We start from the raw sequence: 47,178 nt of genomic DNA, 5'->3' as shown, positions 1-47,178 counted from the left end.
GGTCGAAAAGTCTAGGAAGCTGCAAAGATCCCTCGGCGCTAAAGTCTGGCCATTTCTATGCAATGGCCTTTCGCATGGCTATCATGCCTGCCTCATTGTGAGGCGATACCTGCATGCTGACGTTGTTGAAACTCTTGAAAGACGGTCGATTCCACTCTGGAGAAGCGCTTGGCGCTGCCCTGGGCGTAAGCCGCAGCGCGGTTTGGAAGCAGCTCCAGCATCTCGAGGCTGAATTGAATCTGCCTATTCATAAAGTTCGTGGCAAGGGTTATCAGTTGGCTTCGCCATTGGTGTTTTTGAGTGATGAGGCTATCGCCTTGGAGGCCTCCTCCTTGCCATGGCCTGTGCGTGTCTTCGATACGATTGATTCCACAAATGCGGAAGCCCTGCGTCTTGTCGACGCGGGCTGCGCTGCGCCATTTCTAGTGGTTGCGGAGCAGCAAACGGCTGGAAGAGGTCGGCGCGGCCGTAAATGGGTAAGTCCCTTCGCGCAGAACGTGTATTACAGCCTTGTATTGCGTATCGAGGGCGGTTTGCGGCAGTTAGAAGGGTTGAGCCTCGTGGTGGGGCTAGCCGTCATGCAGGCGCTTCGTGAGTTGGGTGTCCAGGGGGCTGGCTTGAAGTGGCCCAACGACGTCCTAGTGGCTGATCGGAAGATTGCGGGTATCTTGCTCGAGCTGGTCGGTGATCCAGCAGACATCTGCCATGTAGTGATCGGTATCGGTATTAACGTAAATATGCAAAAGGCTGATGAGGTCGATCAGCAATGGACTTCGGTGTGGCTCGAGACGGGGTCTGCTGTAGACCGGAATCACTTGGTCGCGCAGTTGGGTGTGCAGCTGCAAGGCTACTTGGAGCGCCATAAAGAGTCTGGGTTTGCGGCTCTACAGGGTGAGTGGGAGCAGAATCATTTGTGGCAAGGGCGAGCCGCATCGCTTATTGCGGGCGCTAGCCAAATTGATGGTGAGGTGCTCGGTGTGGATTGCCAGGGCGCTTTGCGTTTGAGTGTTGATGGTGTTGAGAAAATATTCAGCGGCGGCGAGCTAAGCCTGAGGTTGCGTGATGATTCTTGAGCTCGACTGTGGAAACAGCTTTATCAAGTGGCGGGTGCTTGAATCGGGTCTGGCAGAGGTCCGCGCAGAAGGTATCGTCGGCTCAGATGTTGCGTTGATTGATAGTTTGTCTGCTCTCCCTGGCTTGCTGCTGACGCGTTGCAGGTTAGTGAGTGTCAGAGCTCTGGAAGAAACTGACAAGTTGGTCAATGCCCTGGTGAGCGCCTTTGATGTGGTTGTCTGCTGTGCTGCTTCTGCTCGAGAGGTCGCAGGCGTACGTAACGGCTACGACGATTTCGAACGCCTTGGTCTTGATCGCTGGCTAGCGATGCTGGGTGGGTTCAAATTGGCCTCTGGTGCTTGCCTGGTATTGGACTTCGGTACCGCTGCAACAGCCGATTTTGTTGCTGCGGATGGCGAGCATCTGGGGGGCTTCATTTGCCCGGGTATGCCGCTGATGCGCAATCAGCTACGAACGCATACGCGAAAGATTCGCTACGACGACGCGGCGGCTGAGAGGGCGCTGGAGCATCTTTCTCCTGGTCATACGACGGTAGAGGCGGTGGAGCGGGGTTGCATGCTGATGCTTAGGGGCTTTGTGCTGACTCAGCTTGAATTGGCGCGGAGCTATTGGGGAGATAATTTCACTGTGTTCCTTACCGGTGGGGATGCTGATTTGGTCTCGGATGCAATACCGCAGGCCCGACTTGTGCCTGATCTGGTTTTCGTTGGTCTGGCGATGGCCTGCCCTTTGTCTTGAGGTTCTTATGCGTTGGCTGTTTCTGCTTTTGCTCGTTCTCAACGCCTTCTACTACGTATGGCATCAGCAAGAGGCTCCGTTGCGAGCGAAAGATGTCACGCCGTTGAGTCTCTACAAGGGAGCTCAGCAAGATATTCGGCTTCTAAGTGAGTCGTCAGACGCGGTTGCTCGAAGGGAGCGTGCAAAGGCTTCAGAGGTCCAGGCCATGTGTCTGTACATTGGCGGCTTTGCAGATCAGCATCAGGCGCAGTCCGTCGAGCAGCGGCTGATCAGCCTGGATATAAAGGTCAAAGTCCAATTTCTAAGCACTCCTGAGGCGACAGGCTATTGGCTTCGTGTTGATCCCGGTAGCCGGCGCTTGGCAGACGATCTGCCCTTTGAAAACCTTGCTAAGGAATTCAATGAGTTAAAACATAAAATAATGTTGTGCGAAGGCGTTGCAAGTCTCGAATAGTTTGCATAGAATGGCGCCCGCTCCGCAGTGATGACCGAACAGGTCGACAGTGTGAAGCAACGGTCAATGCAGCTAACCTCATAATTTAAATGAGAAAATGCTTGACAGAAGGTCGGCGTGATGTAAAATGCCGGCTCGCTTAGGAGGGGTTCCCGAGCGGCCAAAGGGATCAGACTGTAAATCTGACGTCTACGACTTCGAAGGTTCGAATCCTTCCCCCTCCACCATTTTTAGCGTGAGCTGCAAGCTCCGCGGGTATAGTTTAGTGGTAGAACCTCAGCCTTCCAAGCTGATGATGCGGGTTCGATTCCCGCTACCCGCTCCAAGTTTGCAGGTTGTGCAAAGTGTTTTGCTCTTGTAGCTCAGTTGGTAGAGCACACCCTTGGTAAGGGTGAGGTCAGCGGTTCAAATCCGCTCAAGAGCTCCATATAACAAGGCAGATATGAGAATATCTGCCTTTGTTTTAACAGCTGCCTCGGCTTGATGATGTTGATAGGTGTTTTCAAGTCTCTTGGGGTTGGTTGTTGTAAAGTCTTTTTCAGGTCTGCATAATGGTCGGCCTGATTTTGTTTTAGGTCAGTAGCTCAATTGGCAGAGCGACGGTCTCCAAAACCGTAGGTTGGGGGTTCGATTCCCTCCTGACCTGCCAGATTCACGTGGTGTGTCTGGCTTTCTTTTCACAGGATCTTCATAGATGACTCCTAAGGCTGAAGCTCAAAGCTCTCGTTTCGATCTGGTCAAGTGGCTCGCAGTAGTCGCCTTGGTGGTCGTAGGCGTTGTTGGCAATCAGTACTACTCTGCTTCGCCGATCCTGTACCGCGTACTCGCATTGCTTGTCCTTGCTGCTGTGGCTGCCTTTGTAGGTTTGCAGACTGCCAAGGGCAAGTCTTTCGCGGTTCTGGTAAAGGAAGCTCGCACAGAAATTCGTAAAGTCGTTTGGCCGACTCGCCAAGAAACTACGCAGACCACGTTGATTGTTGTGGCTGTTGTTCTGGTTATGGCGTTGCTGTTGTGGGGGCTAGATTCCCTGCTCGGCTGGCTTGTTTCCTTGATTGTTGGCTAAGGGTGTTCCGTGGCTAAGCGTTGGTACGTTGTGCATGCTTACTCGGGTTACGAGAAGCATGTTATGCGCTCTTTGCTGGAGCGCGTGAAGCTGGCAGGCATGGAAGATGGCTTCGGCGAAATTCTGGTTCCCACTGAAGAAGTGGTTGAAATGCGGAATGGCCAGAAGCGCAAGAGTGAACGTAAGTTCTTTCCAGGCTATGTGCTGGTTCAGATGGACATGAATGAAGGTACTTGGCACTTGGTCAAGGACACTCCTCGTGTCATGGGCTTCATCGGCGGTACCGCTGATAAGCCTGCTCCCATCACTGATAAAGAAGCAGAAGCAATTCTGCGTCGTGTTGCTGATGGTAGTGACAAGCCTAAGCCGAAGACGTTGTTCGAGCCGGGTGAGGTTGTTCGTGTTACAGATGGTCCGTTTGCTGATTTTAACGGCACTGTCGAAGAAGTTAACTACGAAAAGAGCCGGATCCAAGTGGCAGTGCTCATTTTCGGTCGCTCTACTCCGGTAGAGTTGGAGTTCAGCCAGGTCGAGAAGGTCTAGCTGATCAAGCATCCCAACCCCGCAGCCTTAGGCTGTGGGGTTTTGTCGTCACTGGGATAAACGCGCAAGTAACCGGGGAGCCTCTCGAGGCGTTTGAACCCGTAATTGGAGTGCCTCATGGCCAAGAAGATTACCGCTTACATCAAGCTGCAAGTGAAGGCCGCTCAGGCCAACCCAAGCCCACCTGTCGGTCCAGCTCTGGGTCAGCACGGCGTGAACATCATGGAATTCTGCAAGGCTTTCAACGCCCGTACTCAGGGTCTTGAGCCAGGTCTGCCGACTCCAGTGATCATCACTGTATACAGCGACCGTAGCTTCACTTTCGAAACCAAGTCGACCCCGGCTTCGGTTCTGCTGAAGAAGGCTGCTGGTCTGACTAGCGGTTCCGCTCGTCCTAACACCGTTAAAGTCGGCACTGTAACTCGTGCTCAGCTGGAAGAAATCGCGAAAACCAAAAACGCGGATCTGACTGCAGCTGATATGGATGCAGCCGTGCGTACCATCGCCGGTTCTGCTCGTAGCATGGGCCTTAACGTGGAGGGTGTGTAATGGCTAAGCTGACCAAGCGCCAAAAGGCTATCGCCGGCAAAATCGAAGCAGGCAAGGCCTACAACTTTGTAGACGCTGCTGCCCTGCTGACCGAGCTGTCGACTGTCAAGTTCAGCGAGTCCGTTGACGTTGCTGTAAACCTGGGCGTTGACCCACGTAAATCCGACCAGGTCGTTCGTAGCGCTACTGTGCTGCCACACGGTACTGGCAAGACTGTACGTGTAGCTGTCTTCACCCAAGGTCCGGCAGCTGAAGCTGCTCTGGCCGCCGGCGCTGACCGCGTTGGTATGGACGACCTAGCTGCGGAAATGAAAGGCGGCGACCTGAACTATGACGTAGTTATTGCCTCCCCGGATGCAATGCGCGTTGTAGGTCAACTGGGTCAGATCCTGGGCCCGCGCGGCCTGATGCCTAACCCGAAAGTCGGCACCGTAACTCCAGACGTAGCTACCGCGGTTAAAAACGCCAAGGCTGGTCAGGTTCGTTATCGCACCGACAAAAACGGCATCATCCACACCTCCGTTGGTAAAGTCGGCTTTGATGCCGTCAAGCTGAAGGAAAACGTTGAAGCCCTGATCGCTGATCTGAAGCGTATCAAGCCTGCTTCTTCGAAAGGTATCTACGTTAAGCGCGTTACCCTGAGCACCACTATGGGCCCAGGTCTGGTCATCGACCAAGGCTCGCTGGACGTATAAGACACAGGTTGGCGCAAGTGATTGCGTCAATCGAAAAAAATTGGGGTCCCTGCCTGGCGGGGGCTATCCAAGACCGTAGGCGGCGCAAGTCTTAAACCACAAGCCTACGCAGATGGTGCTCCCGGTTCCTTACCGAATCAGACACCAAAACGACATCCGGCTCCGGCCAGATGAAACGGTAACAAGCAGGAGTTAAACCCGTGGCAATTAATCTCGAAGACAAGAAGGCCATCGTCGCTGAAGTCAACGAGGCTGCCAAAGCTGCTCTGTCCGCTGTCGTGGCTGATGCCCGTGGTGTGACAGTAGGCGCTATGACCGGACTCCGTAAAGAGGCTCGTGAAGCTGGCGTATACGTACGTGTTGTACGTAACACCCTGCTCAAGCGCGCTGTTGCTGACACTGAATACAGTGTCCTCAACGACGTGTTCACCGGCCCGACTCTGATCGCGTTCTCCAAAGAACATCCAGGCGCTGCTGCCCGTTTGTTCAAAGAATTCGCCAAGAGTCAGGATAAGTTCGAGATCAAGGCAGCTGCGTTCGAGGGCAAGTTCCTCGCAGCTAACCAAATCGACGTACTGGCAACACTGCCGACCCGCGACGAAGCCATTTCGCAGCTGATGAGCGTGATTCAAGGCGCTACCAGCAAGCTGGCTCGTACTCTGGCCGCAGTTCGCGAGCAAAAAGAAGCCGCCGCAGCCTAAGGCTGAGCGACTCCTCTCGCGTATTTTTGTTTATTTCGATGGCCGAGTAGGCCGTCCCCCAATTCAGGAAATACAGCAATGTCTATCTCCCAAGACGATATCCTCAACGCCGTAGCTGAAATGTCGGTTCTGCAGGTTGTTGAGCTGATCAAAGCTTTCGAAGAAAAATTCGGCGTTTCCGCTGCCGCTGCTTCCGCTGGCCCAGCTGCTGCTGCTGCCGTTGTTGAAGAGCAAACCGAATTCAACGTCATGCTGACCGAAGCTGGCGAGAAGAAAGTAAACGTGATCAAGGCAGTACGTGAACTGACCGGTCTGGGCCTGAAAGAAGCCAAGGCTGTAGTTGACGGCGCTCCTGCCCTGGTTCTGGAAGCTGTTGCCAAAGACGCAGCTGACAAAGCCAAAGCAACTCTGGAAGAAGCAGGCGCTAAAGTCGAGCTGAAGTAAGCATCGACCTTGCGTCTCCAGCCCAAGCGTTAAGCTGAAGGCTGATGGCTGGTGGCTCTTGCCACCGGCCTTTTTCCGTTCTTGGCTGTCGACTCGGTCGCCGCCATTAACGCGCTGTAGCCACCCGAAGCGGTGGTGCAAACCATGGGGTTTGCGAGATTTTCTGGCTGCTCCCGTCGGAGGGGCCAAACAAGCAGGTGACCAAGCTGGGGAACGCTGATGGCTTACTCATATACTGAGAAAAAACGTATCCGCAAGGACTTTAGCAAGTTGCCGGACGTCATGGATGTCCCGTACCTTCTGGCTATCCAGCTGGATTCGTATCGTGAATTCTTGCAGGCGGGAGCGACCAAAGATCAGTTCCGCGACGTGGGCCTGCATGCGGCCTTCAAATCCGTTTTCCCGATCATCAGCTACTCCGGCAATGCTGCGCTGGAGTACGTGGGTTATCGCCTGGGCGAACCGGCATTTGATGTCAAAGAATGCGTGTTGCGCGGTGTTACGTACGCCGTACCTTTGCGGGTAAAAGTCCGCCTGATCATTTTCGACAAAGAATCGTCGAACAAAGCGATCAAGGACATCAAAGAGCAAGAAGTCTACATGGGCGAAATCCCACTGATGACTGAAAACGGTACCTTCGTTATCAACGGTACCGAGCGTGTAATCGTTTCCCAGCTGCACCGTTCCCCGGGCGTGTTCTTCGACCACGACCGCGGCAAGACGCACAGCTCCGGTAAACTCCTGTACTCCGCGCGGATCATTCCGTACCGCGGTTCGTGGTTGGACTTTGAGTTCGACCCGAAAGACTGCGTGTTCGTGCGTATCGACCGTCGTCGCAAGCTGCCGGCCTCGGTACTGCTGCGCGCGCTCGGCTATACCACTGAGCAAGTGCTGGACGCCTTCTACACCACCAACGTGTTCAGCCTGAAGGATGAAACCCTCAAGCTGGAGCTGATTGCTTCGCGTCTGCGTGGTGAAATTGCTGTCCTGGACATCCAGGATGAAAAAGGCAAGGTCATTGTTGAAGCTGGTCGTCGTATCACTGCGCGCCACATCAACCAGATCGAAAAAGCCGGTATCAAAGAGCTGGAAGTGCCTCTGGACTACGTCCTGGGCCGCACGACCGCCAAGGTTATCGTTCACCCGGCTACAGGCGAAATCCTGGCTGAGTGCAACACCGAGCTGAACACCGAGATCCTGGCCAAAATCGCCAAGGCTCAGGTTGTTCGCATCGAGACCCTGTACACCAACGACATCGACTGCGGTCCGTTCATCTCCGACACATTGAAGATCGACTCCACCAGCAACCAATTGGAAGCGCTGGTCGAGATCTATCGGATGATGCGTCCTGGTGAGCCACCAACCAAAGACGCTGCCGAAACCCTGTTCAACAACCTGTTCTTCAGCCCTGAGCGCTACGACCTGTCTGCGGTCGGCCGGATGAAGTTCAACCGTCGTATCGGTCGTACCGAAATCGAAGGTTCGGGCGTGCTGTGCAAGGAAGACATCGTCGCGGTACTGAAGACCCTGGTCGACATCCGTAACGGTAAAGGCATCGTCGATGACATCGACCACCTGGGTAACCGTCGTGTTCGCTGCGTAGGCGAAATGGCCGAGAACCAGTTCCGCGTTGGCCTGGTGCGTGTTGAGCGTGCGGTCAAAGAGCGTCTGTCGATGGCTGAAAGCGAAGGCTTGATGCCGCAAGATTTGATCAACGCCAAGCCAGTGGCTGCGGCGGTGAAAGAGTTCTTCGGTTCCAGCCAACTGTCCCAGTTCATGGACCAGAACAACCCGCTCTCCGAGATCACCCACAAGCGCCGTGTATCTGCACTGGGCCCGGGCGGTCTGACCCGTGAGCGTGCAGGCTTTGAAGTTCGTGACGTACACCCGACGCACTACGGTCGTGTTTGCCCGATCGAAACGCCGGAAGGTCCGAACATCGGTCTGATCAACTCCCTGGCCGCCTATGCGCGCACCAACCAGTACGGCTTCCTCGAGAGCCCGTACCGTGTGGTGAAAGACGCTTTGGTCACTGACGAGATCGTGTTCCTGTCCGCCATCGAAGAAGCTGATCACGTGATCGCCCAGGCTTCGGCCACGATGAGCGACAAGAAAGTGCTGATCGACGAGCTGGTAGCTGTTCGTCACTTGAACGAGTTCACCGTCAAGGCGCCGGAAGACGTCACCTTGATGGACGTATCGCCGAAGCAGGTAGTTTCGGTTGCAGCGTCGCTGATCCCGTTCCTGGAGCACGACGACGCCAACCGTGCGTTGATGGGTTCCAACATGCAGCGTCAAGCTGTACCCACCCTGCGTGCTGACAAGCCGCTGGTAGGTACTGGCATGGAGCGTAACGTAGCGCGTGACTCCGGCGTTTGCGTCGTGGCTCGTCGTGGCGGCGTGATCGACTCCGTTGATGCCAGCCGTATCGTGGTTCGTGTTGCCGATGACGAAGTTGAAACTGGCGAAGCCGGTGTCGACATCTACAACCTGACCAAATACACCCGCTCGAACCAGAACACCTGCATCAACCAGCGTCCGCTGGTGAGCAAGGGTGATCGCGTTCAGCGCAGCGACATCATGGCCGACGGTCCGTCCACCGATATGGGTGAACTGGCTCTGGGTCAGAACATGCGCATCGCGTTCATGGCGTGGAACGGCTTCAACTTCGAAGACTCCATCTGCCTGTCCGAGCGTGTAGTTCAAGAAGACCGCTTCACCACGATCCACATCCAGGAACTGACCTGTGTGGCACGTGACACCAAGCTGGGGCCAGAGGAGATCACTGCAGACATCCCGAACGTGGGTGAAGCTGCACTGAACAAGCTGGACGAAGCCGGTATCGTTTACGTAGGTGCTGAAGTCGGCGCAGGCGACATCCTGGTAGGTAAGGTCACTCCGAAAGGCGAGACCCAGCTGACTCCGGAAGAAAAACTGCTGCGTGCGATCTTCGGTGAAAAAGCCAGCGACGTTAAAGACACTTCCCTGCGCGTGCCTACCGGCACCAAGGGTACTGTCATCGACGTACAGGTCTTCACCCGTGACGGCGTTGAGCGTGATGCTCGTGCACTGTCCATTGAGAAGACCCAGCTCGACGAGATCCGCAAGGACCTGAACGAAGAGTTCCGTATCGTTGAAGGCGCGACCTTCGAACGTCTGCGTTCCGCCCTGGTAGGCCACAAGGCTGAAGGCGGCGCGGGTCTGAAGAAAGGTCAGGACATCACCGACGAAGTCCTCGACGGTCTTGAGCACGGCCAGTGGTTCAAACTGCGCATGGCTGAAGATGCTCTGAACGAGCAGCTCGAGAAGGCCCAGGCCTACATCGTTGATCGCCGCCGTCTGCTGGACGACAAGTTCGAAGACAAGAAGCGCAAACTGCAGCAGGGCGATGACCTGGCTCCAGGCGTGCTGAAAATCGTCAAGGTTTACCTGGCAATCCGTCGTCGCATCCAACCGGGCGACAAGATGGCCGGTCGTCACGGTAACAAAGGTGTGGTCTCCGTGATCATGCCGGTTGAAGACATGCCGCACGATGCCAATGGCACCCCGGTCGACGTCGTCCTCAACCCGTTGGGCGTACCTTCGCGTATGAACGTTGGTCAGATCCTTGAAACCCACCTGGGCCTCGCGGCTAAAGGTCTGGGCGAGAAGATCAACCGTATGATCGAAGAACAGCGCAAGGTCGCAGACCTGCGTAAGTTCCTGCACGAGATCTACAACGAGATCGGCGGTCGCAACGAAGAGCTGGACACCTTCTCCGACCAGGAAATCCTGGATCTGGCGAAGAACCTGCGCGGCGGCGTTCCAATGGCTACCCCGGTATTCGACGGTGCCAAGGAAAGCGAAATCAAGGCGATGCTGCGACTGGCAGACCTGCCGGACAGCGGCCAGATGCAGCTGTTCGACGGCCGTACAGGCAACAAGTTCGAGCGCCCGGTTACTGTTGGCTACATGTACATGCTGAAGCTGAACCACTTGGTAGACGACAAGATGCACGCTCGTTCTACCGGTTCGTACAGCCTGGTTACCCAGCAGCCGCTGGGTGGTAAGGCTCAGTTCGGTGGTCAGCGTTTCGGGGAGATGGAGGTCTGGGCACTGGAAGCATACGGTGCTGCTTACACTCTGCAAGAAATGCTCACAGTGAAGTCGGACGATGTGAACGGTCGGACCAAGATGTACAAAAACATCGTGGACGGCGATCACCGTATGGAGCCGGGCATGCCCGAGTCCTTCAACGTGTTGATCAAAGAAATTCGTTCCCTCGGCATCGATATCGATCTGGAAACCGAATAACACGTGACGCGAATCGAGAGCGGGGCAGTGATGCCCGCTCTCTGCTCCGCCAGGAGGAAAGGCCTTGAAAGACCTACTGAATTTGCTGAAAAACCAGGGTCAAGTCGAAGAGTTCGACGCCATCCGTATTGGATTGGCATCGCCTGAGATGATCCGTTCGTGGTCGTTCGGTGAAGTTAAAAAGCCGGAAACCATTAACTACCGTACGTTCAAACCTGAGCGTGACGGCCTGTTCTGCGCCAAGATCTTTGGCCCGGTAAAGGATTACGAGTGCCTGTGCGGTAAGTACAAGCGCTTGAAGCACCGTGGTGTGATCTGCGAGAAGTGCGGCGTTGAAGTTGCACTGGCCAAGGTTCGTCGTGAGCGCATGGCGCACATCGAACTGGCTTCGCCGGTTGCCCACATCTGGTTCCTGAAATCGCTGCCGTCCCGTATCGGCTTGCTGATGGATATGACCCTGCGTGATATCGAACGCGTTCTCTATTTCGAGAGCTATGTCGTTATCGATCCAGGCATGACCACCCTTGAAAAAGGTCAGCTGCTGAACGACGAGCAGTACTTCGAAGCGCTGGAAGAGTTCGGCGACGATTTCGATGCCCGCATGGGTGCCGAAGCTGTCCGCGAACTGCTGCACGCTATCGACCTGGAACACGAGATTGGCCGCCTGCGTGAAGAAATTCCGCAAACCAACTCCGAAACCAAGATCAAGAAGCTGTCCAAGCGTCTGAAGTTGATGGAAGCCTTCCAGGGTTCCGGCAACTTGCCAGAGTGGATGGTGCTGACCGTTCTGCCGGTTCTGCCGCCAGACCTGCGTCCGCTGGTACCGTTGGACGGTGGTCGTTTCGCGACGTCCGACCTCAACGACCTGTACCGCCGCGTGATCAACCGTAACAACCGCTTGAAGCGCCTGCTCGATCTGTCCGCGCCGGACATCATCGTGCGCAACGAAAAGCGTATGTTGCAGGAAGCTGTCGATGCCTTGCTCGACAACGGTCGTCGTGGCCGCGCTATCACCGGTTCCAACAAGCGTCCTCTGAAATCCTTGGCTGACATGATCAAGGGTAAGCAAGGTCGTTTCCGTCAGAACTTGCTCGGTAAGCGTGTTGACTACTCCGGTCGTTCGGTAATTACCGTAGGCCCGACCCTGCGTCTGCACCAGTGCGGTCTGCCTAAGAAGATGGCACTTGAGCTGTTCAAGCCGTTCATCTTCGGCAAGCTGGAAATGCGCGGTCTCGCGACCACCATCAAAGCGGCCAAGAAAATGGTCGAGCGCGAACTGCCAGAGGTTTGGGACGTTCTCGCTGAAGTGATCCGCGAACACCCGGTTCTCCTCAACCGTGCGCCGACCCTTCACCGTCTGGGTATCCAGGCGTTTGAACCGGTACTGATCGAAGGTAAAGCTATCCAGCTGCACCCTCTGGTCTGTGCTGCGTACAACGCCGACTTCGACGGCGACCAGATGGCCGTGCACGTACCGCTGACACTGGAAGCCCAGTTGGAAGCGCGTGCGTTGATGATGTCGACCAACAACATTCTGTCGCCAGCCAACGGTGAGCCAATCATCGTTCCGTCGCAGGACGTTGTATTGGGTCTGTACTACATGACCCGTGAAGCGATCAACGCCAAAGGCGAAGGTCGTGTGTTCGCTGACCTGCAAGAAGTCGACCGTGTGTTCCGTGCTGGCGAAGCCGCACTGCACGCCAAGGTCAAAGTGCGGATCAACGAAACCGTCAACGACCGTGACGGCGGCAGCGTGACCAACACCCGTATCGTCGACACCACTGTCGGCCGTGCGCTGTTGTATCAAGTTGTGCCAAAAGGTCTGTCGTACGACGTCGTCAACCTGCCGATGAAGAAAAAGGCGATCTCCAAGCTGATCAACCAGTGCTACCGCGTGGTTGGTTTGAAAGAGACCGTGATCTTCGCTGACCAGTTGATGTACACCGGTTTTGCTTATTCGACCATTTCCGGCGTTTCCATCGGCGTTAACGACTTCGTTATCCCGGATGAAAAGGCCCGCATCATCGGTGCCGCTACCGACGAAGTGAAAGAGATCGAAAGCCAGTATGCCTCCGGTCTGGTAACCCAGGGCGAGAAGTACAACAAGGTAATCGACCTTTGGTCCAAGGCGAACGACGAAGTTTCCAAGGCGATGATGGCCAACCTCTCGAAAGAGAAAGTCATCGACCGTCACGGCGACGAAGTTGACCAAGAGTCCTTCAACTCGATGTACATGATGGCCGACTCGGGCGCACGGGGTTCTGCTGCGCAGATCCGTCAGCTCGCCGGTATGCGTGGCCTGATGGCCAAGCCGGACGGCTCCATCATCGAAACGCCGATCACTGCGAACTTCCGTGAAGGTTTGAGCGTACTTCAGTACTTCATCTCCACTCACGGTGCTCGTAAGGGTCTTGCGGATACCGCGTTGAAAACCGCTAACTCCGGTTACCTGACGCGTCGTCTGGTAGACGTTGCACAAGATCTGGTTGTAACCGAGATCGATTGCGGCACCGAGCACGGCCTGCTGATGACGCCGCACATTGAAGGCGGTGACGTTGTAGAGCCGTTGGGTGAGCGCGTATTGGGCCGTGTTATTGCCCGTGACGTATTCAAGCCAGGTACCGAGGAAGTTATCGTTCCTGCCGGCACCCTGGTAGACGAAAAGTGGGTCGAGTTCATTGAACTCAACAGCATCGACGAAGTGATTGTTCGCTCGCCGATCAGCTGCGAAACCCGCTACGGCATTTGCGCCAAGTGCTACGGCCGTGACTTGGCTCGTGGTCACCAGGTGAACATCGGTGAAGCGGTCGGCGTTATCGCTGCCCAGTCCATCGGTGAGCCGGGTACCCAGCTGACCATGCGTACGTTCCACATCGGTGGTGCGGCAAGCCGGACCTCTGCAGCCGACAGCGTTCAGGTGAAGAATGGCGGTACTGTCCGTCTGCACAACCTGAAACACGTTGAGCGAGTGGATGGCCACCTGGTTGCTGTGTCCCGTTCCGGTGAGCTGGCAATCGCTGATGACTACGGTCGTGAGCGTGAGCGTTACAAGCTGCCGTACGGTGCTGTGATTTCGGTTAAAGAAGGTGACAAGGTCGACGCTGGCGCAATCGTGGCCAAGTGGGATCCGCACACTCACCCAATCGTTACCGAAATGAAAGGTACCGTGACCTACGTGGGCATGGAAGAAGGCATCACGATCAAGCGTCAGACTGACGAATTGACCGGTATGACCAACATTGAAGTACTCGACGCGAAAGATCGTCCAGCTGCCGGTAAAGACATCCGTCCTGCCGTGAAGATGGTCGATGACAACGGCAAGGATCTGTTGCTGCCAGGCACTGACGTAATCGCTCAGTACTTCCTGCCAGCCAACGCCCTGGTCGGTGTAGCGGACGGTGCGAAGATCGCGATCGGTGATGTTATCGCGCGTATCCCGCAAGAAACTTCGAAAACTCGTGACATCACCGGTGGTCTGCCGCGTGTTGCCGACTTGTTCGAAGCTCGTCGTCCGAAAGAAGCGTCGATTCTGGCTGAAGTCAGCGGCACCATCGCGTTCGGTAAAGAGACCAAGGGCAAGCGCCGTCTGGTCATTACCCCGAACGACGGTACCGATCCGTACGAAGAGCTGATTCCGAAGTGGCGTCACCTGAACGTCTTCGAAGGCGAACAGGTAAACCGCGGCGAAGTTATCTCCGACGGCCCGAGCGATCCACACGACATCCTGCGTCTGCTGGGTGTGAGTGCGCTGGCCAAGTACATCGTTAACGAGATCCAGGACGTTTACCGCCTGCAAGGCGTGAAGATCAACGATAAGCACATCGAGACCATCCTGCGTCAGATGCTGCGTAAAGTTGAAATCGCTGAGTCCGGCGATTCCAGTTTCATCAAGGGCGACCAGATGGAATTGACTCACGTACTGGTAGAAAACGAGCGCCTGACGAACGAAGACAAATTCGTGTCCAAGTTCACTCGCGTGCTGCTGGGTATCACCAAGGCGTCGTTGTCCACTGAGTCGTTCATCTCGGCGGCCTCCTTCCAGGAGACCACCCGCGTACTGACCGAAGCGGCGGTAACCGGCAAGCGCGATTACCTGCGCGGCCTGAAAGAAAACGTAGTCGTGGGTCGTTTGATCCCGGCGGGTACCGGTTTGGCTTACCACAGCGAGCGCAAGCGCCGCCGTGATGCTGACAAGCCGTTGCGCGTAAGCGCCAGTGAAGTGGAAGCTGCACTGACCGAAGCGCTGAACTCAAGCGGTAACTGAGTTCTGCGATAAATAGGACTGGGCCCTGGCAGCCCCATTCGTCGGAACGAGGCAATTTTGCCCCGGTTCGATGAGTGGGGAGGTCGGGGCCTTGCCTTGACTGGGGACAAGATCCTCTTTAGACTCTTGTACCCCTAAATTTGGCGGGAATTCGTTCCTGCCATTTTGCTTTTCTTGCAAGACAATAGCGTCGCAAGACAACAGTGGAGCTAGTAGATGGCAACTATCAACCAGCTGGTACGTCAGCCGCGTAAGCGTATCGTCGAGAAATCCGACGTACCTGCGCTGCAGAACTGCCCGCAACGTCGTGGCGTATGCACCCGTGTGTATACCACCACGCCGAAAAAACCTAACTCGGCACTGCGTAAAGTATGCCGTGTGCGCCTGACCAACGGTTTCGAGGTTTCCTCGTACATCGGTGGTGAAGGTCACAACCTGCAAGAGCACAGCGTGGTACTGATCCGCGGCGGTCGTGTAAAAGACTTGCCAGGTGTTCGTTACCACACCGTACGCGGCTCCTTGGATACTTCCGGCGTTAAGGGTCGTAACCAGGGTCGTTCGAAGTACGGTACCAAGAAGCCTAAGTAGTAGCGGCTTTTTGTAAAACTGAATCATCTTATTTTCTGAGTCGATAAGAGTAAGGTCGGAGGCGTCCCGAAAGGGCACCGATTCCGAGCGAACCTGAAGACCGTTTGAGGGCTTATCCATGCCAAGAAGACGCGTAGCAGCCAAGCGCGAAGTGCTTGACGATCCAAAATACGGAAGCCAAATCCTGGCCAAGTTCATGAACCACGTGATGGAAAGCGGCAAGAAAGCCGTTGCCGAGCGTATCGTTTATGGCGCGCTGGAAAAGGTTAAAGAACGCAAGAACAGCGACCCCCTGGAAATCTTCGAGAAAGCTCTCGACGCCATCGCTCCGCTGGTCGAAGTGAAGTCGCGCCGTGTAGGCGGTGCTACTTACCAGGTTCCGGTTGAAGTTCGTCCGTCCCGTCGTAACGCTCTGGCAATGCGCTGGTTGGTAGACTTCGCCCGTAAGCGCGGCGAGAAGTCTATGGCTCTGCGTTTGGCTGGCGAACTGTTGGACGCTGCTGAAGGCAAAGGTGCTGCTGTTAAGAAGCGTGAAGACGTGCACCGTATGGCTGAAGCTAACAAAGCTTTCTCGCACTACCGCTTCTAATTTTAGCTTCACTAATTTTGCGAGGGCTTTATGGCTCGTACTACTCCGATTAGCCGCTACCGTAACATCGGTATCGTTGCTCACGTGGATGCTGGTAAAACCACCACCACCGAGCGCGTACTGTTTTACACCGGCAAAAGTCACAAAATGGGCGAGGTGCATGACGGCGCCGCGACCACAGACTGGATGGTTCAGGAGCAGGAGCGTGGTATTACCATTACTTCTGCTGCTATTACCGCCTTCTGGAAAGGTTCCGAGAAGCAGTACAAAGACGAGCATCGCTTCAACGTAATCGATACCCCGGGCCACGTTGACTTCACCATTGAAGTTGAGCGTTCCCTGCGCGTACTCGACGGCGCGGTCGTTGTGTTCTGCGGTACCTCGGGTGTTGAGCCTCAGTCGGAAACCGTATGGCGTCAAGCCAACAAGTACGGCGTTCCACGTCTTGTTTACGTAAACAAGATGGACCGTGCTGGCGCCAACTTCCTGCGCGTGATCGGTCAGATCAAGCAGCGTCTGGGTCACACCCCGGTGCCAATCCAATTGGCTATCGGTTCCGAAGACAACTTCCAGGGTCAGATCGATCTGATCAACATGGAAGCTGTTTACTGGAACGATTCCGATAAGGGTATGGTTCCTGTTCGTAAGCCTATCCCTGAAGAGCTTCAGGAACTGGCTGACGAGTGGCGCAACAACATGGTTGAGGCTGCTGCCGAAGCCAGCGAAGAGCTGATGAACAAGTACCTCGAAGGTGAAGAGCTCACCAACGTGGAAATCAAGGCCGCTCTGCGTCAGCGTACTATCGCTGGCGAAATCGTCCTGGCTGTTTGCGGTTCTTCGTTCAAGAACAAGGGTGTTCCCCTGGTTCTCGACGCCGTTATCGACTTCCTGCCTGCTCCAACCGACATTCCTGCTATCAAGGGTTCCAACCCTGATAACGAGGAAGAAGAGATGGAGCGTCATGCAGACGACAACGAGCCGTTCTCGGCTCTGGCGTTCAAGATCGCTACTGACCCATTCGTGGGTACCTTGACCTTCGTCCGTGTTTACTCGGGCGTGTTGGCATCCGGCGACGGCGTGATCAACTCGGTTAAAGGCAAGAAAGAGCGCGTGGGTCGTATGGTGCAAATGCACGCAAACGCCCGTGAAGAGATCAAGGAAGTTCGCGCTGGTGACATCGCGGCCCTGATCGGCATGAAGGACGTCACCACTGGTGAAACCTTGTGCGACGCTGCCAAGCCAATCATCCTGGTTCGCATGGACTTCCCGGAGCCGGTTATTTCGGTTGCCGTTGAGCCTAAAACCAAGGATGACCAGGAAAAAATGGGTATCGCTCTGGGCAAGCTTGCTCAGGAAGATCCATCTTTCCGCGTTAAAACTGATGAAGAGACTGGTCAGACGATCATCTCCGGCATGGGCGAGCTGCACCTGGACATCCTGGTTGACCGGATGCGCCGTGAGTTCAACGTCGAAGCCAACATCGGTAAGCCTCAGGTTTCCTATCGTGAGCGCATCACGAAGAACTGTGAAATCGAAGGCAAGTTCGTTCGTCAGTCCGGCGGTCGTGGTCAGTTCGGTCACTGCTGGATCCGTTTTGCTCCTGCTGACGAAGGTCAGGAAGGTCTGCAATTCGTGAACGAAGTAGTTGGTGGTGTGGTTCCTAAGGAATACATCCCGGCTATCCAGAAGGGCATCGAAGAGCAGATGAAGAACGGTGTTGTTGCCGGCTATCCGCTGATCGGCCTGAAAGCAACCGTTTTTGACGGTTCTTACCACGACGTCGACTCCAACGAGATGGCGTTTAAGGTGGCTGCCTCCATGGCAACCAAGCAGCTGGCCCAGAAGGGCGGTGGTGAGTTGCTTGAGCCAATCATGGCGGTAGAAGTTGTTACACCTGAAGACTATATGGGTGATGTCATGGGCGACCTTAACCGTCGTCGCGGCATGATCTTGGGTATGGAAGACACGGTTTCCGGCAAAGTGATTCGCGCCGAGGTTCCGCTGGGTGAGATGTTCGGTTATGCGACCGACGTTCGCTCCATGTCCCAGGGTCGCGCAAGCTACTCTATGGAATTCAAAAAATACAACACAGCTCCGGCGCACATCGCTGAAACTGTATCCAAAAAACAAGGCTGATTCAGTCCTTTAGGCAAGGAGTTAATTGTCGTGGCTAAAGAAAAATTTGATCGTTCCCTACCGCACGTAAACGTTGGCACTATCGGCCACGTTGACCACGGTAAAACCACTCTGACCGCAGCTCTGACTCGCGTTTGCTCCGAAGTTTTCGGTTCTGCAATCGTTGATTTCGACAAGATCGACAGCGCTCCAGAAGAAAAAGCTCGTGGTATCACCATCAACACCGCGCACGTTGAGTACAACTCGACTATTCGTCACTACGCTCACGTTGACTGCCCAGGTCACGCTGACTACGTGAAGAACATGATCACTGGTGCTGCCCAGATGGACGGCGCGATCCTGGTTTGCTCGGCTGCCGATGGTCCGATGCCGCAAACTCGTGAGCACATCCTGCTGTCCCGTCAGGTTGGCGTTCCGTACATCGTGGTTTTCCTGAACAAGGCTGACCTGGTAGACGACGCTGAGCTGCTGGAACTGGTTGAGATGGAAGTGCGCGATCTGCTGAGCACTTACGACTTCCCAGGTGACGACACTCCGATCATCATCGGTTCTGCTCGTATGGCTCTGGAAGGTAAAGACGACAACGAAATGGGCACCACTGCCGTTCGTAAACTGGTTGAAACTCTGGATAGCTACATCCCTGAGCCAGTTCGTCTGACCGACAAGCCGTTCCTGATGCCAATCGAAGACGTATTCTCGATCTCTGGTCGTGGTACCGTTGTTACCGGTCGTATCGAGCGCGGTATCGTTCGCGTTCAAGATCCGCTGGAAATCGTTGGTCTGCGTGACACCACTACCACCACCTGCACCGGTGTTGAAATGTTCCGCAAACTGCTCGACGAAGGTCGTGCTGGCGAGAACTGCGGCGTTCTGCTGCGTGGTACCAAGCGTGACGACGTTGAGCGTGGCCAGGTTCTGGTTAAGCCAGGTTCGGTTAAGCCGCACACCAAGTTCACCGCAGAAGTTTACGTTCTGAGCAAGGAAGAAGGCGGTCGTCACACTCCGTTCTTCAAAGGCTACCGTCCTCAGTTCTACTTCCGTACTACTGACGTGACTGGTAACTGCCAGCTGCCAGAAGGCGTTGAAATGGTAATGCCAGGCGATAACATCCAAATGGAAGTTACCCTGATCAAGACCATCGCAATGGAAGACGGTCTGCGCTTCGCTATTCGTGAAGGCGGCCGTACCGTTGGTGCTGGTGTTGTAGCTAAAATCATCGAGTAATTATCTCTTTTGAGATAGCTTCGATGTTTTGAGAAAGCCCCCGCTCAGCGGGGGCTTTTTTATTGGGTTGACACCTATCTGGGGCGTCTATAGAATTGCGCCTCCTTTTAACGGGTGCATTGCGCCCGGTGGGAATAGCAGCCGGAGTCTGAAATCCAATGCAAAATCAGCAAATCCGTATCAGGTTGAAGGCTTTTGACCATCGCCTGATCGACCAATCCACCCAGGAAATCGTGGAAACCGCGAAACGTACTGGTGCTCAAGTGCGTGGTCCAATTCCACTGCCTACCCGTAAAGAGCGGTTCACCGTTCTGGTCTCCCCGCACGTCAACAAAGACGCGCGTGACCAGTACGAGATCCGTACTCATAAGCGCGTACTGGACATCGTCCAGCCAACGGATAAAACCGTTGATGCACTTATGAAGCTTGATCTGGCGGCCGGTGTGGAAGTACAGATCAGCCTCGGCTAAGACTCGGGTCTTAGTCGTGTAACGCTCTGAAATGGGCGGCCATAGCGGGTGAAAGCCCCGTACACTCATGAGGTTTACAACATGACTATTGGTGTAGTCGGTCGTAAATGCGGTATGACCCGTATTTTCACCGAAGAAGGTGTCTCCATTCCGGTCACGGTCATTGAGATCGAGCCGAATCGCGTCACCCAGTTCAAAACTGAAGAAACCGATGGCTATCGTGCAGTGCAAGTCACTGTCGGCGAGCGTCGTGCTTCGCGCGTGACTGCTGCTCAAGCAGGTCACTTCGCTAAAGCAAACGTTGCAGCTGGTCGCACTGTTATGGAGTTCCGTCTTGAAGATGGCGACTACCAGGCTGGCGATCTGATCAACGCTGAAATCTTCGCTGCTGGTCAACTGGTTGATGTAACCGGTCAGTCCAAAGGTAAAGGCTTCCAGGGTACGATCAAGCGTTGGAATTTCCGTGGCCAAGACAACACTCACGGTAACTCCGTTTCCCACCGCGTCCCGGGCTCTATTGGCCAGTGCCAGACTCCTGGTCGTGTATTCAAGGGCAAAAAAATGTCCGGTCATATGGGCGCTGAGCGCGTGACCGTGCAGTCCCTCGAAGTAGTGCGCGTCGACGCTGAACGCAATCTGTTGTTGGTCAAGGGTGCTGTTCCTGGCGCTACTGGCGGCAACCTGGTTGTACGTCCAGCGGCCAAGGCTCGCGGTTAAGGGGAAGCTGACATGCAATTAAATGTAAATGACGCTCAAGCGATCGAAGTTTCCGAACTGACATTTGGCGGCGAATTCAACGAGACGCTGGTTCACCAAGCAGTCGTGGCCTACATGGCCGGCGGCCGTCAAGGTAGCAAGCAGCAAAAGACCCGTTCCGACGTTCGTGGTGGCGGTAAGCGCCCTTGGCGTCAGAAAGGTACTGGCCGTGCTCGTGCCGGTACTATCCGTAGCCCAATCTGGCGTGGCGGCGGTACCACTTTCGCAGCTCGTCCGCAGGATCACTCGCAGAAGCTCAACAAGAAGATGTACCGCGCAGCTCTGCGCTCCATCCTTGCTGAACTCGTGCGTACTGACCGTCTGGTCGTGGTTCAGGACTTCGCTGTTGAAAGCCCGAAAACCAAAGATCTGCTGGGCAAACTGAACAACATGAGCCTGACCGACGTTTTGATCGTGTCGGAAGCTGTTGATCAGAACCTGTACCTGGCTGCTCGCAACCTGCCACACGTTGATGTACGTGACGTGCAAGGTTCCGATCCAGTTAGTCTGATCGCATACGACAAGGTGTTGATCACCGTGTCGGCCGTGAAGAAATTCGAGGAGCTGCTGGGATGAACCAGGAACGCGTATTTAAAGTTCTGCTTGGCCCGCACGTTTCCGAAAAGGCTACGGTTCTGGCTGACAAGAAAGGCCAGTTCGTTTTCAAGGTTGCAACTGACGCAACCAAGCTGGAAATCAAGAAGGCCGTCGAAAGCCTGTTCAGCGTGAAAGTAGAGCGTGTTACTACCCTGAATGTTCTGGGTAAGAGCAAGCGCACTGCTCGCGGTCTGGGCAAGCGTAATGACTGGAAGAAGGCAGTTATCTCCCTTCAGCCAGGCCAAGATCTCGATTTCAGCAGCAGTGCTGAGTAAGGAAGGGGTGCATCATGGCAATCGTTAAATGCAAACCGACTTCCCCTGGCCGCCGTTTTGTGGTCAAGGTGGTCAACCAGGAGCTGCATAAAGGCGCTCCTCACGCACCGCTGCTCGAGAAAAAATCGAAGTCTGGTGGTCGTAACAACAATGGTCGTATTACCACTCGTCACATCGGTGGTGGCCATAAGCAGCATTATCGTCTGGTCGACTTCCGTCGCAACGACAAAGATGGCATCGCTGCCACTGTCGAGCGTATCGAATACGATCCAAACCGTACTGCTCACATCGCTCTGCTGCTGTACGCAGATGGCGAGCGTCGCTACATCATCGCCCCTAAAGGCGTGAGCGCTGGCGACCAGCTGATCGCAGGTGCTCTGGCACCGATCAAGCCGGGCAACGCTCTGCAACTGCGTAACATTCCAGTTGGTAGCACCGTACACGGCATCGAATTGAAGCCAGGTAAAGGCGCGCAAATCGCTCGTTCCGCTGGTGCTTCGGCTCAGCTGATCGCTCGTGAAGGTGTCTACGTGACCCTGCGTCTGCGTTCTGGTGAGATGCGTAAAGTGCTGGCTGAATGCCGTGCGACCCTGGGCGAAGTCTCGAACTCCGAGCACAGCCTGCGTTCGCTGGGTAAAGCTGGTGCCAAACGCTGGCGTGGCGTTCGCCCAACCGTTCGTGGTGTTGCCATGAACCCGGTTGACCACCCACACGGTGGTGGTGAAGGTCGTACCTCTGGTGGTCGTCATCCGGTATCGCCATGGGGCTTCCCGACTAAGGGCGCGAAGACTCGTGGTAATAAGCGTACCGACAAAATGATCGTCCGTCGTCGCAAGTAAATAGAGGGATACGACAGTGCCACGTTCTCTGAAAAAAGGTCCTTTTATTGATCTTCACCTACTGAAGAAGATCGAAGTGGCGGCGGAAAAGAACGATCGCAAACCAGTTAAGACCTGGTCGCGTCGTTCGATGATCCTGCCACAAATGGTCGGTCTGACCATCGCAGTACACAACGGTCGTCAACACGTCCCAGTTCTCGTTAACGAAGACATGGTCGGCCACAAACTGGGCGAGTTCGCCGGTACCCGCACTTATCGTGGGCACGTGGCTGACAAGAAAGCCAAGCGTTAAGGGGTTAGGAAATGGAAGTAGCCGCTAAGTTGTCGGGCGCTCGAATCTCCGCCCAGAAAGCCCGCTTGGTCGCCGACCAGATCCGCGGGAAGAAGGTGGGCGAAGCGCTCAACCTGTTGGCTTTCAGCAGTAAGAAAGCCGCCGAGATCATGAAGAAAGTGCTGGAGTCGGCCGTAGCCAACGCCGAGCATAACGAAGGCGCAGACGTTGATGACCTGAAGGTCAGCACCGTTTTCGTCAACGAAGGGCGTTCGCTGAAGCGCATCATGCCACGTGCCAAAGGCCGTGCTGATCGCATCGTCAAGCGGTCTTGCCATATCACTGTCAAGGTTGCTGACAAGTAACGGAGTCGAAGAGATGGGTCAGAAAGTACATCCCATTGGCATTCGCCTGGGAATCGTCAAGGAGCACACCTCCGTCTGGTACGCAGACGGTCGGACTTATGCGGACTACTTGTTCGCTGATCTGAAGGTGCGTGAGTATCTCCAAGACAAACTAAAAAGCGCGTCCGTAAGCCGTATCGATATCCATCGTCCGGCCCAAACTGCACGTATCACCATCCACACCGCTCGTCCAGGTATCGTTATCGGGAAGAAAGGTGAAGATGTTGAGAAACTGCGTCAGGACCTGACCAAGCAAATGGGTGTGCCTGTGCACATCAATATCGAAGAGATCCGCAAGCCGGAACTCGACGGTATGCTGGTTGCGCAGAGCGTAGCTCAGCAGCTGGAGCGTCGCGTAATGTTCCGTCGCGCTATGAAGCGCGCAGTACAGAACGCCATGCGCATTGGTGCCAAAGGCATCAAAATCCAAGTGAGCGGTCGTCTCGGCGGTGCTGAAATCGCACGTACTGAATGGTATCGCGAAGGTCGTGTGCCACTGCACACCCTGCGTGCCGACATCGACTATGCCAACTACGAAGCTCACACCACTTACGGTGTGATCGGTGTAAAGGTTTGGATCTTCAAAGGCGAAGTAATTGGTGGTCGCCAAGAAGAACTGAAACCACAAGCACCAGCGCCTCGTAAAAAAGCTGCTAAGTAAGGGGTACGCCAAATGTTGCAACCTAAGCGTACGAAGTTCCGCAAGCAGATGACAGGCCACAACCGTGGTCTGGCTCAGCGCGGTAGCAAAGTCAGCTTCGGCGAGTTCGCGCTGAAGTCTGTAGCTCGTGGTCGTCTCACCGCTCGTCAGATCGAGTCAGCGCGTCGTGCTCTGACCCGTCACGTAAAACGTGGCGGCAAGATCTGGATCCGTGTATTCCCGGACAAGCCGATCTCCAAGAAGCCTCTCGAAGTGCGGATGGGTAAAGGTAAGGGTAACGTGGAATACTGGGTAGCCCAGATTCAGCCAGGCAAAGTCCTGTATGAAATCGAGGGTGTTTCTGAAGAGCTGGCGCGTGAGGCTTTCGCCCTGGCTGCTGCAAAGCTGCCGCTCGCCACCTCCTTTGTTAAACGGACGGTGATGTGATGAAAGCGAATGAACTTCGTGAAAAATCCGCACAGCAGCTGAACGAGCAACTGCTCGGCTTGCTGCGCGACCAGTTCAATCTGCGCATGCAGAAAGCAACTGGCCAGTTGGGGCAGTCGCATCTGCTCTCGCAAGTTAAGCGTGACATCGCTCGCGTGAAGACTGTGCTCAACCAGCAGGCAGGTAAGTGATCATGGCTGAAGCCGAAAAGACTGTCCGTACGCTGACTGGCCGTGTTGTCAGCGACAAGATGGACAAAACCATCACCGTACTGATCGAGCGTCGCGTTAAGCACCCGATCTACGGTAAATATGTTAAGCGTTCGACTAAGCTGCACGCGCACGACGAAACCAATCAGTGCCACATCGGCGACAAAGTCACTATTCGTGAAACTCGTCCGCTGGCCAAGACCAAGTCTTGGGCCCTGGTTGATGTTCTCGAACGCGCTGTGGAAGTCTAAGGACTAGGGGTCGGAGAAATTATATGATTCAGACTCAATCCATGCTCGATGTGGCCGATAACAGCGGCGCTCGCCGTGTTATGTGCATCAAGGTGCTGGGTGGCTCCCATCGTCGTTACGCTGGTATCGGTGACATCATCAAAGTTACCGTGAAGGAAGCAATTCCTCGCGGTAAAGTGAAAAAAGGCCAAGTGATGACTGCTGTTGTAGTCCGCACTCGTCACGGCGTACGTCGTGCTGATGGCTCCATTATCCGCTTTGATGGCAACGCTGCTGTTCTTCTGAACAACAAGCAAGAGCCGATCGGCACCCGTATCTTTGGGCCAGTGACCCGTGAACTTCGTACTGAGAAGTTCATGAAGATCGTCTCGCTCGCCCCAGAAGTGCTGTAAGGAGATCCGACATGCAAAAGATTCGTCGTGACGACGAGATCATCGTGATCGCCGGCAAAGACAAAGGTAAGCGCGGTAAGGTGCTTAAGGTTCTCGCTAATAACCGTCTGGTTATCGGTGGTCTGAACCTGGTTAAGCGTCATACCAAGCCTAACCCGATGTCGGGCGTGCAGGGCGGTATCGTCGAGAAAGAAGCTCCGCTGGACGCTTCTAACGTCGCCATCTTCAATGGCGAAACCAACAAGGCTGACCGCGTTGGTTTCAAAGTAGAAGACGGTAAGAAAATTCGTGTCTTCAAGTCGACCCAAAAAGCGGTTGATGCTTGAACACTGCTAGGTAGATTAGACCATGGCACGACTACAAGAGATTTACCGGAAGGAAATCGCCCCTAAGCTTAAGGAAGAACTTAAGCTTGGGAACGTGATGGAAGTTCCGCGCGTTACCAAAATCACCCTGAACATGGGTCTAGGCGAAGCGATCGGCGACAAAAAAGTCATCGAGCACGCTGTTGCTGACCTGGAAAAGATCACCGGCCAGAAAGTCGTTGTGACCTACGCTCGCAAATCCATCGCTGGCTTTAAAGTCCGTGAAGGTTGGCCGATCGGCGTCAAAGTGACCCTGCGCCGTGAGCGTATGTATGAATTCCTGGATCGTCTGCTGTCGATCTCCCTGCCTCGGGTTCGCGACTTCCGCGGCCTGAATGCCAAGTCCTTCGATGGTCGTGGTAACTACAGCATGGGCGTGAAAGAGCAGATCATCTTCCCGGAAATCGACTACGACAAGATCGATGCTCTCCGCGGTCTGGACATCACCCTGACCACCACTGCCAAGAACGATGATGAAGGTCGCGCATTGCTGCGTGCTTTCAAATTCCCGTTCCGCAACTGATTGGAGTAGGACCATGGCCAAGATGAGCATGAAAAACCGCGAGCTGAAGCGTCAGCTCACGGTTGCCAAGTACGCCAAGAAGCGTGCAGCACTGAAAGCAATCATCGTTGATCTGAACGCAAGTCCAGAAGCACGTTGGGAAGCTACAGTTGCTCTGCAGAAGCAGCCACGTGACGCAAGCGCCTCGCGCATGCGTAACCGCTGCCGCCTGACCGGTCGTCCACACGGCGTTTACCGCAAGTTCGGCCTCGGCCGTAACAAATTGCGTGAAGCGGCAATGCGTGGTGACGTACCAGGTCTGGTTAAAGCCAGCTGGTAAGTACGTTCGAAGTCCAGGTGGTCTGCATCGCAAGATAACGACCGCCGGTGACCTTGAATCTGGAACAAGCCCCTTTTGGGGCTTGTTTCATTTCTGGAGTGTGTCTAAAATACGCGGCTCGCCTGAGCCCGTGTTTTTTACCCGGAGATTCTCGGCGACATATGTAGCCGAAAGGCTAATTTTTTTGTATTAGGAGCGTCTAGCCCATGAGTATGCAGGACCCGTTAGCGGACATGCTAACTCGTATCCGTAATGCCCAGATGGCTGAAAAGTCCGTCGTAAGCATGCCATCTTCCAAGTTGAAGGTAGCTGTTGCCAAAGTCCTGAAAGACGAAGGCTACATTGCGGGTTATCAGATCAGCAGCGATGTTAAAGCACTGCTGTCCATCGAGCTGAAGTACTTCGAAGGCCGTTCGGTCATCGAGGAAGTGAAGCGCGTTAGCCGTCCAGGCCTGCGTCAGTACAAGTCCGCTGAAGATCTGCCGAAAGTTCGTGGCGGTCTGGGCGTGTCTATCGTCTCCACCAACAAAGGTGTGATGACGGATCGTGCTGCGCGCGCTGCCGGTGTCGGCGGCGAAGTTCTTTGCACTGTGTTCTAAGGGGGGATAAGCATGTCTCGCGTCGCTAAGAACCCCGTTAAGCTGCCAGCCGGTGTCGAAGTCAAATTCGCAGGCCAACAGCTTTCGGTGAAGGGTGCCAAGGGTACTCTTGAACTGAACATCCATTCGTCCGTTGAGATCGTTGAAGAAGCTGGTGAGCTGCGTTTCGCTGCTCGCAATGGCGATCAACAAACTCGCGCAATGGCCGGTACCACGCGTGCGTTGGTAAACAACATGGTCCAAGGCGTAAGCCAAGGCTTCGAGCGTAAGCTCCAGCTGGTCGGTGTTGGTTACAAGGCGCAAGCAAAAGGCACGGTTTTGAACCTGGCCCTTGGCTTCTCGCACCCAGTGGATTACGAACTGCCAGCGGGTATCACTGCCGAGACCCCTAGCCAGACCGATATCCTGATCAAGGGCATCGACAAGCAGCTGGTAGGTCAAGTGGCCGCTGAGATCCGCGACTTCCGTCCACCAGAGCCGTACAAAGGCAAAGGTGTGCGCTACGCGGACGAAGTCGTCCGTCGTAAAGAAGCCAAGAAGAAGTAGGGCATAGCAAATGACCGACAAAAAAGTTACTCGACTGCGTCGCGCTCGCAAAGCACGCCTGAAAATGCACGAACTCGAAGTCGTGCGTCTCTGCGTGTTCCGCTCGTCGCAGCACATCTACGCCCAGGTCATCTCGGCCGACGGCAACAAAGTCCTGGCAAGCGCCTCGACTTTGGATAAAGAACTGCGTGATGGTGCCACCGGCAACATCGACGCGGCCACTAAGGTTGGCCAGCTGGTCGCTACGCGTGCTAAGGCCGCTGGCGTCTCGCAAGTGGCTTTCGACCGCTCTGGCTTCAAGTACCACGGTCGCGTGAAAGCGCTGGCTGATGCTGCTCGTGAAGCTGGGCTGGAGTTCTAAGTTATGTCAAATAACGACCAAAAGCGCGACGAAGGCTACATTGAGAAGCTGGTTCAAGTTAACCGCGTAGCCAAAACCGTTAAAGGCGGCCGTATCTTCACTTTCACCGCGTTGACCGTGGTAGGTGATGGTAAGGGCCGTGTTGGCTTCGGCCGTGGCAAGTCGCGTGAAGTGCCTGCTGCGATCCAGAAGGCAATGGAAGCTGCTCGTCGCAACATGATCCAGGTTGATCTGAACGGCACCACTCTGCAGTACGCAATGAAGTCCGCTCACGGCGCTTCGAAGGTGTACATGCAGCCTGCTTCTGAAGGTACCGGTATCATCGCTGGCGGCGCTATGCGTGCTGTCCTCGAAGTTGCTGGCGTTCAGAACGTTCTGGCCAAGTGCTACGGCTCGACTAACCCAGTAAACGTGGTTCACGCCACTTTCAAGGGTCTGAAGGCTATGCAGTCTCCTGAGTCCATCGCAGCCAAGCGTGGCCTGCGTGTTGAGGAGATCAAGTAATCATGGCTACCGTTAAAGTTACGCTGATCAAAAGCATGACCGGCCGCATCCCTAACCACAAACTGTGCGTTAAAGGTCTGGGTCTGCGTCGCATCGGTCACACTGTAGAAGTCCAGGATACTCCCGAGAATCGCGGGATGATCAACAAGGCTTACTACATGCTGCGTGTAGAGGGTTAATCGATGAAACTCAATGATCTGAGTCCAGCGCCGGGTTCCCGTCGCGAAAAGCATCGTCCGGGCCGTGGTATCGGTAGCGGTTTGGGTAAGACTGGTGGCCGTGGCCACAAAGGTCAAACCTCCCGCTCCGGTGGCACCATCGCTCCAGGCTTTGAAGGCGGTCAACAGCCGCTGCATCGTCGCCTGCCTAAGTTCGGTTTCGTATCCCTGAAAGCCATGGACCGCGCAGAAGTGCGTCTGTCCGAGCTGGCTAAAGTGGAAGGCGACATCGTTACTCTGCAGACCCTGAAAGATGCCAACGTGATCAACGTCAACGTACAGCGTGTGAAAATCATGCTGTCCGGTGAAGTGACTCGCGCTGTCACTATCGGCAAGGGAATCGGCGCCACCAAAGGTGCGCGTTCGGCTATCGAAGCAGCTGGCGGCAAGTTCGAGGAATAAATGGCTAAGCAAGGTGCTCTCTCAGCGCTCGGCAAAGGCGGTATGTCTGAACTTTGGGCTCGTCTGCGTTTTCTGTTCCTGGCGATTATCGTCTACCGAATAGGCGCACACATCCCGGTTCCAGGTATCAACCCGGACCGACTCGCAGACCTGTTTCGACAGAATGAGGGGACCATTCTTAGCTTGTTCAACATGTTTTCCGGCGGCGCGCTGGAACGGATGAGCATTTTTGCACTGGGGATCATGCCGTACATCTCGGCATCGATCATCATGCAACTGATGACCGCCGTCAGCCCGCAGCTGGAGCAGTTGAAGAAGGAAGGTGAAGCTGGCCGTCGCAAGATTAGCCAGTACACCCGCTACGGCACTGTCGTCCTCGCCCTGGTTCAAGCTATCGGCATGTCCGTTGGCCTGGCAGGGCAGGGCGTTGCGTTCACTGGTGACTTTGGCTTCCATTTCGTCGCGGTATCCACGTTTGTGGCTGGTGCGATGTTCATGATGTGGCTGGGTGAGCAGATTACTGAGCGTGGTGTTGGTAACGGTATCTCGATGTTGATTTTCGCAGGTATCGTCGCCGGTCTTCCGAGAGCAATCGGGCAGTCTTTCGAGTCTGCACGTCAGGGTGATATCAATATCTTTGCCCTGGTTGCTATCGGTTTGCTGGCAGTAGCGATTATCGGTTTTGTGGTGTTCATTGAGCGTGGTCAGCGTCGTATTGCTGTTCACTACGCCAAGCGTCAGCAGGGCCGTAAGGTCTTTGCTGCGCAGACCAGCCACTTGCCGCTGAAAGTGAATATGGCCGGTGTTATCCCGGCCATTTTCGCGAGCAGCATTTTGCTGTTTCCGGCTTCGTTGGGTACCTGGTTTGGTCAGTCCGAAAATATGGGCTGGCTGCAGGATCTCTCTCAGTCGATCGCTCCTGGTCAGCCGTTGAATATTCTGCTGTTTAGTGCAGGGATTATTTTCTTCTGCTTCTTCTATACGGCGTTGATGTTCAATCCGAAAGACGTAGCGGAAAACCTGAAGAAGTCCGGTGCCTTTATTCCGGGTATCCGTCCAGGTGAGCAGTCCGCACGCTACATTGATGGTGTTCTGACTCGTTTGACCCTGTTCGGTGCTCTATATATGACGGCCGTGTGCTTGTTGCCCCAGTTCCTGGTGGTTGCAGCAAACGTTCCGTTCTACCTTGGCGGGACCTCGTTGCTGATCGTCGTCGTGGTTGTGATGGACTTCATGTCCCAAGTACAATCGCACCTCGTTTCGCACCAGTACGAATCCCTGATGAAGAAAGCCAACCTGAAGGGCTACGGCAGCGGCATGTTGCGCTGAGTACCCCATAAGGTTCGAGGAGTTGGTGATGAAAGTTCGTGCATCGGTGAAAAAGCTGTGCCGTAACTGCAAGATTATTCGCCGCGAAGGTGTTGTTCGAGTAATTTGCAGCGCGGAACCGCGTCACAAACAGCGCCAAGGCTGAGTGTGATCCGCTTGAAGCCCGGCAGCTAGTGCGCTGCCGGGTTGATTATTTGTTATTACAGCGATATTATCTCGCGCCCTATTTCTTGGCTTCCGGGGCGTAGGTAGCTGTCAATTGGAGTCCCACTGAATGGCCCGTATTGCAGGCGTTAACATTCCAGATAACAAGCACACTGTTATCTCGCTGACCTACATCTATGGTGTTGGTCGCACTACTGCGCAGAAAATTTGCGCAGTTGCTGGGGTAAACCCAGCCGCTAAGATCAAGGATCTGAGCGACGAGCAGATTGAACAGCTGCGTGGCGAAGTGGCGAAGTTCACCACTGAAGGTGACCTGCGTCGCGAAATCAACATGAAAATCAAGCGTTTGATGGACCTCGGTTGCTATCGCGGTCTGCGTCATCGTCGTGGTCTTCCAGTACGCGGTCAGCGTACCAAGACTAACGCGCGTACCCGTAAAGGTCCGCGTAAGCCGATCCGCAAGTAATCGCCCCAGCGAATCGACAGGAAAATTATCATGGCAAAACCTGCTGCTCGTCCTCGTAAAAAAGTTAAAAAGACAGTGGTTGATGGCATCGCCCACATCCATGCATCTTTTAACAACACCATCGTGACCATCACCGACCGTCAAGGTAACGCGCTTTCTTGGGCTACCTCCGGTGGTTCGGGTTTCCGCGGTTCCCGCAAGTCCACCCCGTTTGCTGCTCAAGTAGCTGCTGAACGTGCTGGTCAAGCTGCGCTGGAATACGGCCTGAAAAACCTCGACGTTAACGTCAAGGGCCCAGGTCCAGGTCGTGAGTCTGCTGTCCGTGCTTTGAACGGCTGTGGCTATAAGATCGCCAGCATCACCGACGTGACGCCAATCCCGCACAACGGGTGCCGTCCGCCGAAGAAGCGCCGCGTGTAATCCAGGAGATCGTAAAGAATGGCTCGTTACATTGGTCCAAAATGCAAACTCGCTCGTCGCGAGGGCACCGATCTCTTCCTGAAGAGCGGCGTGCGCGCGATCGAATCGAAGTGCAACATTGAAGCAGCACCTGGTATCCACGGCCAACGCCGCGGTCGCCAGTCCGACTACGGCACCCAACTGCGTGAAAAGCAGAAGGTCCGTCGTATCTACGGCGTTCTCGAGCGTCAGTTCAGCGGCTACTACAAAGAAGCTGCTGGCAAGAAAGGTGCAACCGGTGAAAACCTGCTGCAACTGCTCGAATGCCGTCTGGACAACGTTGTATACCGTATGGGCTTTGGTTCGACTCGTGCCGAATCCCGTCAGCTGGTATCGCACAAGTCGATCAGCGTTAACGGTCAGACCGTAAACGTTCCGTCTTACCAGGTTCGTGCTGGTGACGTGGTCGCAGTTCGCGAGAAAGCTAAAAACCAACTTCGCATTGTCCAAGCTCTCGATCTGTGTGCCCAACGTGGCCGCGTAGAATGGGTAGAAGTAGACACTGAGAAGAAGTCGGGCGTTTTCAAGAACGTTCCTGCTCGCAGTGATCTGTCCGCCGACATCAACGAAAGCCTGATTGTCGAGCTCTACTCCAAGTAAGGGCTAGAAAATAGGTGCATCCATGCAGATTTCGGTAAATGAGTTCCTGACACCCCGCCACATTGATGTGCAGGTTGTCAGTCCAACCCGCGCCAAGATCACTCTCGAGCCTCTCGAGCGTGGTTTTGGCCACACCCTGGGCAACGCGCTGCGCCGCATCCTGTTGTCCTCAATGCCCGGCTGTGCAGTAGTCGAGGCCGAGATTGACGGTGTGCTCCACGAGTACAGCGCCATCGAAGGTGTACAGGAAGACGTAATTGAAATCCTGTTGAACCTTAAAGGTCTGGCTATCAAGCTGCACGGCCGTGACGAAGTTACGCTGACCTTGTCGAAGAAGGGTTCGGGGGTGGTTACCGCTGCCGATATTCAGCTGGATCATGATGTCGAGATCGTTAACCCCGATCACGTAATCGCTAACCTGGCGTCTAACGGCGCCCTGAACATGAAGCTCACCGTAGCTCGTGGTCGTGGTTATGAACCGGCCGACTCGCGTCAGAGCGATGAAGACGAAAGCCGCAGCATTGGTCGCTTGCAGCTTGACTCTTCGTTCAGCCCGGTTCGCCGTATCGCATACGTGGTGGAAAACGCCCGTGTCGAACAGCGTACTAACCTGGACAAGCTGGTTATTGATCTGGAAACCAACGGTACTCTGGATCCTGAAGAGGCTATCCGCCGCGCTGCAACCATTCTGCAACAGCAGTTGGCTGCGTTCGTCGACCTCAAGGGTGACAGCGAACCAGTGGTAATCGAGCAGGAAGACGAGATCGATCCGATCCTGCTTCGCCCGGTTGACGATCTGGAACTGACTGTACGTTCGGCTAACTGCCTTAAGGCGGAAAACATTTACTACATCGGCGACCTGATTCAGCGTACCGAAGTAGAACTGTTGAAGACTCCGAACCTGGGCAAGAAATCCTTGACTGAAATCAAGGACGTTCTGGCCTCCCGCGGTCTGTCCCTCGGCATGCGCCTCGACAACTGGCCGCCTGCAAGTCTTAAGAAGGACGACAAGGCGACTGCCTGATCGTCGTAATCACCGAACGTGAGTTTGGTAAGGAATGAACCATGCGTCATCGTAAAAGTGGTCGTCACCTGAGCCGTACCAGCTCGCACCGCAAGGCCATGTTCCAAAACATGGCGGTGTCGCTGTTCGAGCACGAGCTGATCAAAACTACACTGCCGAAAGCTAAAGAACTGCGTCGCGTTGCTGAGCCGCTGATCACTTTGGCCAAGACAGACAGCCTGGCTAACCGCCGTCTGGCTTTCGACCGTACTCGTTCGAAAGCTATCGTTGGTAAGCTCTTCAACGACCTGGGCAAGCGTTACGCTACCCGTGAGGGTGGCTACCTGCGCATCCTCAAGTGCGGTTTCCGCGCTGGCGACAACGCGCCTATGGCGTACGTCGAGTTGGTTGATCGTGCTACTGCCGGCGAAGCTGTAAGCGCCGAGTAAGACGACAAGCTGTAACGAAGAACCGGGCCTAGCGCCCGGTTTTTTGTGCCCGTAACAAAAGCACCATGTGTACAAGCGCTCAAGGCGAAAGGTCGACACTATCGGAGTCGGAGTTATTGGTAGTTATTTTCTATTGAAGCCCGTGATTTTATGAATTTGTGGGTGTCATGTTGATGATCAATACTCTCCACCAAGCCGATTAGCCGGCAGTTCCAAGCCCGACCTGAGGAATATGCACATGAGCCAGAACAAGATCCTTACCACCGCCAGCGGTGCTCCCGTTGCGGACAACCAGAACTCCCGCTCTGCTGGCCCTCGTGGCCCGCTGCTGCTCGACGATTTTCATCTGATCGAAAAGCTTGCTCACTTCAACCGTGAAAACATTCCAGAGCGTCGCGTACACGCTAAAGGCTCGGGCGCTTACGGCACATTCACGGTCACCAAAGACATTACCCAGTACACCAGCGCCAAGCTGTTCGAGTCCGTTGGCAAGCAGACTCCCACGTTCCTGCGTTTCTCGACTGTAGGTGGTGAGCGTGGTTCGGCGGATACCGAACGTGACCCACGTGGCTTCGCGTTGAAGTTCTATACCGAAGAGGGCAACTGGGACATCGTGGGGAACAACACCCCTGTGTTCTTCATCCGTGATCCGCTGAAATTCCCTGACTTCATCCACACGCAAAAACGCCTTCCGCAAAGCAACTTGAAAAGTGCACAGATGATGTGGGACTTCTGGTCGCACTCCCCAGAGGCGCTGCACCAGGTCACCATCCTGTTTTCGGACCGTGGCATCCCAGATGGCTACCGTCACATGCATGGCTTCGGTAGCCACACTTACAGCCTGATCAACGCGAACGGCGAACGTCATTGGGTTAAGTGGCACTACAAGACCAAGCAGGGCATCAAGAACCTGGCGCCAGCCGAGGCTGCGCGCTTGGCCGGTACCGACCCGGACTACGCCCAGCGCGACCTGTTCGGTGCAATCGAGCGCGGTGACTTCCCTAAATGGCGCGTCTGCATCCAGATCATGACTGAGGCCCAGGCCAATGCTCATTACGAGAACCCGTTCGACGTGACCAAGACCTGGTCGCAGAAAGAGTTCCCGCTGATCGAAGTGGGCGAGTTGGAACTCAACCGTAATCCACAGAACTACTTCGCCGAAGTCGAGCAAGCAGCGTTCGGTCCAAGCAATATGGTTCCAGGGGTTGGCTTGTCGCCAGACCGCATGCTGCAAGGTCGCGTGTTCGCCTACGCAGATGCCCATCGCTACCGTGTTGGCACCAACCATCAGCAACTGCCGGTGAACGCCCCACGCAACTCGGTGAACAGCTACCAGCGTGACGGTTCGATGGCTTTCGGCAGCAACGGTGGTGCCGCGCCAAACTACGAACCAAATAGCTACGCAGATGCGCCTAAACAAGCGCCGCAGTACGCAGAGCCTGCGCTGGCATTGAGCGGTGCGGCAGATCGTTATGATCATCGCGAAGACACTGACTACTACAGCCACGCCGGTGCACTGTTCCGCTTGATGAGTGATGAGCAAAAAGCGCTGCTTACCAGCAACATTGCCGGTGCAATGAGTGGGGTTTCCAGTGATGTGGTGCAGCGTCAATTGCAGCACTTCTATAAGGCAGACCCTGCTTATGGAGAAGCAATCGCAAAGGCACTGGGTGTATCGCTTAACTGACTCTAAACGAGAAGCAGAACCGCCCTCATTTGGGCGGTTTTTGCGTTAAATCCTCTACTTTTCTCCGGAAATATGCACTTTTCTGCCGTTTGTCCCGTGACCTCCGAGTCATCATGGTTCAAACTACAGACTTTCAAGCAGGGAGATGTAGGGCGATGCAAGGTCACCCCGACGTAATCGATTACCTCAACACGTTGCTGACGGGCGAACTGGCTGCTCGTGACCAATATTTCATCCATTCGCGCATGTACGAAGACTGGGGCTTTAACGAGCTCTATGAACGTATCAACCACGAGATGGAAGAAGAGGCACAGCACGCCGACGCACTGATGCGCCGTATCCTGATGCTCGAAGGCACGCCGCGCATGCGTCCCGACGACTTGGATGTAGGCACCACAGTGCCTGACATGCTCGCTGCCGACCTGCGCCTCGAGTACAAAGTCCGTGCCGCGCTTTGCAAAGGCATCGAGCTTTGCGAGCAGCACAACGACTATGTCACCCGCGAAATCTTGCGCGTGCAGTTGAACGATACCGAAGAAGATCACACCTACTGGCTGGAAAAGCAGTTGGGTCTGATCAAGTTGATTGGCCTGGAGAATTACCTGCAATCGCAGTTCTGATTCCCGGCTACAAAAAAGCCCCAGTCACTGCACAGTGACTGGGGCTTTTCATTGAGCCTGATAAATCAGGCCCGGTCGCGTTCCAGCAAAGGTTTCAAGTAGTAACCCGTGTGGGACTGCGGCATTTCGGAGACTTGCTCCGGCGTGCCCACTGCGATGATCTGGCCGCCTTTCGAGCCACCTTCCGGCCCCAGATCCACCAGCCAGTCAGCAGTCTTGATCACATCCAGGTTGTGCTCGATCACTACCACGGTGTTGCCGTGGTCGCGCAGGCGATGCAACACGTCCAGCAGTTGCTGGATATCCGCAAAGTGCAGGCCTGTGGTCGGCTCATCAAGGATATACAGGGTCTTGCCGGTGTCACGCTTGGACAGTTCACGCGACAGCTTCACCCGTTGCGCTTCGCCACCAGACAATGTCGTCGCCGATTGCCCCAGCTTGATATACGACAAGCCCACATCCATCAACGTCTGCAGCTTGCGCGCCAATGCCGGAACCGCATCGAAGAACACGCGAGCTTCCTCGATGGTCATCTCCAGGGTTTCGTGGATGCTCTTGCCCTTGTATTTGATCTCCAGCGTCTCGCGGTTGTAACGCTTGCTCTTGCACACATCGCACGGCACGTAGATGTCGGGCAGAAAGTGCATTTCAACCTTGATCAAGCCATCGCCCTGACAGGCTTCGCAGCGGCCGCCCTTGACGTTGAAGGAGAACCGGCCCGGCCCGTAGCCCCGCGAGCGGGATTCCGGCACGCCAGCGAACAGTTCACGAATGGGTGTGAACAGCCCGGTATACGTCGCCGGGTTGGAGCGCGGTGTACGGCCAATCGGGCTCTGGTCGATATCCACGACCTTATCCAAATGCTCCAGGCCCTTGATGCTGTCGTGCGCTGCTGCTTCCAACGTAGTCGCGCCGTTCAAGGCGGTAGCACTCAGCGGGAACAGCGTATTGTTGATCAGCGTCGATTTGCCCGAACCGGAAACACCGGTCACGCAAGTGAGCAAACCAATCGGGATTTCCAGGTCAACATTGCGCAGGTTGTTGCCGCGAGCGCCTTTGAGGTGCAACGCCAGCTTCTTATTGCGTGGTGTGCGCTTGGCTGGTACTTCAATCTTCACACGACCAGACAGGTACTTGCCGGTCAACGAGTCCGGATGAGACATGACTTCCGCAGGCGTGCCCTCGGCGACGATATGTCCGCCATGCACACCGGCCCCTGGGCCGATATCGACCACGTAATCCGCCAGGCGGATCGCATCTTCATCATGCTCGACCACGATCACCGTGTTGCCGATATCCCGCAGGTGCTTCAACGTACCCAGCAGGCGATCGTTGTCTCGCTGGTGCAAGCCAATCGACGGTTCGTCGAGGATGTACAAAACACCCACAAGACCCGCGCCAATCTGGCTGGCCAAACGAATACGCTGCGCCTCACCGCCGGATAACGTGTCCGCACTGCGATCCAGCGACAGGTAGTCGAGACCAACGTTAACCAGGAACTGCAGTCGCTCGCGAATTTCCTTGAGGATCTTGTCGGCAATCTCCCCGCGGCGTCCCGTCAGCTTGAGTACACCGAAGTATTCACAGGCATCACCAATCGGCAGGTTGGTCACCGCCGGCAATGTCTTTTCGCCCACCCATACATGCCGCGCTTCACGGCGCAGGCGAGTGCCTCGGCAATCCGGGCAAGGTTGGGTGCTGAGGAATTTCGCCAGTTCTTCGCGCACGCTCGCCGATTCAGTTTCGCGATAGCGACGTTCAAGGTTCGGCACGATGCCTTCGAACGGGTGGGAGCGTTTGACGATATCGCCACGGTCGTTCAGGTATTTGAAGTCAACGTTCTGCGAGCCGCTGCCATGCAGGATGACCTTTTGCTGATCCGCCGGCAGTTGGTTGAACGGCACTTCCAGGCTGAATTTATAGTGGGACGCCAACGATCCCAGCATCTGGAAGTAATAGACGTTGCGCCTGTCCCAGCCGCGTATCGCACCCTCCGCCAATGTCAGCTCGCCATTGACCAGCCGCTTGATGTCGAAGAACTGTTTAACCCCCAGGCCGTCACAGGTCGGGCAAGCACCGGCGGGGTTGTTGAAGGAAAACAGCTTGGGTTCCAGCTCGCTGATGGCATGGCCGCAGATCGGGCAAGCGAAACGTGCGGAGAAGATGATCTCTTCCCCCGGCTCGTCATCCATCGGCGCTACCAGGGCAATGCCGTCCGCCAACTTCAACGCCGTCTCGAAAGACTCTGCCAAGCGCTGTTGCAGGTCGGCACGTACCTTGAAACGGTCAACCACCACATCAATGCTGTGCTTCTTCTGCTTGTCGAGCTTCGGCGCTTCATCCAGCTCATACAGCTTGCCGTTGATGCGAGCGCGCACAAAACCCTGGGCGCGCAACTCTTCGAAGACGGAAAGATGTTCGCCTTTGCGCTCGCGAATCACCGGCGCCAGCAGCATCAGTTTCGCGCCTTCCGGCTGGGCCAGTACCAGGTCGACCATTTGGCTGACGGTCTGCGCCTCCAGTGGAATGTCGTGGTCCGGGCAACGCGGAATACCCACGCGTGCATAGAGCAGGCGCAGGTAGTCGTAGATTTCGGTAATGGTGCCCACGGTGGAGCGTGGGTTATGGGAGGTCGACTTCTGTTCGATGGAAATCGCCGGCGACAGGCCTTCGATGGTGTCGACGTCGGGTTTTTCCATCATCGACAGGAACTGCCGGGCATAGGCCGACAGCGATTCCACATAGCGACGCTGGCCTTCGGCATACAGCGTGTCGAACGCCAGGGACGATTTGCCGGAGCCGGACAAGCCGGTGATGACGATCAGTTTGTCCCGGGGCAGGGTCAGGTCGATGTTCTTCAGGTTGTGGGTTCTAGCCCCACGAATCAGGATCTTGTCCAAGATGGCCTCGCACGGCGGGCGTAAATAATGCCGGAGTATACGGCTAAAGACTGGATGAATATACACTGTCAAAAGGCCGCTTGCAGCCTTACATGAAAGCTGCGCGGCAAACCGCCGCATATACCCTCTTAATCGATGGGACTGGTAGAATCGCCGCCGGTTCACACGAGGTTTTTCCATGCACGATCCCCACAGCGAACGCATGAGCAGCGGCGAGACGCGAGCAGCAAGCGGTCTGGCCCTGGTGTTCGCCTTCCGTATGCTTGGCATGTTTATGGTGTTGCCGGTACTGGCGACCTATGGAATGGATCTCGCAGGAGCGACCCCCGCACTGATCGGCCTGGCCATTGGCGCGTATGGCCTGACCCAGGCGCTTTTCCAGATTCCGTTCGGGATCATTTCCGACCGCATCGGTCGTCGTCCGGTGATTTACCTGGGGTTGATCGTCTTTGCCCTCGGCAGTGTGCTCGCTGCGCAATCAGATTCGATCTGGGGCGTGATCGCTGGCCGTGTCCTACAGGGTGCCGGTGCGATTTCCGCGGCCGTCATGGCACTGCTGTCGGACCTGACCCGCGAACAACACCGCACCAAAGCCATGGCGATGATCGGCATGACCATCGGCCTGTCGTTTGCCGTGGCCATGGTGGTCGGGCCACTCCTGACCCGTGCGTTCGGCCTGCACGGGCTGTTTCTCGCCACCGGCGGCATGGCGTTGTTTGGCATCGTGGTCGTCGCGTTTATGGTGCCGCGCTCCACCGGCACCCTGCAGCACCGTGAGTCGGGCGTTGCGCGCAAGGCGTTGCTGCCGACGCTCAAACATCCGGACCTGCTGCGCCTGGATTTAGGTATCTTCGTATTACACGCGATGCTGATGTGCAGCTTCGTTGCGCTGCCCCTGGCGCTGGTGGAAAAAGCCGGCCTGCCCAAGGAACAGCACTGGTGGGTCTACCTTACCGCGCTGTTGATTTCGTTCTTCGCCATGATCCCGTTCATCATTTATGGCGAGAAAAAACGCAAAATGAAACGAGTTCTGTTGGGCGCCGTCGCGACGCTGATGCTCACTGAGCTATTCTTCTGGCAGTTCGGCGACAGCCTGCGGGCGCTGGTAGTGGGGACGGTGGTGTTTTTCACTGCGTTCAACCTGCTGGAGGCTTCGCTGCCTTCGCTGATCAGTAAAGTTTCACCGGCCGGCGGCAAGGGCACGGCGATGGGGGTGTATTCCACCAGCCAGTTCCTGGGTTCTGCACTGGGCGGCATCATGGGTGGCTGGATGTTCCAGCATGGCGGTTTGTCGGTTGTGTTCCTGGGATGCGCAGGTCTGGCTGCCCTCTGGCTAGCCTTTGCTGTTACCATGCGCGAACCTCCCTATGTAACGAGCCTGCGTTTGCCGTTATCGCCCGAAGCGATCCGCGAAGCCGGTCTGGTCGAGCGCCTTAAGGCCGTTACCGGGGTTACCGATGCCGTGGTTGTTGCTGAAGAAGCCGCCATCTACATCAAATTGGACACCGAATTATTGGATCGCGCGACGCTCGAGCAACTGGTCAACCCAGTGCCGACAGCGCGCCCAGCCTAGGAGAACGTTATGGCCCGTGGGGTTAACAAAGTCATATTGGTCGGTACATGCGGCCAGGATCCCGAAGTTCGCTACCTGCCTAACGGTAACGCCGTGACCAACCTGAGTCTGGCGACCAGCGAACAGTGGACCGACAAGCAAACTGGCCAGAAGGTCGAGAAAACCGAATGGCACCGTGTGTCGATGTTCGGCAAGGTTGCTGAGATCGCCGGTGAGTACCTGCGCAAAGGTTCGCAGGTCTACATCGAAGGCAAGCTGCAAACCCGCGAGTGGGAAAAAGACGGTATCAAGCGTTACACCACCGAAATCGTGGTCGACATGCAAGGCACCATGCAACTGCTGGGCGGCCGTCCACAGGGCGACCAACAGGGCCAGGGCGGCATGTCCAACTCGGCACCGCGTCCACAGCAGTCCCGTCCGCAGCCAAGCCAGCAGCCTCAGCGTGAGTCGCGTCCAGCGCCACAGCAGGCCGCTCCACAGCCGGCAGCCGATTTCGACAGCTTTGATGACGATATCCCGTTCTAAGGTCTAATACCTGGAATGCACAAAACCCTCGACAGCCCACGCTTCGAGGGTTTTTTATTGCCCGTTAATCCCTAGACAGGAAGGAAAGCCGCGATGACCTGGTCAGCCAAGCAATACACGATGTTCGAACAACAGCGCACCCGTCCCGTCCGTGACTTGGTGGCGGCCATTCCGAATGCCGACGTGCGCACTGCCGTTGACCTGGGCTGCGGCCCTGGAAACTCTACCCAGGTGCTGGCCGAGCGCTTCGCGGATGCAAAAGTCACCGGCCTGGACAGCTCCGACGACATGCTGGTCGACGCGCGTAAACGCCTGCCGGCCCATAACTTCGAACTGGCGGACATTGGCAATTGGAACCCCGCGCAACCGTTCGATGTGATCCTCGCCAACGCCTCACTGCAATGGCTGCCAAACCACGCGACACTCTACCCGCACCTGGTCAACCAACTGACACCGGGCGGCACGCTGGCGGTGCAAACCCCGGACAACCTTGACGAACCTGCGCACCGCCTCGCCCGTGAAGTCGCCGCTGAGGGGCCTTGGGCCGCCAAGATCGGTGCGGTCAAACACAACGAGCGTCACACGGCGAGCTATTACTACGAGCTGCTGAGCAAACATTGCAGCACCGTCGATGTGTGGCGCACCACCTACCTGCACCCTCTGGCCGACCACGGGGCAGTGGTGGAGTGGTTCAAGGCATCGGCCCTGAGGCCGTTCCTCGCGCCGTTGGCCGACAGCGAAAAAGCCGCGTTCCTACAGGAATATCAGGCGCGGATCACCCAGGCCTATCCAGCCCTGGCCGATGGCACCGTATTGCTGCCATTCCCGCGCCTGTTCATCATCGCGACCCGTTAGCGCCCTGCCAACAAGTGGCGGTCATGCCGCCGCTTGTGTCTTCAAATACTCATCCGCTGACACCACGCCCGCATAGCCAAATGCCAGCGATGCCATATAAGCCCCGTGCACCTGCGCCGCTGGAATCACCTGCCCATTGAATTCCTGATCCCGCGTGGCGCAGGCGTCATGAATCACCGTGACTTTATAGCCAAGATCCGCCGCGGCCCGTACCACGGCATCGATGCACATATGGCTCATGCTGCCGACCACCACCAGTTCCGTGATGCTGCGTTGTTCCAGCAGCGAACGCAGGTTGGTTTCACGAAACGCATTCACGAAGTGCTTGAGCACCACCGGCTCGTTGCCCTCGTTCAGCACCTTGTTGTGCAGATGGGCGCCCGCAGAACCTGGGGTGAAGAATGGCGCGTCGTCGGAAGTGAATTCATGACGCACGTGAATCACCGCATCCCCCGCCTGGCGAAACGCTTGCAGCACCTGCGCCGCTTTGTCCGCGGCGGCCTCCACGCCATCGAGGGGCCACTTGCCCTGGGGGAAGTAGTCGTTCTGGATATCGATTAGGATGAGCGCTTGCTTGGCCATGGGTATTGCCTCGTGATGGGTTGATGGGGTCCAGTATCTTGGCTGGCGCCCGCACCGTGGATTGGCTGCACCGACAATAACAGGGGGAAAACTGACAATGGCGGTTGTTGAGCTGGGGGTGTTGATTTATCAAGGCGCGCAATTGGCGGCTGTGCATGGTCTGACCGATCTGTTTGGCGTGGCCAACCGCATCGCCGCCGAGCATCAATCCAACCAACTGCCAGTGCTGCGCGTCAGCCATTGGCAGGTCGACGCCGCCGGTCAACCTGCACGGGTATTCGACAGTCACCCAGGCCCCGGCCAACCCATGATGGCCGTACTGGTCCCGCCGTCGATAGGCGAATTTACCGAGGAACAGGCGCCTCCTGCGCTCCTGGAGTGGATTCGCCAGCAACACAGGGCGGGCACGGTATTGGGCGGTGTGTGCATCGGCTCGATCATGCTGGCGCGCAGTGGTCTGCTGGACGGGCGCAGTGCCACTACACATTGGTCGTCCGCCAAGTCCTTCGCCACGCGTTACCCGGCGGTGCGGCTGGAGGCGGATAAACCCATTGTCGATGACGGCGACCTGATCACCACCGCCGGCCTGATGGCCTGGTCCGAGCTGGGCCTGCGCTTGGTGGACCGCTTGATGGGCCCGAGCATCGCCGCCGATACCGCACGTTTCCTGGTGATCGAACACAGTGACAGCGCCAGCCAGTGCGGCAGCAACTTTGCGCCGATCCTCGGGCACGGTGATGCCGCGATCCTCAAGGTCCAGCATTGGTTGCAGGCCAGTGGCGCGGTTGACGTTTCCATCACGGTGATGGCCCAAGAGGCGGGCCTGGAAGAACGCACCTTCCTGCGGCGCTTTCGCAATGCTACGGGTTTGAAACCGACCGAGTACTGCCAACACCTGCGGGTGGGTAAGGCCCGGCAAATGCTCGAGTTCACCAACGGCACCATCGACCATATCGCCTGGACCGTGGGCTACCAGGACCCCAGCGCTTTTCGCGCCATCTTCAAGAAAATCACCGGTCTGGCCCCCAGCGATTACCGCAGCCGGTTTGGCGTATGAATCGTGCAGAACACCGCCGACCGACGGTAGTGTCGTGCAGAATAAAACAGGCCAACTGCCATCGGTTTTTTCACAACTGTCTGATTTAACAGCCATCGTTGCCCGCAACGTCTTGGCTTGATCCCTGCAACCCTCCCTCTACACACATGGCTGGATCGCCAAGGGGGACGCATGACCCCGACCCAACGCAAAAAAACCGTCGTCGCTCACTCCACGCGAGAGGGCGCGCCGTTGCACGAGATCGAAACCAATCGCGCCCTGGCGCGCTGGCTGGCGCAGATCCTGGGACTCAAGTTCGGTGGCAGCTACGACATCGACCTGCACGCAGGCCGAGCGTTATACCTGCTGCCCACGCAAACCTTGGTGGGCGCCACCCAAGCCCGCGCACTGCACATCAAAGGCCCGGAAGACCTGTGGGGCGGATACGTCGATCACGATTTCATCGCCACCAAAGCCATTAGCCATGAGCTGCTCAGCCCCGATGCGACGGCTCCTGAGGGCTGGTCGCCGTTGTTCTGCCAGCGTGTTCGAAAGGTCGTGCTGGATGGCTTAAGCGTGTTCGCGCTGGAAGATGCGCGGCCCGCCGCGATGCGTTTGCTCGACAACGGTCCCATCCGCTTGAAACCCGTGCATGCCTGCGCCGGGCGCGGTCAGGAAGTTATCCACAGCCTCGACGCATTCGACACGCTGCTGGCGCGTCCCAACGCCGCAAACGTGTTCAACGAAGGCGTGGTGTTGGAACAAGACCTGCACGACGTCATCACCCACAGCGTCGGCCAGAGTTTTATCAGCGATCACGTGATCAGCTACTGCGGCGAGCAATACCTCACTCAGGACGGGCGGGGCGAAGAGGTTTACGGCGGCTCCAACCTGCTGGTGGTGCCGGGCTACTACGAGGATCTGCTCAAGCTCGACCTACCCGACGACGTGTGCCTGGCTATCCAACAAGCCCAGGTGTTCGACACGGCCGCCGACGAAGCTTACCCAGGTTTCTATGCTTCAAGGCGCAACTACGACATCGCCCAGGGCCTGGACAGCCACGGCCAGCGCCGCAGCGGTGTGCTCGAACAGTCGTGGCGCATGGGCGGCGCCAGCAGCGCGGAAGTCGCGGCGCTGCAGAGCTTTATCAACAACCCCGACTTGCGCGCCATTCATGTGTCCTCGGTGGAAACCTACGTGGACCAGGCGCTGCCGGCGGATGCCATCGAGGTGTACCGCGGGCCGGCGGAAAACAGCGACTTTCTTCTCAAGTACGTGACGGTTAAATCTTATGACGGCTAGAAGCGAAAGCATTGCGATCGATATTGACGACGAACAGATGAGCGGCACCTTTCTCAGTCCCAAGTCCAAAGTCCCCGGCGTGTTGTTCGTGCACGGCTGGGGCGGTAGCCAGGAGCGTGACCTTGAGCGCGCCAAAGGCATCGCCGGTTTGGGCTGCGTGTGCCTCACCTTCGACCTGCGCGGGCATGCTGGCACCGGTATTCCCTTGTCCCGCGTCACCCGCGAAGACAACCTGCGTGACCTGCTGGCGGCGTACGACCGGCTGCTGTCCCACCCGGCCATCGACACCTCGGCGGTGGCGGTGGTGGGCACCAGTTATGGCGGATACCTAGCGGCGATCCTCACCTCATTGCGCCCCGTGCGCTGGCTGGCGCTGAGAGTGCCGGCGCTGTACCGCGACCAGGAATGGCTCAAGCCCAAGCGCGAGCTGGATAAGGTCGACTTGATGGAGTATCGCGGCACGTTGGTGCATGCCGAAACCAACCGGGCGTTGCATGCCTGCGCGAAGTTCACGGGGGATGTATTGATCGTCGAGTCGGAAACCGATGATCACGTGCCGCACGCCACCATCATGAGTTATCGGGCGGCGTGCCAGCAGACGCATTCGCTGACGCACCGCATTATCGATGGGGCGGATCACTCGTTGAGCGACCCGGTGTCGCAGCAGGCGTACACCTCGATCCTGGTGGACTGGATTACCGAGATGGTGGTGGGGGAGCGGTTGAGCATTATTCAATCCCAATAATTAGGGTGTTCTTTAGATGGTCATCGGGGGCAAGCCCCCTCCCACACTGGATTGGGTTCACAGATTTTGATTTGTGAATACATTCAAATGTGGGAGGGGGCTTGCCCCCGATAGCGCCAGACCAGCCAACCCCGCCTCAAGCCGGAGCCTTCTTGACCCGCAACGCCTTGGCCTTGGCCTCCACCCCCAAATACATCACCAACGCAATCAACAGCGGCACAATAAAATAGATCGCCCGATACGCAATCAACCCCGCCAGCAAACTCCCCCGTGACGCTTCATGTTGCAGCAGTCCAATAAACACCGCCTCCAACACCCCGAGCCCCGCCGGAATGTGGGTGACCACCCCCGCAATCGCGCTGATCAGCAACACCCCCAGCACCAGCGGATAATCCAGCTTGGCCGGCAGCAGGGTAAAAATCACCGCCGCCATCAGCGACCAGTTCAACGCCCCCAGCGCCAACTGCAAACACGCCATACGCAACGACGGCAGGTTGATCTCGATGCCGCGAATCGACCACGCGCGCTTTTTCGAGAACTGGCAGGCCGCCAGATAACCCAGACTGACCAACACCAACAACGCGCCGATGCCCTGCAAAGCGCTGCTGCTGACTTTCCAACCCGGAGGCATCGTCACCAGGCCGCTGCTGAAAATCACCCCCGCCAACGCCATATAGCCAAACCAATTAGTCGCCAGGCTTAGCCCGAGGATCTTGGCGATATTGCCGGTGCTCACCCCCAGCCGCGAATACAAGCGATAGCGCATGGCGATGCCGCCAACCCACGCGCTGAGGTTGAGGTTGAACGCATAGCTGATGATCCCCACCGGCAGGATCTGCTTCCAGCCCAGGTCCTGGCGAATATAGGTACGGCCGATCAGATCAAAGCTGGCGTACACCAGGAAACTGCACAAGGTCAGCCCGCTCGCAATCAACAGCGTGCGCAGTTTGAAGTCGCCCAGGGTCTGCACCACTTCGCTCCAGTCGATGCGCCGGGCGAGCAGGGTGAACAACACGATCAATAGCAGGAAGAAGGCGATGGTCAGCGGCTTTTTCCAGTGCTTGAAGCGGCTTTCAGAGGTCATGGACTGGGCCCTCAAATGGCTTCAAGCGGGGCTTGTGGGCGGGCAACCAACCGGTCATGGCAGGGAAGTGGCGCATCACATGAAACACCAGGAAACCGACGGTCAGTCGCCACAGCCATAAGCGTGGCTTGCGGTTTTCCGGCATGGTTTGGCAATGGGTGTGAGCGAGTATTTCCAGGCGCTCGTAAAGCTGTTGATTGAACTCACGGTCACGAATCAACACATTGGCTTCCAGGTTCAGCGACAGGCTCAACGGGTCCAGGTTGCTCGAACCCACGGTGCTCCACTCGTCATCTACCAGCGCGACTTTGCCGTGCAGCGGGCGCTGGCAATACTCGTGGATCACCACGCCGTCTTTGAGCAAATAGTCATACAGCATGCGGGCCGCCAGCTTGGCCAGCAGTACATCCGGCTGGCCTTGCATGATCAGTTGCACGTGCACGCCACGGCGCGCGGCATTGCGGATCTCCCGCAGCAGTCGGTAGCCGGGGAAGAAGTAGGCGTTGGCGATCACCACACGTTGCTGCGCTTTGCTCAGGGCGTGGATATACGCCTCTTCGATATCATCGCGATGGTGCACGTTGTCGCGGTAGATCAAGCGCACCTGGCCCTCACCCTGATCGGCCCACAGCGCTGGCCGCTGCTGCCGCCGGCGCCAACCGCGACGAGTGCGCACCTGGCGACCGCTTTGCGCGAGGGCGAAGTGATGCACATCGGCCACCGCCGGGCCGGTCACCTGCACCGCATAATCCTGTTTGGCTTCCGGGCCGAAGTCGCCCAAGTGGTCGGCGGAGAAATTGATCCCGCCGATAAACGCCACGGCCGCGTCCACCACCACAATCTTGCGGTGCAAGCGGCGGAACCAGTTGGTGCGAAACCCCAGGGTCTTGGACGCCGGGTCGAACATCTGCACGGTCACGCCTGCCTCTGCCAATGCGCCGAGAAACCCGGGGCTCAGCTCGCCACAGCCGAAGCCATCCAGGCTCACCACCACCTTCACACCCCGCTGCGCGGCTTCGATCAGGATGCCTTGCAGCTCATGCCCGACCTTGTCT

General features: G+C 56.3%; 55 protein-coding genes and 4 tRNA genes (1 of these 59 running past the window's edge). 55 read left to right on the top strand and 4 right to left on the bottom strand.

All coding sequences use genetic code 11. The features are described from left to right. Positions 1–113: 113 nt before the first annotated feature. From birA to bfr, 49 genes are all read left to right on the top strand, one after another. Positions 114–1,073, top strand: coding sequence for a bifunctional biotin--[acetyl-CoA-carboxylase] ligase/biotin operon repressor BirA (gene birA, locus DYL61_RS11840; protein ID WP_135308439.1), 960 nt, complete (start codon positions 114–116; stop codon positions 1,071–1,073). Beyond that, a complete protein-coding gene (locus DYL61_RS11835) occupies positions 1,063–1,812 on the top strand; it encodes a pantothenate kinase (RefSeq protein ID WP_135308438.1) in 750 nt (249 codons plus the stop codon). Before birA ends, DYL61_RS11835 begins: the two co-directional genes overlap by 11 nt. A gap of 7 nt (positions 1,813–1,819) precedes the next feature. Continuing rightward, positions 1,820–2,266 carry a hypothetical protein gene (locus DYL61_RS11830; protein ID WP_135308437.1) on the top strand — a complete coding sequence of 149 codons (447 nt, stop codon included), beginning with the start codon at positions 1,820–1,822 and terminating at the stop codon, positions 2,264–2,266. Between the two features lie 142 nt (positions 2,267–2,408). Continuing rightward, positions 2,409–2,493 (top strand) — tRNA-Tyr (locus DYL61_RS11825). 24 nt (positions 2,494–2,517) lie between these two features. After that, positions 2,518–2,591, top strand: a tRNA-Gly gene (locus DYL61_RS11820). A gap of 26 nt (positions 2,592–2,617) precedes the next feature. Continuing rightward, positions 2,618–2,693, top strand: a tRNA-Thr gene (locus DYL61_RS11815). Positions 2,694–2,839: 146 nt separating this feature from the next. Then, positions 2,840–2,915: transfer RNA gene (locus tag DYL61_RS11810), tRNA-Trp, on the top strand. Between the two features lie 45 nt (positions 2,916–2,960). Then, positions 2,961–3,329, top strand: coding sequence for a preprotein translocase subunit SecE (secE, locus tag DYL61_RS11805; RefSeq protein WP_025857211.1), 369 nt, complete (start codon positions 2,961–2,963; stop codon positions 3,327–3,329). A 9-nt stretch (positions 3,330–3,338) separates the two neighbouring features. Continuing rightward, on the top strand, positions 3,339–3,872 hold the full coding sequence (gene nusG, locus DYL61_RS11800) for a transcription termination/antitermination protein NusG (protein ID WP_003176436.1): 534 nt from the start codon (positions 3,339–3,341) through the stop codon (positions 3,870–3,872). A 117-nt stretch (positions 3,873–3,989) separates the two neighbouring features. Next, on the top strand, positions 3,990–4,421 hold the full coding sequence (rplK, locus tag DYL61_RS11795) for a 50S ribosomal protein L11 (protein ID WP_003176435.1): 432 nt from the start codon (positions 3,990–3,992) through the stop codon (positions 4,419–4,421). Next, complete coding sequence (gene rplA / locus DYL61_RS11790) at positions 4,421–5,116, top strand: 50S ribosomal protein L1 (RefSeq protein ID WP_003232403.1); 696 nt, start codon at positions 4,421–4,423, stop codon at positions 5,114–5,116. The genes rplK and rplA overlap by 1 nt, the downstream gene beginning before the upstream one ends. Before the next feature lie 200 nt (positions 5,117–5,316). Then, on the top strand, positions 5,317–5,817 hold the full coding sequence (gene rplJ / locus DYL61_RS11785; protein ID WP_016969477.1) for a 50S ribosomal protein L10: 501 nt from the start codon (positions 5,317–5,319) through the stop codon (positions 5,815–5,817). A 78-nt stretch (positions 5,818–5,895) separates the two neighbouring features. Next, the gene (gene rplL / locus DYL61_RS11780) at positions 5,896–6,261 is read left to right on the top strand and encodes a 50S ribosomal protein L7/L12 (RefSeq protein ID WP_034109568.1); all 366 of its coding nucleotides are present in this window, start codon (positions 5,896–5,898) and stop codon (positions 6,259–6,261) included. Between the two features lie 219 nt (positions 6,262–6,480). Then, a complete protein-coding gene (rpoB, locus tag DYL61_RS11775; RefSeq protein WP_135308436.1) occupies positions 6,481–10,554 on the top strand; it encodes a DNA-directed RNA polymerase subunit beta in 4,074 nt (1,357 codons plus the stop codon). A gap of 64 nt (positions 10,555–10,618) precedes the next feature. Then, positions 10,619–14,818 carry a DNA-directed RNA polymerase subunit beta' gene (gene rpoC / locus DYL61_RS11770; protein ID WP_105698427.1) on the top strand — a complete coding sequence of 1,400 codons (4,200 nt, stop codon included), beginning with the start codon at positions 10,619–10,621 and terminating at the stop codon, positions 14,816–14,818. Between the two features lie 216 nt (positions 14,819–15,034). Further along, positions 15,035–15,406: a 30S ribosomal protein S12 gene (gene rpsL / locus DYL61_RS11765; RefSeq protein ID WP_002555494.1), complete on the top strand. Its 372-nt coding sequence runs from the start codon at positions 15,035–15,037 to the stop codon at positions 15,404–15,406. Between the two features lie 118 nt (positions 15,407–15,524). Continuing rightward, complete coding sequence (gene rpsG, locus DYL61_RS11760) at positions 15,525–15,995, top strand: 30S ribosomal protein S7 (protein ID WP_002555493.1); 471 nt, start codon at positions 15,525–15,527, stop codon at positions 15,993–15,995. Between the two features lie 30 nt (positions 15,996–16,025). Further along, complete coding sequence (fusA, locus tag DYL61_RS11755; RefSeq protein ID WP_105698428.1) at positions 16,026–18,131, top strand: elongation factor G; 2,106 nt, start codon at positions 16,026–16,028, stop codon at positions 18,129–18,131. 30 nt (positions 18,132–18,161) lie between these two features. Next, positions 18,162–19,355, top strand: coding sequence for an elongation factor Tu (gene tuf / locus DYL61_RS11750; protein WP_135308435.1), 1,194 nt, complete (start codon positions 18,162–18,164; stop codon positions 19,353–19,355). A 158-nt stretch (positions 19,356–19,513) separates the two neighbouring features. Then, positions 19,514–19,825 carry a 30S ribosomal protein S10 gene (gene rpsJ, locus DYL61_RS11745; protein WP_003186070.1) on the top strand — a complete coding sequence of 104 codons (312 nt, stop codon included), beginning with the start codon at positions 19,514–19,516 and terminating at the stop codon, positions 19,823–19,825. 81 nt (positions 19,826–19,906) lie between these two features. Then, positions 19,907–20,542, top strand: coding sequence for a 50S ribosomal protein L3 (rplC, locus tag DYL61_RS11740; protein WP_003194649.1), 636 nt, complete (start codon positions 19,907–19,909; stop codon positions 20,540–20,542). A gap of 12 nt (positions 20,543–20,554) precedes the next feature. Beyond that, positions 20,555–21,157 (top strand): 50S ribosomal protein L4, encoded by a 603-nt coding sequence (gene rplD, locus DYL61_RS11735; protein WP_003176424.1) that lies wholly within the window; start codon positions 20,555–20,557, stop codon positions 21,155–21,157. Further along, on the top strand, positions 21,154–21,453 hold the full coding sequence (gene rplW, locus DYL61_RS11730; RefSeq protein ID WP_002555488.1) for a 50S ribosomal protein L23: 300 nt from the start codon (positions 21,154–21,156) through the stop codon (positions 21,451–21,453). Before rplD ends, rplW begins: the two co-directional genes overlap by 4 nt. A 14-nt stretch (positions 21,454–21,467) precedes the next feature. Continuing rightward, positions 21,468–22,292, top strand: a complete 825-nt coding sequence (gene rplB, locus DYL61_RS11725) for a 50S ribosomal protein L2 (RefSeq protein ID WP_003186055.1) — start codon at positions 21,468–21,470, stop codon at positions 22,290–22,292. Between the two features lie 16 nt (positions 22,293–22,308). After that, positions 22,309–22,584 carry a 30S ribosomal protein S19 gene (gene rpsS, locus DYL61_RS11720; RefSeq protein WP_002555486.1) on the top strand — a complete coding sequence of 92 codons (276 nt, stop codon included), beginning with the start codon at positions 22,309–22,311 and terminating at the stop codon, positions 22,582–22,584. An 11-nt stretch (positions 22,585–22,595) separates the two neighbouring features. After that, entirely contained in the window at positions 22,596–22,928 is a 333-nt protein-coding gene (gene rplV, locus DYL61_RS11715; RefSeq protein ID WP_003103908.1) for a 50S ribosomal protein L22, read from the top strand. 13 nt (positions 22,929–22,941) lie between these two features. After that, positions 22,942–23,628 (top strand): 30S ribosomal protein S3, encoded by a 687-nt coding sequence (gene rpsC, locus DYL61_RS11710; RefSeq protein ID WP_003176422.1) that lies wholly within the window; start codon positions 22,942–22,944, stop codon positions 23,626–23,628. Between the two features lie 12 nt (positions 23,629–23,640). Next, complete coding sequence (gene rplP, locus DYL61_RS11705; protein WP_003176421.1) at positions 23,641–24,054, top strand: 50S ribosomal protein L16; 414 nt, start codon at positions 23,641–23,643, stop codon at positions 24,052–24,054. Further along, positions 24,054–24,245 (top strand): 50S ribosomal protein L29, encoded by a 192-nt coding sequence (rpmC, locus tag DYL61_RS11700; RefSeq protein ID WP_002555481.1) that lies wholly within the window; start codon positions 24,054–24,056, stop codon positions 24,243–24,245. The genes rplP and rpmC overlap by 1 nt, the downstream gene beginning before the upstream one ends. Before the next feature lie 2 nt (positions 24,246–24,247). Continuing rightward, a complete protein-coding gene (rpsQ, locus tag DYL61_RS11695; protein ID WP_003176419.1) occupies positions 24,248–24,514 on the top strand; it encodes a 30S ribosomal protein S17 in 267 nt (88 codons plus the stop codon). A 23-nt stretch (positions 24,515–24,537) separates the two neighbouring features. Continuing rightward, positions 24,538–24,906: a 50S ribosomal protein L14 gene (gene rplN, locus DYL61_RS11690; protein WP_002555479.1), complete on the top strand. Its 369-nt coding sequence runs from the start codon at positions 24,538–24,540 to the stop codon at positions 24,904–24,906. A gap of 11 nt (positions 24,907–24,917) precedes the next feature. Beyond that, a complete protein-coding gene (gene rplX, locus DYL61_RS11685) occupies positions 24,918–25,232 on the top strand; it encodes a 50S ribosomal protein L24 (protein WP_003176416.1) in 315 nt (104 codons plus the stop codon). Between the two features lie 22 nt (positions 25,233–25,254). Then, complete coding sequence (rplE, locus tag DYL61_RS11680; protein WP_003194642.1) at positions 25,255–25,794, top strand: 50S ribosomal protein L5; 540 nt, start codon at positions 25,255–25,257, stop codon at positions 25,792–25,794. A 13-nt stretch (positions 25,795–25,807) separates the two neighbouring features. Further along, positions 25,808–26,113: a 30S ribosomal protein S14 gene (rpsN, locus tag DYL61_RS11675; RefSeq protein WP_003176414.1), complete on the top strand. Its 306-nt coding sequence runs from the start codon at positions 25,808–25,810 to the stop codon at positions 26,111–26,113. A 206-nt stretch (positions 26,114–26,319) separates the two neighbouring features. Then, entirely contained in the window at positions 26,320–26,712 is a 393-nt protein-coding gene (rpsH, locus tag DYL61_RS11670) for a 30S ribosomal protein S8 (protein WP_010206883.1), read from the top strand. 12 nt (positions 26,713–26,724) lie between these two features. Further along, positions 26,725–27,258, top strand: a complete 534-nt coding sequence (gene rplF / locus DYL61_RS11665; RefSeq protein ID WP_003194640.1) for a 50S ribosomal protein L6 — start codon at positions 26,725–26,727, stop codon at positions 27,256–27,258. A 10-nt stretch (positions 27,259–27,268) separates the two neighbouring features. After that, positions 27,269–27,619, top strand: coding sequence for a 50S ribosomal protein L18 (rplR, locus tag DYL61_RS11660; protein WP_003186037.1), 351 nt, complete (start codon positions 27,269–27,271; stop codon positions 27,617–27,619). A 3-nt stretch (positions 27,620–27,622) separates the two neighbouring features. Next, a complete protein-coding gene (gene rpsE / locus DYL61_RS11655) occupies positions 27,623–28,123 on the top strand; it encodes a 30S ribosomal protein S5 (RefSeq protein WP_007955637.1) in 501 nt (166 codons plus the stop codon). A gap of 2 nt (positions 28,124–28,125) precedes the next feature. Beyond that, positions 28,126–28,302 carry a 50S ribosomal protein L30 gene (rpmD, locus tag DYL61_RS11650; protein WP_003176408.1) on the top strand — a complete coding sequence of 59 codons (177 nt, stop codon included), beginning with the start codon at positions 28,126–28,128 and terminating at the stop codon, positions 28,300–28,302. Between the two features lie 3 nt (positions 28,303–28,305). Next, on the top strand, positions 28,306–28,743 hold the full coding sequence (gene rplO / locus DYL61_RS11645) for a 50S ribosomal protein L15 (protein ID WP_016969471.1): 438 nt from the start codon (positions 28,306–28,308) through the stop codon (positions 28,741–28,743). Beyond that, a complete protein-coding gene (gene secY / locus DYL61_RS11640) occupies positions 28,744–30,072 on the top strand; it encodes a preprotein translocase subunit SecY (protein WP_003194637.1) in 1,329 nt (442 codons plus the stop codon). A gap of 28 nt (positions 30,073–30,100) precedes the next feature. After that, the gene (rpmJ, locus tag DYL61_RS11635; RefSeq protein WP_002555468.1) at positions 30,101–30,217 is read left to right on the top strand and encodes a 50S ribosomal protein L36; all 117 of its coding nucleotides are present in this window, start codon (positions 30,101–30,103) and stop codon (positions 30,215–30,217) included. Between the two features lie 129 nt (positions 30,218–30,346). Continuing rightward, positions 30,347–30,703: a 30S ribosomal protein S13 gene (rpsM, locus tag DYL61_RS11630; RefSeq protein ID WP_003194635.1), complete on the top strand. Its 357-nt coding sequence runs from the start codon at positions 30,347–30,349 to the stop codon at positions 30,701–30,703. Positions 30,704–30,733: 30 nt separating this feature from the next. After that, the gene (rpsK, locus tag DYL61_RS11625) at positions 30,734–31,123 is read left to right on the top strand and encodes a 30S ribosomal protein S11 (RefSeq protein WP_002555466.1); all 390 of its coding nucleotides are present in this window, start codon (positions 30,734–30,736) and stop codon (positions 31,121–31,123) included. 18 nt (positions 31,124–31,141) lie between these two features. Beyond that, the gene (gene rpsD / locus DYL61_RS11620) at positions 31,142–31,762 is read left to right on the top strand and encodes a 30S ribosomal protein S4 (RefSeq protein ID WP_003176404.1); all 621 of its coding nucleotides are present in this window, start codon (positions 31,142–31,144) and stop codon (positions 31,760–31,762) included. Positions 31,763–31,784: 22 nt separating this feature from the next. Next, positions 31,785–32,786, top strand: coding sequence for a DNA-directed RNA polymerase subunit alpha (locus DYL61_RS11615; RefSeq protein WP_003176403.1), 1,002 nt, complete (start codon positions 31,785–31,787; stop codon positions 32,784–32,786). Between the two features lie 41 nt (positions 32,787–32,827). Further along, positions 32,828–33,214 carry a 50S ribosomal protein L17 gene (gene rplQ, locus DYL61_RS11610; protein WP_003176402.1) on the top strand — a complete coding sequence of 129 codons (387 nt, stop codon included), beginning with the start codon at positions 32,828–32,830 and terminating at the stop codon, positions 33,212–33,214. A 238-nt stretch (positions 33,215–33,452) separates the two neighbouring features. Beyond that, on the top strand, positions 33,453–34,901 hold the full coding sequence (locus DYL61_RS11605) for a catalase (RefSeq protein ID WP_135308434.1): 1,449 nt from the start codon (positions 33,453–33,455) through the stop codon (positions 34,899–34,901). Positions 34,902–35,056: 155 nt separating this feature from the next. Next, on the top strand, positions 35,057–35,521 hold the full coding sequence (gene bfr / locus DYL61_RS11600) for a bacterioferritin (RefSeq protein WP_135308433.1): 465 nt from the start codon (positions 35,057–35,059) through the stop codon (positions 35,519–35,521). Between the two features lie 65 nt (positions 35,522–35,586). Here the strand turns inward: bfr and uvrA are convergent, their stop codons facing one another. Further along, a complete protein-coding gene (gene uvrA, locus DYL61_RS11595) occupies positions 35,587–38,421 on the bottom strand; it encodes an excinuclease ABC subunit UvrA (RefSeq protein WP_105698430.1) in 2,835 nt (944 codons plus the stop codon). Between the two features lie 178 nt (positions 38,422–38,599). On the opposite strand from uvrA, the gene DYL61_RS11590 reads away from it, so the two are divergent. From DYL61_RS11590 to tam, 3 genes are all read left to right on the top strand, one after another. Continuing rightward, complete coding sequence (locus DYL61_RS11590; protein ID WP_135308432.1) at positions 38,600–39,994, top strand: MFS transporter; 1,395 nt, start codon at positions 38,600–38,602, stop codon at positions 39,992–39,994. Between the two features lie 9 nt (positions 39,995–40,003). After that, on the top strand, positions 40,004–40,519 hold the full coding sequence (locus tag DYL61_RS11585; RefSeq protein WP_017849542.1) for a single-stranded DNA-binding protein: 516 nt from the start codon (positions 40,004–40,006) through the stop codon (positions 40,517–40,519). 93 nt (positions 40,520–40,612) lie between these two features. Next, positions 40,613–41,374, top strand: coding sequence for a trans-aconitate 2-methyltransferase (gene tam / locus DYL61_RS11580; RefSeq protein ID WP_135308431.1), 762 nt, complete (start codon positions 40,613–40,615; stop codon positions 41,372–41,374). A 21-nt stretch (positions 41,375–41,395) separates the two neighbouring features. On the opposite strand, the gene DYL61_RS11575 is transcribed toward tam, so the two are convergent. Then, positions 41,396–41,956 carry a cysteine hydrolase family protein gene (locus tag DYL61_RS11575; protein WP_135308430.1) on the bottom strand — a complete coding sequence of 187 codons (561 nt, stop codon included), beginning with the start codon at positions 41,954–41,956 and terminating at the stop codon, positions 41,396–41,398. Positions 41,957–42,053: 97 nt separating this feature from the next. Here DYL61_RS11575 and DYL61_RS11570 point away from each other — a divergent pair, with 97 nt between their 5' ends. The 3 genes from DYL61_RS11570 to DYL61_RS11560 all read left to right on the top strand — a co-directional run bounded on the left by DYL61_RS11570 (position 42,054) and on the right by DYL61_RS11560 (position 45,039). After that, complete coding sequence (locus tag DYL61_RS11570; RefSeq protein WP_135308429.1) at positions 42,054–43,013, top strand: GlxA family transcriptional regulator; 960 nt, start codon at positions 42,054–42,056, stop codon at positions 43,011–43,013. A gap of 171 nt (positions 43,014–43,184) precedes the next feature. Continuing rightward, positions 43,185–44,294 carry a DUF3182 family protein gene (locus DYL61_RS11565; RefSeq protein WP_135308428.1) on the top strand — a complete coding sequence of 370 codons (1,110 nt, stop codon included), beginning with the start codon at positions 43,185–43,187 and terminating at the stop codon, positions 44,292–44,294. Continuing rightward, the gene (locus DYL61_RS11560) at positions 44,284–45,039 is read left to right on the top strand and encodes an alpha/beta hydrolase family protein (protein ID WP_105698436.1); all 756 of its coding nucleotides are present in this window, start codon (positions 44,284–44,286) and stop codon (positions 45,037–45,039) included. The genes DYL61_RS11565 and DYL61_RS11560 overlap by 11 nt, the downstream gene beginning before the upstream one ends. Positions 45,040–45,175: 136 nt before the next feature. Here DYL61_RS11560 and DYL61_RS11555 read toward each other — a convergent pair whose 3' ends face one another. Together DYL61_RS11555 and clsB are read right to left on the bottom strand one after the other, a co-directional pair. After that, positions 45,176–46,123 carry a lysylphosphatidylglycerol synthase domain-containing protein gene (locus DYL61_RS11555; protein ID WP_105698437.1) on the bottom strand — a complete coding sequence of 316 codons (948 nt, stop codon included), beginning with the start codon at positions 46,121–46,123 and terminating at the stop codon, positions 45,176–45,178. Beyond that, positions 46,113–47,178 carry the 3' portion of a cardiolipin synthase ClsB gene (gene clsB / locus DYL61_RS11550; RefSeq protein WP_135308427.1) on the bottom strand. 194 nt of this gene lie beyond the right edge of the window, so only the last 1,066 of its 1,260 coding nucleotides appear in the window; the start codon falls outside the window, past its right edge — the gene reads right to left on this strand; the stop codon is at positions 46,113–46,115. Before clsB ends, DYL61_RS11555 begins: the two co-directional genes overlap by 11 nt.

It is taken from the genome of Pseudomonas nabeulensis (genome assembly GCF_004682045.1).
Taxonomy (GTDB): Bacteria; Pseudomonadota; Gammaproteobacteria; order Pseudomonadales; family Pseudomonadaceae; genus Aquipseudomonas; species Aquipseudomonas nabeulensis.
This window is presented reverse-complemented; position numbering and strand designations above follow the sequence as displayed.

Bases quoted from the DNA above. Each gene is read 5' to 3' on its own strand.
- birA (WP_135308439.1), top strand. From the start codon at position 114: ATGCTGACGTTGTTGAAACTCTTGAAAGACGGTCGATTCCACTCTGGA.
- DYL61_RS11835 (WP_135308438.1), top strand. From the start codon at position 1,063: ATGATTCTTGAGCTCGACTGTGGAAACAGCTTTATCAAGTGGCGGGTG.
- DYL61_RS11830 (WP_135308437.1), top strand. From the start codon at position 1,820: ATGCGTTGGCTGTTTCTGCTTTTGCTCGTTCTCAACGCCTTCTACTAC.
- secE (WP_025857211.1), top strand. From the start codon at position 2,961: ATGACTCCTAAGGCTGAAGCTCAAAGCTCTCGTTTCGATCTGGTCAAG.
- rplK (WP_003176435.1), top strand. From the start codon at position 3,990: ATGGCCAAGAAGATTACCGCTTACATCAAGCTGCAAGTGAAGGCCGCT.
- rplA (WP_003232403.1), top strand. From the start codon at position 4,421: ATGGCTAAGCTGACCAAGCGCCAAAAGGCTATCGCCGGCAAAATCGAA.
- rplL (WP_034109568.1), top strand. From the start codon at position 5,896: ATGTCTATCTCCCAAGACGATATCCTCAACGCCGTAGCTGAAATGTCG.
- rpoB (WP_135308436.1), top strand. From the start codon at position 6,481: ATGGCTTACTCATATACTGAGAAAAAACGTATCCGCAAGGACTTTAGC.
- rpsL (WP_002555494.1), top strand. From the start codon at position 15,035: ATGGCAACTATCAACCAGCTGGTACGTCAGCCGCGTAAGCGTATCGTC.
- rpsG (WP_002555493.1), top strand. From the start codon at position 15,525: ATGCCAAGAAGACGCGTAGCAGCCAAGCGCGAAGTGCTTGACGATCCA.
- fusA (WP_105698428.1), top strand. From the start codon at position 16,026: ATGGCTCGTACTACTCCGATTAGCCGCTACCGTAACATCGGTATCGTT.
- rpsJ (WP_003186070.1), top strand. From the start codon at position 19,514: ATGCAAAATCAGCAAATCCGTATCAGGTTGAAGGCTTTTGACCATCGC.
- rplC (WP_003194649.1), top strand. From the start codon at position 19,907: ATGACTATTGGTGTAGTCGGTCGTAAATGCGGTATGACCCGTATTTTC.
- rplD (WP_003176424.1), top strand. From the start codon at position 20,555: ATGCAATTAAATGTAAATGACGCTCAAGCGATCGAAGTTTCCGAACTG.
- rplW (WP_002555488.1), top strand. From the start codon at position 21,154: ATGAACCAGGAACGCGTATTTAAAGTTCTGCTTGGCCCGCACGTTTCC.
- rplB (WP_003186055.1), top strand. From the start codon at position 21,468: ATGGCAATCGTTAAATGCAAACCGACTTCCCCTGGCCGCCGTTTTGTG.
- rplV (WP_003103908.1), top strand. From the start codon at position 22,596: ATGGAAGTAGCCGCTAAGTTGTCGGGCGCTCGAATCTCCGCCCAGAAA.
- rpsC (WP_003176422.1), top strand. From the start codon at position 22,942: ATGGGTCAGAAAGTACATCCCATTGGCATTCGCCTGGGAATCGTCAAG.
- rplP (WP_003176421.1), top strand. From the start codon at position 23,641: ATGTTGCAACCTAAGCGTACGAAGTTCCGCAAGCAGATGACAGGCCAC.
- rpmC (WP_002555481.1), top strand. From the start codon at position 24,054: ATGAAAGCGAATGAACTTCGTGAAAAATCCGCACAGCAGCTGAACGAG.
- rpsQ (WP_003176419.1), top strand. From the start codon at position 24,248: ATGGCTGAAGCCGAAAAGACTGTCCGTACGCTGACTGGCCGTGTTGTC.
- rplN (WP_002555479.1), top strand. From the start codon at position 24,538: ATGATTCAGACTCAATCCATGCTCGATGTGGCCGATAACAGCGGCGCT.
- rplX (WP_003176416.1), top strand. From the start codon at position 24,918: ATGCAAAAGATTCGTCGTGACGACGAGATCATCGTGATCGCCGGCAAA.
- rplE (WP_003194642.1), top strand. From the start codon at position 25,255: ATGGCACGACTACAAGAGATTTACCGGAAGGAAATCGCCCCTAAGCTT.
- rpsN (WP_003176414.1), top strand. From the start codon at position 25,808: ATGGCCAAGATGAGCATGAAAAACCGCGAGCTGAAGCGTCAGCTCACG.
- rpsH (WP_010206883.1), top strand. From the start codon at position 26,320: ATGAGTATGCAGGACCCGTTAGCGGACATGCTAACTCGTATCCGTAAT.
- rplF (WP_003194640.1), top strand. From the start codon at position 26,725: ATGTCTCGCGTCGCTAAGAACCCCGTTAAGCTGCCAGCCGGTGTCGAA.
- rplR (WP_003186037.1), top strand. From the start codon at position 27,269: ATGACCGACAAAAAAGTTACTCGACTGCGTCGCGCTCGCAAAGCACGC.
- rpsE (WP_007955637.1), top strand. From the start codon at position 27,623: ATGTCAAATAACGACCAAAAGCGCGACGAAGGCTACATTGAGAAGCTG.
- rpmD (WP_003176408.1), top strand. From the start codon at position 28,126: ATGGCTACCGTTAAAGTTACGCTGATCAAAAGCATGACCGGCCGCATC.
- rplO (WP_016969471.1), top strand. From the start codon at position 28,306: ATGAAACTCAATGATCTGAGTCCAGCGCCGGGTTCCCGTCGCGAAAAG.
- secY (WP_003194637.1), top strand. From the start codon at position 28,744: ATGGCTAAGCAAGGTGCTCTCTCAGCGCTCGGCAAAGGCGGTATGTCT.
- rpmJ (WP_002555468.1), top strand. From the start codon at position 30,101: ATGAAAGTTCGTGCATCGGTGAAAAAGCTGTGCCGTAACTGCAAGATT.
- rpsM (WP_003194635.1), top strand. From the start codon at position 30,347: ATGGCCCGTATTGCAGGCGTTAACATTCCAGATAACAAGCACACTGTT.
- rpsK (WP_002555466.1), top strand. From the start codon at position 30,734: ATGGCAAAACCTGCTGCTCGTCCTCGTAAAAAAGTTAAAAAGACAGTG.
- rpsD (WP_003176404.1), top strand. From the start codon at position 31,142: ATGGCTCGTTACATTGGTCCAAAATGCAAACTCGCTCGTCGCGAGGGC.
- DYL61_RS11615 (WP_003176403.1), top strand. From the start codon at position 31,785: ATGCAGATTTCGGTAAATGAGTTCCTGACACCCCGCCACATTGATGTG.
- rplQ (WP_003176402.1), top strand. From the start codon at position 32,828: ATGCGTCATCGTAAAAGTGGTCGTCACCTGAGCCGTACCAGCTCGCAC.
- DYL61_RS11605 (WP_135308434.1), top strand. From the start codon at position 33,453: ATGAGCCAGAACAAGATCCTTACCACCGCCAGCGGTGCTCCCGTTGCG.
- bfr (WP_135308433.1), top strand. From the start codon at position 35,057: ATGCAAGGTCACCCCGACGTAATCGATTACCTCAACACGTTGCTGACG.
- DYL61_RS11590 (WP_135308432.1), top strand. From the start codon at position 38,600: ATGCACGATCCCCACAGCGAACGCATGAGCAGCGGCGAGACGCGAGCA.
- DYL61_RS11585 (WP_017849542.1), top strand. From the start codon at position 40,004: ATGGCCCGTGGGGTTAACAAAGTCATATTGGTCGGTACATGCGGCCAG.
- tam (WP_135308431.1), top strand. From the start codon at position 40,613: ATGACCTGGTCAGCCAAGCAATACACGATGTTCGAACAACAGCGCACC.
- DYL61_RS11575 (WP_135308430.1), bottom strand. From the start codon at position 41,956: ATGGCCAAGCAAGCGCTCATCCTAATCGATATCCAGAACGACTACTTC.
- DYL61_RS11570 (WP_135308429.1), top strand. From the start codon at position 42,054: ATGGCGGTTGTTGAGCTGGGGGTGTTGATTTATCAAGGCGCGCAATTG.
- DYL61_RS11565 (WP_135308428.1), top strand. From the start codon at position 43,185: ATGACCCCGACCCAACGCAAAAAAACCGTCGTCGCTCACTCCACGCGA.
- DYL61_RS11560 (WP_105698436.1), top strand. From the start codon at position 44,284: ATGACGGCTAGAAGCGAAAGCATTGCGATCGATATTGACGACGAACAG.
- DYL61_RS11555 (WP_105698437.1), bottom strand. From the start codon at position 46,123: ATGACCTCTGAAAGCCGCTTCAAGCACTGGAAAAAGCCGCTGACCATC.